Origin of the sequence: Chlorobaculum thiosulfatiphilum, assembly GCF_006265165.1 — a bacterium.
In the GTDB taxonomy this organism is placed as follows: Bacteria; Bacteroidota; Chlorobiia; order Chlorobiales; family Chlorobiaceae; genus Chlorobaculum; species Chlorobaculum thiosulfatiphilum.
In genome coordinates this window covers 1-55,550 of sequence record NZ_VDCH01000016.1, presented here as the reverse complement: position 1 = coordinate 55,550, position 55,550 = coordinate 1, and the positions used below count along the sequence as shown (strand labels likewise).

Sequence of the window (55,550 nt, the reverse complement as noted above, 5' to 3'; positions counted from 1 at the left end):
TTGACAACGTGGCAAACAGGCCACCAGAATGGTCTCGAACTGCATGGTATCCAGATGACGCCATCGTTGCTCAGTGGCATGGTCATAAAGGCTGCATGATGCACCGCATACCGGACACGCGACCTGCTTGCCGGTACAGACCAGTCTGATCTCGACCCGCTTGCCGCTCATCGACACATGAACGTTCTCGACCTTCCAGTTTGAGGAAAGACCTAAAAGTTGGTGGTAATGGCTCGTCAGGCTCTGCATGGGAGTATCAAGGTGTGGTTGGGTAAAGCTCAAAATTACTCTATGTTACCTCATACACACCCTTCTTCCCACGATATTCTGCGAAGAGCCTAAAAATTGATCGCCCCCTTTTTGATGAGCGGTACGCCGTTGCCCGTGCTTTTGCGATGCAACGGCGGAGGCGTACAGACGGCAAGGAGGTTGCCGTCCCTGTCCATTTTATCGACTGGTTTCATCATGTCCCGATAGTTTATTGGCGACCTCACGCCGATCCACACCCGGCAAGGCGAGCGGATGCATCACCTCGCGCAGCTCGGCGGCGGTCAGGTCGCGATGAAAGAAAACGCTGAAATACTCCCGCGCGGCATCTTCGAGATCGATGTGGTACAGATCGGGATAGAGAAGCTGGGCCAGCCAGAGCGCGCCGAGAATCCGGTTCGTGCCCGGCGGTCGGTCGAACCAGCCGAAGGGCAGGTAGGGAATCTGGTGGATGCGCCCCTCGCGGATGGCGGGAACCCGCTGCCAGAGCGGATCGCCGGTGATATTCCGGAACGTCGTCATCGACGCGCCCATGCCCGTCCAGACGATCACGACGTCCGGATTCCATTGCAGCACCTGCTCCATCGAGACGGCGCTCATCCCCTTGCCGGAAAGGAGGCTCACCTGGGCGACGTTGGTCGCGCCGACGAGGTCGATGATCTGGCTGTGGAACGATCCCGATGGATCGGTATTCAGGCCGCGATTGCCCTCGGCGTAATAGACCCGCTTGCGCTGGCTCGCGGGAATCCGGGCGGCTTTGGCGAAGACCGGCAGCAGCCACTTTTCGAGGTATGCGCTCATCCTGGCCGTCTGCTCCTGCCTGCCCAGCAGCTCGCCCATCGCCGCGAACGCTTCGGGGTAGCGCTTCATCTCCATATCGACCATGAAGACCGGAACGCCAGTTCGCTGACTGAGCCGGTCGGCCTGGTCGATGCTTTGCCGGTTGATCGAAAAGTATGAGATGATAACGTCGGGATGCAGGCGCACGATCTCCTCGGCGGAACCATCCGAGAAAGGCAACTTGAGGTAAGCGGGACTCATGAAGCGCTCCGCGCCGTCGGTCATCCAGAGCGAGCGGTTCACCATCAGGTCGGGCGCGACGGCGTAAAGCGTCACGCTTCCGGGGCGCGTCGAATAGGCGCGCTCGATCGTGACCGGAACCCTCATGCGCCGCCCCGCCATATCGACCACCTCTCGCGTGTCGGCTGCGGGCTTTTCGCCGGAGGGCTGGCAGGCGGCGAGAAGGAGCAGAAGCAACGGCAGTATCTGCCGGAAGATGCGCATCGATGCGGCCCTCATGCTTCCGCCGCCTCCGGTTTGCGGAAAATGATCCAGGTTCCGGCCTCCTGATGCTCGACGACGCCCTCGATGCCGAGCCGCTGGAGCATCGCCCGGAAGTGCTCCGGCGGATTCTGCGTCATGCGCTCCTTGCGCTTGCGGTTCCACTCCGGGTCGTCCGCCTTCGCCGCCTCGATCTCCCGGAGCAACTCGGCGGTGCCGAAGCCGCCGCCGATCCACGCCCAGCCGCCAGGCCGCAGTACGCGCCAGACCTCGGCCAGCCCCTGCTGCTGATCCTGCCAGAAAAAGATCGAGCCACGGCTCACCACCAGATCCACCGAACCGTCATCGAACGGCAACGCCTCGGCCACCCCCACCACGGCATCGACGCGATCCCCGACGCCAGCTTCGGCGCTGTTCTCGCGGGCCAGCTCGACGCACTCCGGCATGAGATCGACCACCGTCACCTTCATCGAGGTGATTTTGGCGATACAGACGGCGAGCATCCCCGGCCCGCCGCCAAGATCGATGCAGCGCCCGGCGCTCACCCCAGTCCGCTCGACAAGCTGGGCGGCGATGACGGGATAGATTTTGCGGAAATGGCCCTTCATGATCTTCTCATTGAACTCCGCCGCATTCATCGTGTAACTCATTGTTTTACTGCGTTTTGTTTATGATTCAGGCAACAACAACTCACAAAGGTTGTTGAGCAAGATTTTGGGCTGAAGCCCATGATTTTTTTGCGCCTTGAACCCCGGCCTGAAGGCCGGGGCAATTTTGGAGAACTAACTTTTCCAAAGTCATCCGCCTTCTCCTGTTTTATCGCTCCGACCATTGGACTTCTTGAACAATTGCCCCGGACTTCAGTCCGGGGTATGCAGATAAGGCATAATAAATAAGGGCTTTAGCCCAATCTCTTGCGACACGGCAATTACGATTCGCTGTTGACACGTTATCAAACGTCTAACTCCCCCTCCAAATCGAAATCCTACGCCCTACTCCACCACCGGAGCGCAGACCCTTCGGCTGGCGTGGCCGTTTTGCGGCGTGTCGAACACCTGCACCTCCACGCCGTAGAGGCTCCGCAGCGTCTCCGGGGTTAGCATCGCTTCGGGCGAGCCGTCGTGGCTCAGCTTGCCGCCGGAGAGCACCGCCACCCGCGAGGCCGCCATGAAGGCGTGGTCGGGGTGGTGCGTCGCCATGAGAATGCCGATGTTGCGCCCGGCCAGCTCCCGGACTTTGCGGATGACCCTCACCTGGTTGCCGTAATCGAGGTTCGAGGCGGGTTCGTCGAGAATCATGAACCGCGCCTCCTGCGCGAGCGCCCGTGCGATGATGACCATCTGGCGCTCGCCGCCGCTCAGTTCGTTGAAAGGGCGAGCGGCGAGATGGCTGATTTCGAGCAGGTCGAGGCACTCCGCCGCGACGTGCCGATCACGCGCTCCCGGCGAGGAGAAGAGGCCGAGGTGGACGCTTCTGCCGAAAAGCACCACGTCGCTTACCGAATAGGCAAACGGCATGGCGTAGGACTGCGGCACGTAGGAGACGATGCAGGCGATCTCGCGTGGCGAAAGGCGCGAAACCTCGCGCCCCGAGAGCGTCACCGAGCCATGAACCGGCGCGATAAAGCCAAGCATCGTCCGGAAAAGCGTGGTCTTGCCCGCGCCGTTCTGGCCGAGCAGGCAGACCACATCCCCCGGCGCGATCTCCAGATCGACATCGTCGAGAATCGCCTTGCCGTTGTAGCCGAGTCCGGCTTTGCGGATGGCAATCGACTGTTCCTTCGCCTTCACCATGCGCGTACCGATGAGCGTTTCATGATCCAGATGAAAAAGGGCGCGCCGAGCACCGCCGTGATGATGCCGACCGGAATCTCCACCGACGCCGCCGAGCGGGCGACCGTATCGACCGCCACCATGAATGCCGCGCCGACGAGGAACGAGACCGGCATGAGCCGCCGGTGGTTCGCTCCGGCGAGAAACCGCGAGATGTGCGGCACCACCAGGCCGACCCAGCCGATGATGCCACAGACAGAAATCATGCTCGCCGTCACGAGCGTCGCGCAAAGAATCACGGCGACGCGCATTCGCCCGGTGTGCAGGCCGAGCGAGCGGGCCTCCTCCTCGCCGAAAGAGAGCACGTTCAGCCGCCAGCTCACGAGCAGCAGCGGAATCGCGCCCGCGAGCACCATCGCCACCGCCGTGCCGAGTTCGCCGGTACGGATGTCGGCGAAGCTGCCCATGAGCCAGTAGGTGATGGCTGGTAGCTTGTCGAGCGGATCGGCGATGTACTTGAGCAGCGAGAGCAGCGCCCCGAAGAGCGAGCTGATGACGATGCCCGACAGCACGAGCACCAGCACCGAATCGCTGCTGCGCCCGATGGCCCGGCTGACCAGCACGGCAGCGAGCACGGCAGTGATGCCGCCCGCGAAGGAGATCGCCTGCACGGCGGCCACCGGCAGCGAGAAGAGTATCCCCAGCGCCGCGCCGAAGCCGGAGCCGGACGAAACGCCGAGAATGTCGGGGCTGACCATCGGGTTACGGAACAATCCTTGATACGCCGCGCCCGCCAGAGACAGCGCCCCGCCCGCCGCGATGGCCGCGATGAGCCGCGGCAGGCGGATGTTGAGCAGCACCACCGGCAGATTGGCGTCGGCGCTCGCACCGGTAAAAAGCCATGACAGAATCGCCGGCGGCGAGACCGGATAGCGCCCGATGCCGAGCGACAACACGCTTACTCCGCAGAGCGCGGCGAAGCAGACGAGAATCAGCGATACACCTTTCATCGAGCTGCTCAGTTCAGAATGCGTAGTTCATCGACATGACATACTCGCGTCCGGCTTCCGGATAGCCCTCCGCGACCTCGTAGTTCCGGTCGAAAAGATTGTTGACCGCCGCGTGAAGCGACAGCCCATCGGTAAGCCCGGCATTCATGTGCAGATTCACGAGGCCATAGGGCGCAGCCTTGTACTTCCCGTCACTGGTGCTGTAGCGTTTCGTGTTGTATTCGCTCTCGACAAGCAGCCAGGTTTTGTCGTCGAGCAGGAACTGCACGTAGCCGGTCAGTTTGTGCTTCGGCACGTCGGTGAAGACCAGATCGGGATTGCTGTCGTTCTGCCGGTCGATGTAGCTGTATGCGACATGGGTTTTCAGCCAGCCGAGCGGCTGCCAGTCCGCCGATGACTCGAAACCGGTGAAGGTTGACTTGCCGGTGTTCTGCATCTGCCAGAGCCAGGTGCTGCTCGCCGTGTCGTAAACGACATTGTTCACCTGCTGGATGGTGTCGTCGAGCTTGCTCTGATAGACCGACGCATGGAGCGAGAAGTTACCGGATGGCGTGAAAGCGTAATCGACGCCGTAGTTCAGGCTGCTTTCGGGATCGAGGCCGGGGTTGGCGATAGCCTGACCCATCCGGTAGGAGTAGCGATCCTTCAGCGTTGGGAAGCGCGTCGTCTTCGCCACATAGCCGGTCAACACATTGCAATCGTCAAGGTGTCCGACCACGGCAAGCTGCGCGTTGGTGGCCTGATTGTCTTCAAGCTGAAAGTTCCGAATCACTGTATGGGTATCGTCGGTGAACTCCTGCGCCTCGATGGTGGAGCGAAAATCCTGCCGGACACCGGCGATGATCGACAGATTTTTCGAGGCGTTCCAGGTGTTCTCGACGGCAATCGAGAAGGTGTTGTCCGCGAACCGCAGCGGCTCCTGGCCGGTGTCGCCGATTTCGTTGTGCATGTCGTACTTGTCGTGCAGCGCAACTTTCAGAATGTCGCTCTGCGCGATGCTGGCGCCGAACTCCACCGATCCGCCAACTGTGTGGTCGTCGTAGCGGCTCGAAAAAGTTTTTGGGGGCTTCGTCTGGGTGGTGTAGGTCGCGTCGTCGTAGCTTTCGAGTGAGTTGTAGTAGTTGTCGAAATATGCCCTCGTTTTCAGGTAGCTTTTCTCGCCGAGGCTGGTGCGGCCGATGTAGTAGAGGCTTGTCTTGTCCCAGTTGGTGAAGCGCCAGTAGCGCGTTTTGTTGCTCGGATTCGATCCGGTATAGACCGGCACGCCCTTGACCGAGTGCTGACTGTTGAAGGTGATGGCGTATTCGTCCGTGCTGTTTGGCGTATAACCGACCTTGACCGTGGCGTTCCGGTCGCGGGTATCGGAGTTGTCGCGCTCGCCCCCATCTTCGTTCGCAACGGCCTCAAACGAGGAGGAGAGCGGCATGAAGTCGCGACTCAGCAAGGAAAGGCCCGCCTGCACGTACCACTTGCCCTGATTCGAGCCGATGTTGACGGCCCCGAATCCGGCATCGATCTGGTCGTTGCCCATCGATCCGCCAGCTCTGACATTGCCTTCGAGCTTTTTTTCCGGCTTGCGGCTGACCATGTTGATCGCGCCGCCAAGCGTGTTCGGGCCGTACAGCACGGCGGTAAATCCTTTTGATACATTGACTTCCGACAGGTTCATCGTCAGAAACCGGTTGGGATCAACATAACCGTCGTAAGGAACGTAGAGCGGAACACCGTCGAGATAGAGCGGTACCTGGCGCATGTCGAAGCCGCGCACGTAAACCATCCCCTCGTTGCGCCCGCCGACATTGCTGATAGTGACGCCAGGCAGAAGATTGGCGGCTTCGGAGAGATTCTGCTTGTCGAGCTTCTCCATTTCGGCGGTCGGAACCGTTTCGGCGGAGTCGGCGCTCTTGCCCGTGACGACGATCTCGCCTGCCGTGAAGACCGGCGCGGCGCTGTCGTCGCCCGATAACGAGGTTTCGGCGGCCATCGCTGGCCTGACCGAGGCCAACAGCAACACCATCAGAACTGCTTTTTTCATGGATATGGTTGATTTCGTTATAACTTTTAATACATAATGCTACGCAAAAAAAGAGCTATCCGGCGCTTTCGGCGATCTTGCTAGAAAGCTCTTTCGATCCCACCGGAACGTTCCGCACTCTGACGTACCGCCCGATGTGGTACACCACCGGCTCCGGCAAAACGGCGGAAAATTCCTCGCGACCAAGCTTGTCGAGCGTTGTGCGGACAAACGCCTCGCCGGGCCACCCGGCCTTGCTGACCGCCACGACCGGCGTCCCGTCCGCCACGCCCTCCTCGCGGAACACCCGCAGGATGCCCGGCAGGTTCGCCGTGGCCATGTAGAAGACGACGGTCGCGCCGTGGCCGAGCAGCCGCGCGGCATCGCGGATGAGCGCGAAGTCGTCGGTAATCGTGGCGGCGATGATGTTGAGCACGGCGTCGCTCTCGAACTTGCGGCTGATCGGCAAGGCGTAGGCGCTCGCCGCCGCCGCTCCGGCGGAGATGCCGGGGATAACGGCCCACGGAATGCCGAGCCGCGTGAGTACGTCGCCCTCATCGACTTCGCCGCCGAACAGCGCCGGATCGCCGGTTTTCAGCCGCACGACGCGCAATCCCTTCTCGCGATGCTCGCGAATCGCCACGATCATCGGCGTCTGTTCGCGACGCCCCTTGCCGGTTTCATACGGCGAACGATCCACGCGAACAATCGCGGCGCGTTCGGATGCCAGCGCGAGCACCGGCTCGACCGTCCCGCAGTCGTAGAGGATGACGTCGGCCTCGCGGATGGCCGCCGCGCCGCGCACCGTCAGCAGCTCCGGATCGCCCGGCCCCGCGCCGACGATGATAACCCTGTTTTCTCCATGCTCCGCCATCTGCTGAATCACTTTACGACTTTCGTTATTTCCTGCAAAACATAACGCCTGACAAAAAAAGAGGCGAAGTACTTTTCTTGTCAGAATTTGCGACATCTTCACCATTATTCAAACAATTCCTACCTATTGGTATATAAATTTACAGAAAACAGCTTTTCTTATTCAAGAATTAAGGTTTCTTCACTCCATCCATTGCCGTAAAAGAAAAATTTCAAATATTTGAAGCAGTGCGTTATAACAGAGCCAACAGATCGATTTGACCCCATGTATTCGCGCATCCAGACGCTTGACAAGAACCGGCCTGGAAACGAGGAAATCCGGCTCACCGCCGCAGGATACGCCATGCCGCTTTCAATGCATCATCTCAACAACGCTTATCTCCATCAATTTCCATCAGGAGTAACACCATGAACATCAGTGCACGCAACATCTTCAAGGGTTCCATCTCGTCGATCGTCAAGGGCGCGGTCAACGCCGAAGTGACCATAACGCTCGCCAGCGGCGCTCCGATTGTATCGATCATCACCATCGGCGCCGTCGAAAGGCTCGGCCTGCAAGAGGGCATGGCGGCCAGCGCCATCATCAAGGCGAGCACGGTCATCCTCGGCACCAATCTGCACGACGCGAAAATGAGCGCCCGGAACATCCTCTGCGGCACCGTCACCCGCGTGATCGACGGGCCGGTCAGTTGCGAGGTCGATCTGGAGATCGGCGGCGGCGAGGTGCTGTCGGCGGTCATCACCCACGGCAGCGCCGAGAAGCTCGGCTTCGCCGAAGGCGGCCACGCCTGCGCCATCTTCAAGGCGTCGAGTGTGATCGTCGGCGTGGAGTAAATTCTTAAAAAATCACTCCTGCACTGGAAACCATTGTTCATGTCATAAAAGAGCTGATCGCCGAGGGAAAAATCAGGCATTTCGGATTGTCCGAAGCTGGCGCGGCAAGCATCCGCAAAGCCCACGCCGTGCCGCGCTTAACGCCGGAAAATATCGAGGCCAATCTCGCGCTGGTGGAGCTTGTCAAAGAGATCGCCACCGAAAAAAAGCGACCCGCGCGCAGCTCGCCCTGGCATGGCTCCTTGCGCAAAAGCCGTGGATCACGCCCATTCCGGGAACCACGAAAACCAGCAGGCTTGAGGAAAACCTCGGAGTGGCATCGCTGGAACTCTCCCAAGCCGACCTTCAGAAAATCGAAACGCCCCTGTCAGGCATCAAAATTCATGGCGAGCGTTACCCGGCGCAACAGCAGAAGCTCGTCGGAACATCGCTCACATCACAAACCGTTTGAGCACCTCGACATGCAAGGAACGATCGTAAAACCAACCTTTTGAATGAGAGACTATCATGGAAAAAGTCATGGTCATCATCGGCCCCGGCTCGATCGGCCAGGCGATTGCTCGCCGCGTGAGCGCCGGAAACCATGACGCCGCTTGCCAAAGATGAGCTGAACGGACCGCAAGGCGAAGGGTACAGGCGCATGATCGAGGCCGGTCCGGCTGGCCGGGCTGGATGGCGGCGTGACGGCCTCCTGGTGGTTTGGCGAACTCGCGCCGCAATAAACAAATCCGGAGCCGCCACGCCCATGACCGGCATCAGCAAATCCGGTTTGTTTCAGGCGCACAAGAACGCCTTGGGGATTGCGTATGAAACGGATACAACAGTTTAACCGATAACTCTTATAATTTTATAAACTTATAGCTTTATCAGCAACACTCGCAGAACAATGGTGTAACAAATTTTTCATCCAAATCGATAAACAACGCGCGCCAACGATCAATCCCGGAGTCCAACCAAATCAACTTTCGCAACTGGCAATTCAGGTCGAAATCACCGCCCGTCCCTCCATGTCGAACAGCACGAAGGTCAGCGGCGTGTCGGGGAGCCATTGGCGGCAGGCGCGATGGCATGCTTTGGCGATGGCCGGATAGAGCGGTTCGTCGCTTCCGAACGGCACAATCTCCATCATGTTTCGTACGAGGCGGAGGTCGGCGAGCTGGCTCGTGATTGCCGGGCTGTAGCCGAGGTCGGCGGCGAGGGTGGCGAGCCATCGGGGATCGAGGGAGACGACGCGGCTGGAGAGGTCGGCCTCGCCCTGGGCGAGCTTGGTAGCTTTGGCGAGCATGACGCCAACGATGACATGGCTGAAACCACCGTTTTCACGCACCAGTTCGAGGGTGCGCCCGATGAAGTTGCCGTAGTGGATGCTGGTCAGTTCCGGCAGGTCTGGGTAGAGCGTGCGGAGATGACGTTCGCTCCGTAGGCCGGAGGTGAGGGCGAGGGTCGTGCAACCGTTGGCGGCGGCGACAGCGACGGACTGGCGGATGCTGGCGAGCCACGCCTCCATCGAGTAGGGCACGACCTCGCCGCTGGTGCCGAGAATCGAAATGCCGCCGGTGATGCCGAGCCGGGCGTTCATCGTTTTGCGGGCGACCGCCTCCCCGCCCGGCGCTGAAATCGTGACCGCGACAGCGGAGCGCAAAGCGCGCTGGCGCAGCTCGGCGGCGATGCACTCCCGGATCATCCCGCGCGGCACCGGGTTGATCGCCGGTTCGCCGGGCGAAATCTCAAGGCCCGGCAGCGTCACTTTGCCTACTCCTTCACCCCGCAGAAATCGCACCTCGCCAGGCTCGCCGTCAAGCAGCAGCGAGACCTCGCTGACAATCAACAGGCCGTGCGTCACGTCTGGGTCGTCGCCCGCGAACTTCCGCACACCGCACCGCGCCCGCCCTTGCTCCGCGCTGTACGAGACGATGCCGAAGCTGGCGACCTTGCCGGACGGCAGCGTGATCGTGATCGAGTCGGGCGCGGTGCCGTCGAGCAGCGTGATCACGGCGGCCTTCGTGGCGGCGGCAGCGCAGGCTCCGGTGGTGTAGCCCGTCCGGAGCGGCTTCAGCGTGGCGGCGTCCGGCAGCAGCGCTTCAAGCTCCTCGACGGATGTTGCCACCGTATCGTACTCGGGCGCGGAGGGACGGCGGATGACAATCAGCGGAATGGCGCACCGCTCGGCAACCCGGAGCTTCACCGGAAAAAAGCCGGACTCGCCACTCTCCTTCGCGAGCAGGCAATCGACGCCGTGCTCCCGCACGATCGCTTCGAGCGCCTCGTCCGGGCCGTCGGGATTCATCGGCAGCAGCTTCGCTTCGGGAAATCCTTCGCGCCGCGCCAGCTCCATCGAAGCCGATAACGGCAGGATGCGCAGAAGCATCTCGCGCCGACGCCACCACGGGCGCAACGGCGAGACGGATTGCACGCCGGTCAGGGCGAGCAGCTTCGTCGGAGCGAGACGTTCCAGCAGCGCGATGGCTTCCGGGAAATCGGCGACGGAATGAAGTCCGTCAAAATCAGGAAAAGTCACCGGCGCTCTGTCGAAGCGGATCAGGCGGATGGCAAAACGCTTGCAAAGCTCGAACACCGAGCGGTGCAAACGCGAAGCAAAGGGGTGGGCGGCGTCGATGACAAGGCGGACTCCGTGCGAAGCGATGAGTTCCGTGATCGCCGCCTCGTCGAGCGCGCCGTGGCGGAATTCGCCGTGCGAAGAGGCGAACGGCTCGACGCGGGTTTTGGTCGAGTAGATGAAAGGGAGACCGAGCCGGTCGAGCAAGGCCGCCGCCTGCCGCCCCTCGGTGGTGCCGCCGAAAAGCAGGATCACGCCGCCCGCCTCATGCGCCATGACCTTCGCGGAAACCGTGCGTGAACGATGGATCGTAGAGCTTCGAGCGCCCGCCGCGCGCACCGATCGCCTCGCCGACCACCAGCAGCACCGTGCGGGTTTTGCCGCTCTGCCGGACGAGCGCCGACAGCTCGTCGAGCCGCCCGCGCCACACCTGCTGGTCGTCCCAGGTGAGCCGGTAGCAGACCGCCACGGGGGTTTCGGGCGGGTAGTGTGCGAGCAATTCGGCCTGCACCTCGTCGCTCCATTCCGCACTCAGGTAGATGCACATGGTCGCCCGGGCGCGGGCCAGCTCCGAGAGCCGCTCCTTGTCCGGCACCGGCGTCCGCCCGCTGCCGCGTGTGAGGATGATGGTCTGCACCTTTTCCGGTACCGTGAACTGCGACTGCAACACCGCTGCCGCCGCCTGGAACGACGACACGCCCGGCACGATTTCGTACTCGAATCCCTCGGCATCGAAAAAAGCCATCTGCTCCTGGATCGCCCCGTAGATCGACGGATCGCCGGTGTGCAGCCGCACGACGAATTTGCCCTGCCGGTAGAACTGCTCCATCAGATCGAACTGCTCTTCGAGCGGCATCGATGCCGAGCTTCGCACCAGCGCCCCCGGCCCAGCGCAGTGGGTGAGCTTCTCCGGCACGAGGCTACCCGCGTAGAGGATCAGGTCGGCCTGTTCGAGGTAGCGCCTGCCCCTGACCGTCACCAGCTCCGGATCACCCGGCCCCGCCCCGACAATGGCGATGCGCCCCCGCCGTTCGGCCCCGCGCAAAAGGCTGACGGCGAAGGTGTAGTGGCGCGGCTGACCTTCGGGAACGCCCGCCAGCGCGACCTTCTGCTTCTCCACCAGCCACCGGTTCTCGCCGGAAAGCAGCGCCGCCGAAGCCTCGGAGACGCTGTGTACACCGGTCTTGCGAAAGACCACGTCGGACGGATTGGGCACCGGCCCGGCGCTTTCGAGCTGCTCCGGCGAGAAGCCCGTCAGCGCCACGCCGCACGCTTGGGCAAAGGCGACGAACGCCTCTTCGTCCAGCTTGAAATCGACCGAACCCACGCCGCGGATCGAACGCGGCGACAACCCCGCAGCGGCAAGCTCCGCCGTGATCGAGCGGACGAACCGTGCGGGATCGATGCCCCGCTCCGACCCGACCCCGACGCAGAGCACCTTCGGGCGATAGCAGATCGTCTGCACCGGCGCCTCGATCAGACGCGGCGTGACGGCGAGCAAGAGACGGCAGGCGCTGAAATCGACCTCCTCGTAGCGATACGCCATCGTGACGAACGGCGGCGCGGTGCGTTCGAGCTGGTCGGTGAGCGAGTCGCGAATGTCGAGCAGCAGCGTCGTCGGCTCGTGGTTCACGAACGCCGCCATCGCCGTGGTGATCGACTCCCCGGCGACCGGCGAGGCGAACTCGACGCCCCACCCCTCTTCGCGCCCCAGAATGTCGAGCGGCCACAACCCCTGCACATCGCTCGACGTGCTCAGCACAGCCTGCGCCCCGAGCAAACGCGCGAGCCGCCCCGCCAGCGCGTTCGCCCCGCCCGCATGACCCGACAAAACGCTCTGGACGAAGCGCCCCGACTCGTCGCAGTTGATGACCGCCGGATCGCTGTGCTTGCCCTGCAACACCGGCGCAATCGAGCGCACGCAGATGCCGAGCGAGCCGATAAAGACAACGGCGTCGAAGCTGCCGAACGACTGCCGGACAAAGGCCGCAACGCTCTCGATGGATTCGACACCATCGGCGGCGCGGGACGAGAACAGCCCGCACCCGGCAAAACCGTCGGCGGCAAGCAGGCTTTTCAATGAGTGGCCGAGAGCGATTCCGGTTTCGGTGATGGCGATAATGGCGATTCGTTCGTGCATGGGTTATGGGTTTAGTTTCACCGCCTTCATGACCGTCACCGGATTGTGCTCGCCAACGGCCAGCTTGAGCGGCTCGGCGAGTTCCATGCCGTGGCGGACGGCGCGGGCGGCGAAGGCTTCGGCGCTCGTTTCGCGGACGGCGTTCATGACCACCCGGCCTCCGGGAGCGAGATGGCTCGCGACAACATCGAACACCTCGTCGAGCCGGTCGCCGTGGCCGCCGATGAAGACCGCATCGACGCCGTCGCTACCACACAACGCGCAGTGATCCTGTTCGAGAAAGTCGCCCATCACCTTCGCGATGCCGGGCGCTCCGAAGCGACGGGCGTTCTTCTCCAGCAGGGCGTCGCACTCCGGACGCTTCTCGAAGGCGGTCACCGCGAGGCCCGGAAACCGGAGCCGCGCTTCGATGGCGACCGAACCGGTGCAGAAGCCCACGTCCCAGAAGGTTCGCGCCCGGCCCAGCTCCAGCGCGGCGAGGGCCGCCAGGCGGAACGGCATTTTGGTAATCATGTTGGGCCGTCCCGGCAGGCCGTCGAAAAGATTTTCGGGAATGCCGAACCAGCGCTTCGGCAGCTCGGTGGCTTCGAGAATGAGGCAGTTCAGTCTGCCAAATTCCATCCCGGCAGCCTCATCGAGCGTGCAGCGCGTTACCCGCTCGCTCTGGCCGCCAAGCGATTCGCCGACCACCATGCGGTAGCCAGAATAGCCAAAATCGAGCAGCCGACGCACTACCTCCGGCGGGGTTTTGCGGGTGTCGGTCAAGACGCCGATGAGCCGCTCGCCTGCGATCAGGGCGCAATCCAGCTCCTCCCAGCTTCGCCCGGTGAGCGAGGCGTGGCGCATCGACTGGTACGGCATCAGGCAACGCTGCGCGAGCATCTGGAGCGAGTGGAACGACGGAAAGCTTTGGATCGAGGCGCCGGGAAAGCGCTTCCGCAAGGTTGCGCCAAAGCCGTAGAAAAAGGGATCGCCCGAAGCGAACACCACCACCGGATCGTCCGCCCCGGCAAGTTGCGACAGCGCCTCGTCGATCGGCGGTGCGATGGTGATCCAGCGGGAACCGGACGGCAGCAACGCGCTGACGATTTCGCGATGGCGCTCCCCGCCCGCGAAGATTCGGGCCGCGCGAATCGCTTCGATGGCGGCGGGATCGAGATGCGGCTCCGCGCTGTCGCTGAGGCCGACGAGCGTGAACTGCTCAGACATGGCACCCCGGATTCATCGCCTCCGCCTCGTCGAGGCTGAAGGCTGCGTTGACGATGGTGGCCGCGATGGCGCTGCCCCCCTTGCGCCCCTCGATGAGGGCAATCGGCGTCGCGCCCGCCGCCGCCTTGAGCCGGTGCTTCGACTCGACCACGTTCACGAAGCCGACTGGCGCGCCGATCACCCCCATCGGCGCGAAGCCGCCGCGATGCAACAGCGACGCCAGCTCCAGGAGCGCCGTCGGGGCGTTGCCGACGACGAAAAGGGCGTCGGGATGCTCCCCGGCGGCGAGCCGCATCCCCGCCTGGCTGCGCGTGATGCCCGCGCTTCTGGCCAGCCCGGCCACGCGCTCGTCGTGCAGGTAGCAGCGCACCGTCACGCCGTAGCGCTCCAGCGCCGCCTTGCGCAGGCCCGACTGCACCATCGTCACGTCGGTGACAATCGTCGCGCCGCCGCCGGTCAGCGCCTCGTGCCACCGCCGGATCGCGCCGGACGAGGCGTGGAACAGCTCCTGCATCTCGAAATCGGCGGTGGTGTGGATCGTGTGCATGACCGCCCAGCGCTCATCGTTCGGGCGACCGTCCGGCTTCATCAGCCCGGCGATGGTGCGGAAGCTGCCGCTCATGATCGACTGGCCGACCGGTTTCGTGTCATCCTTTTCCCGGCTGAAGTAGCCCCTCGGCGTCATCATCCGTTCATCCGAAAAGAAGGTGGTCGAGTTGCCCACCAGCATCACGGTGAACATGTCGAGCGAGTCGGGATCGAACTCGCCGAGCGTCGTCAGCACCACCGACTCGTCGCTGCGCGTCACGTTGCGGACGATCCCGACCGGCGTCGAAGGCGAGCGGTGGCGCAGGAACAGCTCTTTGAAGCGATGAATCTGCCAGTAGCGGTCGCGACTGCGCGGATTGTAAACCGCCGTCACGAAGTCCGCCGAAGCCGCCGCCTCGATCCGCTTTTCGATCACCTCCCACGGCGTCATCAAATCGGAGAGCGAAATGGCGCAGAAGTCGTGGCTCACCGGAGCGCCGAGCCGCGCGGCGGCGGCCTGAAACGCGCTGATGCCCGCCAGCACCTCGACCGCGACATCCGGCCAGCGCCCGCTCGCGTGCAGTTCGAGAATCAGCGGTGCCATGCCGTAGATGCCTGCGTCGCCCGAACTGACCACCACGACCCGCCGCCCTTCGGAGGCCAGCGCGAACGCCTGTTCGGCCCGCCGCATCTCCCCGGTCATGCCGGTGGCGACGGTCTGGACGGAGTCCGGAATCAGGTGCCCGATGCTTTTGAGATAGCCGGTGTAGCCGACCACCGCATCGGCGCTACGGATCGCATCGAGCACCTGCGGGGTCATCATCGAGTCGCTTCCGGGGCCGAGGCCCGCGACGGTAATTTTGCCGTTCATGACGTAAATGGCGAAAGGGTTGAGTGCCGACAATGCGGTGAGCAAACCAGCAGCGAAAAATAGGGGATGGCGCGATCCCGCAAGGCGTCGATCTCCATCGTGATGAACTCGCCCGCCATGCCCACTTTTTCAGCGTAAAGGAAGGGCTTGCCGTAGCGTTCGAGGAAGCCGACCAGCTCATCTCTGACCGTCGAGAGCTTCATCGCCACCACGGTGCTATGGCTGGCGAGCGCGCGTTCGAGTTCGCCGATCTCGTCGATCTGCGCTAGCACGAGCACGCTGTCGCTTTGCAACGCGAGCGGCATTCCGGCAACCGACCCGGCGGCGATGAAGGCCGGAATGCCCGGCGTCATCGAGCAGTCGAGACCATCCTGCCGGGCGCGTTCGATAATCGCCGATGCGGTGCTGTAAAAGCCCCCGTCGCCGACGCTCACCACCGCCACGCGGCGGCCCGCCCGGACATCCTCCGCCATCGCGGCGTAGTTGACCGCATAACTCGCCTCGGCAGCCCCGCGCGAACGCGACATCGGCACCAGCATCCCCCGGAGCTTCGACGGATCGAGATCGTACGCATCGAGAATATCGAGCGCCACGCTCGTCACCGCGCCCGAAGCGCTGACCGTGCCGGGATAGTAGATCGCATCCGCCTCGCGAAGCTGTTCCAGCGCCCTGACGGTGATAAGCCCGGGATCACCCGGCCCAAGCGAAACGCTGATGAGAGAGCCTTGTTTGTTCATTGGTTGCATGTAAAAGTCAGTAACAGTGTCTTGTTTCCCTGGGAACGCCGAGCGCCTGCTCGGCATCTTCTCGGAGGTTCATTTTTTATTACTTCGATAATGAAAACTCTTCAACAATTGCTCCGGACTTTAGTCCGGGGTTTATGGATAGTGCCAAATAAACAAGGGCTTTAGCCCAATTTCTTCTTATTGTGGTATCAGGCTTCTCTTGTCGCCAAAGCAATAAAAGATGAATGCTGAGTGAATTCAGCTCAGGGCAGACACACAGGTCTGCCCCTACAAAAGAATCAAAACAACAGCCCCCTCCCCACCCATCACGATAACAGCTCAATACCGTGGTCTTCAGCGGTTTCGAGAATCCGCCTGGCAAAAATCGAGGCGAAGCGGTCGTCCGAACCGAGGCCCTCCATGCGGGTCTCGACCCGGCATCCGGCGGCCTCGAACGCGCCCTTCCACGAGCCGGGGTCGTCGTCGGCAATGTCGTTGTGCGCGTGGTCGCCCGCCGTAATCATGAACGGGCGCAGCAGCACCGCTTTCCGCCCATTGCCCGTCACCTCGGCGACGATCTGTTCGACGCCGGGCCGCCCCTCGACCATGCCGATGTGAATTTCCGCGCCCGGATAGCGGCTGCGCATCACGTCACCGGTTTCGTGAAACGCGCCCGACGAGAAAAAGTCGTTGCCGTGCGCCACATAGACCAGCGCCGCGTCGAGCTGGCGGGCGCGTTCGACGTCATCATCGAACAGCGCGGCCACCTCCTCGATGTCCTCGGCGTAGTCGTGCTCCACGCCACAGGTGCCGAGCGCCGGGCGCGACAGCACCACCTTCTCGAAGGGCGACCAGACCCGCTTGATGGTGCGGATCGACTGGAGCGCCGAGACGTAGGATTTCAAGTCCTCGAACTGCTCGCCATGATACATGTGGGTCGGCTGAACGATGATCGTCCGGTAGTTGCCGTCCTGCAGGTTGCCGATCGCGCCGAGGAAGCCCTGCACGTTCAGAAACTCCTCGGAGACCCCCTCGTCGAGCCACTTCCGGGGATCGCGACGCCGCGCCGACCAGATGTTGCGTACCATGTTCGAGGTGAAGCAGTGTCGCACCTCGATACCGGGCAACTGCGCCCGCACCTGCCGCCGGATGTTCTCCAGCGACGGCAGCGCCGACGGATACGTGGTGCCAAAATGGGCGAGCAAAATCGCCTTCTTGTTGATCTGCGAACGCTTTTTGTGTTTGCTCATGCTGGTTGAAGCTGTGATTTTCCCAGATCAGTCTGATCCGTCTGATCTTTTTTCTTGCTCGCCACCTCCTCCGGCACGGCGTGTTCGCCGATGATGAACACCACCGGCAACGGCAGTTCGCGCTCGCGGAGCTGTTCGACAATCGTGCCGAGCGTGGCCGCGACCAGCCAGACCCTGCCACTATTTTCCATTGATCTCTTGCTCCTCTTTCATCAACTTTAAAATTTTTCTGGCCCCGCTGATCGTCATTGCCGTGCCGGGCAGATCGAAGCCGTCCTTCGTGGAAAGAATCTCCAGCAGATGCGCAATGCGTGGCAGGCGAAGCCCGGCCTGACGGAGGAGATCGCGGTGCTCGAACATCGAGGTGACTTCACCCTCGAAGAGCACCTGCCCGCGATCCATCACGCAGGCCCGGTCGCAGAAGAGCGGCACCATCTCGATGTCGTGCGTGGCCACCACCACCGTCATGCCGGAGGAGCGTTGCAGTTCGCGGATGAAGCGCATGATGCCGTCCGCGCCTTGCGGATCGAGTCCGGCGGTCGGCTCGTCGAGCAGGAGCACCGACGGCTCCATCGCCAGCACTCCGGCCAGCGCCACCCGCTTCTTCTGCCCGAAGCTCAGGGGGTGCACCGGCTTGCGAGCCAGTTCCGCGACGCCGACCAGCTCCATCGCCGCGTCGATCCGCCGCCGCGTCTCCGGCTCCGGCAGGCCGAGATTGCAGAGGCCGAAGGAGATGTCCTCGTAAACGCTCGACGCGAAGAGCTGCGCGTCGGGGTTCTGGAACACGATGCCGACCTTCTGGCGCAGCGCTTTCAACCCCTTCGCGGAGTAGTCGAGCGGCTCCTCGCCGAAAAGCACCCGGCCCGAACGCGGCTTCAGGATGCCGTTGAAGCTGAGAAGCAGCGAGGACTTGCCCGCGCCGTTGCCGCCGAGCAGCGCCGTCACCTCCCCCGCGCGGATCGAAAGATCGACGCCGTCGAGCGCCACCGTGCCGTCCGGCCAGACGCACCGGAGCGCCTCGGTTCGGAGAATATCCGGTGACGCCATCAGAAAAATCTCCCGGAGTGCGCGGCGATGGCAACGCAAAGCAACGCCGCCTCGACCAGCGCGATGCCCGCAAGCGACGGCTGCCGTGCTCCGCTTGACGGAGCCAGCACGCGGATCGCGCCGTCGTAGCCCCGGCACTCCATCGCCACGTACAGCTCCTCCGAGCGCCGGGCCGAAAACACGAAAAGATTCGAGGCGAGCGAGGCAAGGGAACGGAACGAGGCCGCCGTGCCCGCGTAGCCGAGCCGCGAGCGCTGCGCGGTGGCGATCTCCGAAGCCGTCCCGAAGAGCAGAAACACGAAGCGATAGACGAGCAGCGTCATCTCGATGAAGAGCGCCGGAACCCCCACCGCCGCCATCGAGCGCCCGAGATCGGCGACCGGCGTCGTGAAGGCGACGAAGTAGAGGCACGAAACCGAGGCGAGCGCCCTGAAGCAGAGATGCGCCGCCATCGCGACTCCCGTAGCGGTGACGCCGATATTTGCTCCGCCAAGCGGCGCTGAGACGACGAACGTCTCCGGATGCGCCGACATATCGACGGCCACCGCCGCCGTGCCGATCACCAGAAATCCCGCCGGAAGCAGCAGCCAGCGAAGATAGTCGGCGGGACGAACGCCCCCTTTCAGCACGATCGACGCGCCCATCAAGCCGAACACCAGCAGCGAGAACGGCACGGAGTTCGCCCACAGCGCCATCGCGATGGGCGGCAGCGCGTAGAGCAGCTTGAAGCCCGGCGCGACATCACGCAACCGGGATCGCGCGGCGTGTTCGTCGAGCGTCATCACGCCTGCCCCGCGTCGGCGGATTCGCCCTTGCCCCGCAGAAATCCGAGGCCATAGCCCAGCACACCCGCGCCAATCGCCGCCTGCAACGCAAAGAGCAGGCTCGCGACCTCGCCGCCCGGCGGCTCCCAGAAGGGCGCGAACCACGGCTTGTACTCGGGGTGCAGTTGCGTGATCGCCTCCTCGGCCTGGCCATCAGCGCCGCCGAATTCGGCATGTTTGAGCGTCATCAGCGGCACGACCGCCAGCGCAACCACCAGCGCCGCGAGCAAGAGATTTTTCAGGATTGACCGTTTCATCACTTCACCTCCCCGGAAAGCGTTGCGCCGCCAAACATGGTTTCACCGGCATACGAGCGGATGGCGTTCCAGACCATCACCGTCAGGATGCCCTCGCTCACGGCGAGCGGAACCTGCGTCACGGCGAAGATGCCGAGAAACTTGAACAGGGCGGCGGCAAACCCGCCGGTCGCCGAAGGAAACGCAGCGGCAAGTTGCAGCGACGTAACCACATAGGTCACCAGATCGCCCAGCGCCGCGCCGAGAAAGACCGCCATCGAACGCGGAGCCTTCATGCCGTCGGCGAGTTTGTAGATGCCGTACGACACGAACGGCCCGGCGATGCCCATCGAAAAGAGGTTGGCGCCAAGCGTGGTCAGCCCGCCGTGCGCAAGCAGCAGCGCCTGGAAAAGCAGCACGATCGCCCCGAGCACGCTCATCACCGACGGCCCGAACATGATCGCCCCGAGGCCAACGCCGGTCGGGTGCGAGCAGCTCCCGGTCACGGAGGGAATCTTGAGCGACGAGAGCACGAACGCGAACGCCCCCGCCATCGCGAGCAGCAACTTCATGCGCGGATTGTCGGCAACGATCTTGCGCATCGACCGGAAGCCGAGCACGAAAAAGGGCAGCGAAACCGCCGTCCAGAACAGACTCCACGAAGGGGGCAGGAACCCCTCCATGATGTGCATCGCAAATGCATCGCCACTGCCGAAAAGCAGCATGAAGGCCGCCATCAAAGGCACGGCGATAAAGCGGAATTTCAGATTGGTCATGGTTATCCTCCTTTAGTTGAATCGCGCGGCCACGCCCAGCAGCAAAGCCGTATCGGGTTCGGCATCGTTCAGGCCGCCCTTGATGCCAAGATCGAAATCGAAGTTTTCGGCAACGCTGTAGATCAGCCCGCCCACCACGAAGGCGGGATGCGTTCGCGATCCTTTCTCTTCGGCGGTTTCAATGCCGATATCGGCCACCGCCCTGAGCTTTTCCGAAAACGCATATTCGCCCGCGATGGATGCGTTCCAGACGTGCTTGTTACACGCCGCCGCATCCTCGTCGAGTTCGTAAGCGTTGCGATGGTAGCCAGCGTTGGCGTGCAGCGTCAGCGGCCCAAGCTCTTTCGTGGCGATCAGCACCGCGCCTCCCGTCACCCGCCCGACGCCAAGCCCCTTGTCGGCGTCACCGGTCGGCAGGGAGATGCCGGGTTTCACGGCGAGGCTGAAGCCGCTCTTTTCGCTCTCGAAGAACCGCCACTTGAGTTCGACCGTCATATCGCCGATACCACTTTCATCGGCGGTAACAAGCTGACCTTCCTGATTCTGATACCACAGGTACGGCAACCCCGCAACCAGATCGATATTCTGCGCCACGCCGAAGGAAACCACCACTGCGGCTTCGTTTTCACGCTCTTTTATCGTGATGCCGCCGTCGGTCTCACTGTTGGAGGAAAATCCGGTCGTGCATTCGACCTGCCAGCCGCCAGTGCCCTGGGTGCCGGTATCATCGGTTACGAGCGGATGGGCCGCGTAAGCCGGAGCGGCGCAGCACAGCAATGCTGCCGCCATAACATATTGTTTCATAATCACTTGTTTTCTCGTTTCAGTTCAATTGCCAGAACGGAATGGCGGTCAGCGAATGACCGGAAACAGTAAAATCGTCACAGCCTGAACGGCACTGAAGACAGGTGACAGTGAGCGAGTCATGCCCTGGAGCAATGCGTTGTGCGGCTTGCAGCGAAAAAGATGGAAAATGGCCGATGAGATAAGCGCGGCAGGAGCGATGGGGATCGATTGAAAAGAGCACGGAACGCGCCGGAACGCCAAACGGCGAGCGGTACGGATCGTGATAGACAGGAGGAACGAATCGACTGAGAAGCGAGCGGAACAGCCGGCTGCGCATCGACCAGATCGATGCCCGAACCCAGCCTGTTCCGAAAAGCGGAACGGAGGTGTGTTTCATGGTAGTATGTTGCTTTATTCCCGAAGCCAAAAAATATGAGGCAGGTCTTCTGACTTTCCCGGATTCTGCCGGCCTTCCCATCCCTGAACGGGACAGTGGCATTGTCGGCGAATCTTGTCGCCAGCCTTGCGGCCAGCGCGGGATTACAGCAGCGGGTACTGTTCCGGACTCTCACCGGATTCCCTTTTAAGCCCGCATGTTTCCATGACGGGCACCACATAATCGGATGAAGTATAAGAAAAAAGAGGGTCTGGGCAAATGCTGGACGAATTTTTTTTTCAGCCCGAACAGAATGAATCCCTTGCACCACGTCCTCTCCGCTATCTGGCAAGGTCATCGAACTCCTGCACGATTATCAGAACGGCCACGGCATCGACCTCATGGTCATGGGAGCCTACGGCCACCCGAAAATCCGCCAGTTTTTTATGCGTGGCAAAACGACCAGGATGAGTGGCTCGAGTAAGTGAGATTGACTGTTTTTCGTGGAAACCGCTCCTCGCTCTGATTGAAAAAACGATCGGCGCCCGAACCTCCAGGCGCATTCAGAGGTTAAGATGCTCATCGACGGACAGTCAACATGATTCCGTCCTCTTCACCGGATAGGAGCAATCACCATGTCAGACAACGCAACCGATCGATTTTTCGGGTACCTGAACTGGCTTTTCAATCCATTCCACGGGTTGAAGACAACGGAAGTCTATGACTTGATCGGCACCTCTTCTCTTACCGAGAATGCGCTTTATCTGAATCTTGGCTATTGGCGGGATGCGAATACCATTGATGAAGCCAGTGAAGCGCTTGCGCTGCTTGTGGCGACAAGAGGCGGCATGGGGCCGGGGGATACCGTCCTGGATTGCGGGTACGGTTTTGGTGATCAGGACATCCTGTGGGCCGGGAAAATGAAACCCGAAAAAATCATCGGGCTGAATATTACGACTTCTCAGGTTGAGCGCGCCCGGATGAACGTTGCCGATGCTGGTCTCGAAAAATCAATCGATTTACGGGAAGGTTCGGCAACAGAGATGCCCATTGAAAATGAATCCGTCGATCTGGTTGTTTCAGTGGAAAGCGCTTTCCACTACAGAACTCGCGAGGATTTTTTCAAGGAAGCGTTCCGTGTTTTACGTCCAGGCGGAAGGCTGGTGACAGCGGACATTTTACCGACAAAAAACTCCGAAAACCCCTTCAGGAGAATAGAGCAATGGTTTTCGTGGAACCTTGTGGCAGGAAAATTCAATATCCCGCAAGACAACTACTACCTAATCCCCTCTTACAGAACCAAACTCTCCAAAGCCGGATTTGTCCATATTGATATCAAATCCATCCGTGACGATGTCTATGAACCTCTTCATGCGTATCTGGCAAAAAACCGGACATTTGTCGGCAAGATGCATCCGCTTGCTAAGATTATGGCGCAATTAACCCTGAATCGTTCTGCAGACAGTGTGTACGCCGGCTTGGACTACATCCTTTCTTATGCTGAAAAGCCATAGTTTGAAGCAAGCGGCCATTGGGGTGTGCAAAAATGAATGATACAGAACAGCGTCGATCAAGTGCCTGTTTTAACCCGCCGGTGCTTTATGACAAAACCAGTTTGCTTTGCAAATACAGCATCTGTCCGGAATTGAATGCATAAGCGAAGCGGCAAGGATCATTGGCGATATGTAAATCATTATCAGATTGATCGCAAGATACGAAGCGATGATCCAGTAGGTTGGAGGCAGGGTAATGGAAAAAGAAAGGATATAAAAAAAGCCTGCGAGTCATGCCGCAGGCTTTTGAAAATCGGAGGTGTGTGGGCGGTAGAAGATTCGAACTTCTGACCTCTACCGTGTCAAGGTAGCGCTCTAACCAACTGAGCTAACCGCCCCTTCGAGAAGGCCCTAATATAGGACTTTCCCGGTTGAATCCAAACTCTTTTTATGCGATCTTGCGCTCTTTTCCATCCTTCTTTTCATACACCGGTCCGCCGGTTTTGTCGATGGTTTCGGTCGTGATGACGCACTTCTGCACATCCTTGCGGGTGGGCAGTTCGAACATGATGTCGATCATGACGTTTTCGAGCACGGAGCGCAGGGCGCGCGCGCCGGTGCCGCGTTCGATGGCGATTTCAACCACCCGGTCGAGCGCTTCGGCGGTGAATTCGAGTTCGACGCCGTCCATTTCGAACAACCGCTTGTACTGCTTGACGAGCGCGTTTTTCGGCTCGACGAGGATGTTGCGCAGGGCGACGGCGTCGAGCGGCTCGAGGACGGACATGATCGGCAGGCGTCCGATAAACTCCGGAATGAGGCCGTAGTCGTGCAGGTCGTCCTGCGTGACCAGCTTGAGGATTTCGGGATCGTAGCCGGTCTGCTTGTCCTTGACTTTGGAGCCGAAGCCCATCGAGGATTTGGAGACGCGGCGGGCGATGATTTTGTCGAGGCCTTCAAACGCTCCTCCGCAGATGAAGAGGATATTCTTGGTGTTGATGTTGATGAGCTGCTGCTCCGGGTGCTTGCGACCGCCTTTCGGGGGAACGCCGACCACCGAGCCTTCGAGAATCTTGAGCAGTGCCTGCTGGACGCCTTCGCCGGAGACGTCGCGAGTGATCGAGACGTTGGCCGATTTGCGGGCGATCTTGTCGATCTCATCGACGTAGATGATGCCGCGCTCGGCGCGTTCGAGGTTAAAGTCGGAGGCCTGCAGTAGCCGCGCAAGAATGGTCTCGACGTCGTCACCCACGTAGCCCGCTTCGGTAAGCGAGGTGGCGTCGGCGATGGTGAAAGGCACTTCGAGCAGGTTGGCGAGCGTCTGCGCGAGCAGCGTCTTGCCGGTGCCGGTGGGGCCGATGAGCAGGATGTTGCTCTTTTCGATCACCACCTCGTCGCCAGACGACCAGTCGTGGGCGTCGAGTCGCTTGTAGTGGTTATAGACCGCTACGGCGAGCGACTTCTTGGCCTGCTCCTGACCGATGACGTACTGGTCAAGCGCCTCCTTGATGTTGACGGGGCTTTTCAGGCGCGGCTGGAAAGCGGGTTCAGGCGACTGATCCGGATGGCGGATGGCGCTGATCTCCTTGCGCAAAATCTCTACCGAGCTGAGAATGCAGCGGTCGCAGATGAAGGCTCTCGGCCCAGCGACCATGCTGTTGACCTCCTGGCTTGTTCTTCCGCAGAAGGAGCAAACGACCGGCGGTTCCGATCCGTAGCTTTTCCTTCCGCCGTTCTGGCCTTTACGCGGCTCTTTGTCTTTGATCATTTGGTGGCGGTTGTGATTGCGCGGCTATTGCCGACACGTTCACGCTATTGAAATTATTTGGCTGAAGCCCTGAAATTTTTCGACCATGGCTGAATGAAAGGGCAGACACACAGGTCTGCCCCTACAGTTCACAGCCATTCAGCATTCTCAATTCTCAATTTATACTTCGCCCGTACTTACAGTCCCATACGGGCAAGGCTGTCGAGTACGTGCTGGATCATCATGCTGAGGCGGGGATGCTCTTGTTCGAAGTGGCCCACGGCGTCGCTCATGCGCTCCGTCAGACTCTCCTCGGCGGCAGCTTCATCGCCGCCTTCGACGAGCTTCGAGATGTCCTTGTTCAGCGTGGCGAGCACTTCACCGGTCTTTTCATCGACCGTTCCAAGCTGCCCCAACTCCTGATGAAGGGTTTCGAGCAGCTCTCTCAGTTTTTGCTGTTCCATACAACGTATCCGAATTTATTCACCCATTTTCGTTCTCCTCAAACACTCTCGCTTGCCGATTCGTTCACGGCAGGCTGGTGCCGCCCATCAGGAAGCGGTCGCACTCCCTGGCGGCGGCGCGGCCTTCGTTGATCGCCCACACCACGAGACTCTGACCGCGACGTGCGTCGCCCGCGGCGAAGACCTTGCCGACGCTGGTGAGGTAGCTTTTCTCGTCGGCCTTGATGTTGCTGCGGTTGTCCTGTTCGACGCCAAGCGACTGCAAGAGCTGCGCTTCCGGCCCGAGGAAGCCCATCGCGAGCAGCACGAGCTGCGCCGGGATGATCTGCTCGCTTCCGGAAACCGGCACGGGAATGGTGCGGCCATCCTGCTTCAGCCACTCGACCATCGAGACCTCGACGGCGGTAAGCTGCCCGTTCTCGCCGATGAACTTTTTGGTCATCATGAGGTAGCGGCGCGGGTCCTGGCCCTGCACGGCGGCAGCCTCTTCCTGGCCGTAATCGACCTTGAACACCTTCGGCCATTCGGGCCACGGGTTGTCATCCTGGCGGAAGTCGGCAGGTTTGGGCATGATTTCGAGCTGGATGACGCTCTTGCATCCCTGGCGCAGCGAGGTGGCCACGCAGTCGGTGCCGGTGTCGCCGCCGCCGATCACCACCACATCCTTGCCCTTCGCGGAAAGCGCGGGTTCGGTACCGTCGAGCACGGACTTCGTGCTGGCGCGGAGAAACTCCATGGCGAAGTGGATGCCGTCGAGATTGCGCCCTTCGGCATCGAGGTCGCGCGGGTTGGTCGCGCCGGTGCAGAGCACCACGGCGTCGTACTCGGAGAGCAGCTTTTCGGCCGGGTGGTTCACGCCGACCTCGGCTCCGGTCACGAAGCCAACGCCCTCAGCTTTCATGAGATCGACGCGGCGCTGGACAACATTCTCCTTGTCGAGCTTCATGTTCGGAATGCCGTACATGAGCAGGCCGCCAGCGCGATCGTCACGCTCGAAGACCGTGACCGTGTGGCCCGCCTTGTTGAGCTGATCGGCGGCTGCCAGACCCGCCGGGCCGGAACCGACGACGGCCACCTTTTTGCCGGTGCGAACGGCAATCTGCTTCGGCTCGACCCACCCTTCGGCGAAGGCGTGTTCGATGATCGAGCACTCGATATTCTTGATCGTGACCGGCGGCTGGATGATGCCGAGTACACAGGAGCCTTCGCACGGAGCGGGGCAGACGCGGCCCGTGAACTCCGGGAAGTTGTTGGTTTTCATGAGCCGCTCCCAGGCCTCGCGCCAGAAGCCGCGATAAACGTGGTCGTTCCACTCGGGAATGAGGTTGTGAATCGGGCATCCGGAGGTCATGCCGCCGAGCATCATGCCCGAGTGGCAGAACGGTGTGCCGCAATCCATGCAGCGCGCGCCCTGGTCGGCGAGCTGCTCCGGCGGCATCTCTTCGTGAAACTCCCGCCAGTCCTTTATTCTCTCCAGAGGCTCCCTGTCCGAGGGAAGCGCTCTGCGGTACTCCATAAATCCTTTCAGTTTACCCATAGGTCGTAATACGTTGTTCAGGCGACTCGCCCAATTTCAGTTCCCCGAAACACGGGAAGGATCGTGCACGTTCTTCTCGAAGGCGGCCATGACGGCATCGTCGCCTGTCAGGCCCATCGCTTCGACCTCTTTCATCGCTTCGACGGCGCGTTTGTAGTCGTTCGGCAACACCTTGACGAAACGCTGCGAGGCGTTCGGCCACTCGGCGAGCAACCCCGACGCGAGATCGCTCCCGGTTACCGCCGCGTGCTGCTCGATCTTCGAACGGAGCCACTCCAGCTCGTCCTCGGCTTCGACCGCCGAGAGCGAGACCATATCCTGATTGCAGCGTCCGGCAAAAGCGCCATCGACGTCATAGACGTAGGCCGCGCCGCCCGACATGCCCGCCGCGAAGTTGCGACCCGTCCTGCCGAGAATGATCACCTTGCCGCCGGTCATGTACTCGCAGCCGTGATCGCCCACCGACTCGACGACCGCCTCCATGCCGCTGTTGCGTACGCAGAAGCGCTCGCCCGCCATGCCGCGAATGAACGCCTCGCCGGAGGTCGCGCCGTAGAAGGCGACGTTGCCGACGATGATGTTCTCCTCCGGCGTGAAGGTCGAGGACTTGTGCGGATAGGCGATGATTCTGCCGCCCGAAAGCCCCTTGCCGATGTAGTCGTTGGCGTCACCCATCAGTTCGATGGTCATCCCTTTCGGGATGAAAGCGCCAAGACTCTGGCCCGCCGAGCCGATGAACTTGAGGTGAATGGTGTCATCCGGAAGCCCCTTGTTGCCCCATGCCTTCGTGACCGCATGACCGACAATGGTGCCCGCGACGCGGTTGATATTCTTGATCGGCAGCGTGGTCGAAACCTTTTCGCCGCGCTTGATGGCCGGTTCGCAGATCGCCATGAGGGTCGTCATGTCGAGGCTCTCCTCGATGCCATGATCCTGCGACGTGGTGCAGTACGGCGTATCGTTGTCGCCGGTATCGACCTGGTGCAGAATCTTGGAGAGATCGACGCCTTTGGCCTTCCAGTGGCCGATGGTGCGCGAGGTGGCGAGCAGGTCGGAACGGCCCACCAGCTCGTTGAGCGTGCGGATGCCGAGCTTCGCCATGTACTCGCGCACACCCTGGGCGAGGAAGCGCATGAAGTTCTCGACGTGCTCCGGCTTGCCCTTGAAGTTCTTGCGAAGCTCCGGGTTCTGCGTGGCGATGCCGACCGGGCAGGAGTCGTCCTGGCAGCAGCGCATCATGATGCAGCCCATCACGACAAGGCCGGTGGTGGCGAAGCCGAACTCCTCGGCGCCGAGCATGGCCGCGATGACGATGTCACGCGCGGTTTTGAGCTGGCCGTCCGCCTCGACGACGATCCGACTGCGCAGATTGTTGAGCATGAGCGTCTGGTGCGTTTCGGCCAGGCCGAGTTCCCACGGCATTCCGGCGTGCATGATGCTCGAAACCGGCGAAGCGCCCGTACCGCCGTCGTGGCCGCTGATGAGCACCACGTCGGCGTGAGCCTTCGCCACGCCCGCCGCGATGGTGCCGACGCCGACCGTCGAGACCAGCTTGACGTTGATGCGAGCCGTCGGGTTGGCGTTCTTGAGATCGAAAATGAGCTGCGCCAGATCCTCGATGGAGTAAATATCGTGGTGCGGCGGCGGCGAAATCAGCCCCACGCCGGGGGTCGAGTGGCGGGTTTTGGCCACCCACGGATAGACCTTGGTGCCGGGCAACTGACCGCCCTCGCCGGGCTTTGCGCCCTGCGCCATCTTGATCTGAATCTCCTCAGCATTGGCCAGATACTCGCTGGTGACGCCGAAGCGGCCAGAGGCGACCTGCTTGATGGCCGACATGCGGCTGTCGCCGTTGGCGTCGCGCACGAAGCGATCCGGATCCTCGCCACCCTCGCCGGTGTTGCTCTTGCCGCCAAGGCGATTCATGGCGATGGCCAGCGTTTCATGCGCCTCCTTGCTTATCGAGCCGTAGGACATGGCCCCGGTCTTGAAGCGCTTGACAATCGACTCGACCGGCTCGACCTCGTCGATCGGTACCGGACGCTCGGAGAAGCGAATATCCATCAGGCCGCGAATCGTGCAGTAGTGCTCGCTCTGGTCGTCGATGAGCCTCTCGTACTTCTTGAACAGCTCGTAATCGCCCGTCCGGCAGGAGTGCTGGAGGTAATGCAGGGTCTCGGGATTGAAGAGGTGAAACTCTCCATCGTGACGCCACTTGCGGTCACCGCCAGCCTCCAGGCCGCGATTGACCTTGTTGCCGCCGGGTGGGAACGCTTCTTCATGACGCTTGCGCACCTCTTCGGCCAGCGTATCGAGACCGATGCCCTCGATGCGCGACGGAGTTTTGGTGAAGTAGGTATCGACCACCTCGGTGTTGAGGCCGACCGCCTCGAAAATCTGCGCCCCGCGATAGCTCTGCACGGTCGAGATGCCCATCTTGGCCATCGTCTTGACCACGCCCTTCACGGTCGCCTTCACGTAGTTTTTGATCGCCTTTTTCTCGTCGTGCGTGATGCGCCCTTCGGCCACCTGCTGACGGATGGTCTCGAAGGTCAGGTAGGGGTTGATCGCCCCCGCGCCGTAGCCGATCAGCATCGAGAAGTGGTGAATCGTGCGCGGCTCGCCCGACTCGACGATGAGGCCAACCTTGGTTCTGAGACCCGCGCTGATAAGGAAGTGGTGGAACCCGGCAAGCGCCAGGAGCGCCGGAATCGGAGCGCGCGACTGTTCGAGTTCGCCCTTGTCGGAGAGAATGATGATGTTGACGCCGTCGTGGTTGATCGCCTTTTCGGCCTCGCGGTACAGGTCCTGCATCGTCTCCTGAATGCCCTGGCCGCCCTCCTCGACGTTGTAGAAAATCGGCAGGGTGATCGCCTTGAAGCCCGGCTTGTCGATGCCGCGAATCTTTTCGAGATCCTCGTTAGTCAGGATCGGGTGAGGAATCCTGATGCGGCGGCAGTTGATCTCGTCCGAATCGAGCAAGTTGCCTTCGGTGCCGAGCATGACGGTCGTGGAGGTGACGATCTCCTCGCGGATCGAGTCGATCGGCGGGTTGGTCACCTGGGCGAAGAGCTGCTTGAAGTAATCGTAAAGCAGCCTCGGACGATTGGAGAGCACGGCCAGCGGCGTATCGTTGCCCATCGAGCCGATGCGCTCGATGCCATTCTGGGCCATCGGCCTGATCTGGAGCGTCAGATCTTCATGCGTGTAGCCGAACGCCTTCTGACGGGCGGTGATGCTGTAGTTATCCTCGTCGGGATTCTGCATCAGCTTGCGCTCCGGCAGCGATTCGAGATCGATGACGTTGCGCTCGATCCACTCCGTGTAGGGCTTCTCCGAAGCGATGCTTTTCTTGATCTCCTCGTCGGAAATGATGCGGCCTTCATTGGTATCGACCAGGAACATGCGCCCCGGCTGGAGACGATCTTTTTTGATGATCTTTTCGGGATCGATGTCGAGCACGCCGACCTCGGAGGCCATCACCACCAGGTCGTCACTGGTTATATAATAACGCGACGGGCGCAGGCCGTTACGGTCGAGCACCGCGCCGATCTGGATGCCATCGGTGAAGACCACCGACGCCGGGCCGTCCCACGGCTCCATGAGGCAACTGTGATATTCGTAGAAGGCGCGTTTTTCCGGATCCATCGATTCGTTGCCCGACCATGGCTCCGGAATCACCATCATCGCGGCGTGGGCCATCGAGCGGCCGCACATGACGAGCAGCTCGAAAGCATTGTCGAGCGTGGCCGAGTCGCTGCCCTCTTCGAGCAGGATCGGCTTGATCTCTTCGAGCGCACCCTTGAAGATGGAGGACTGCATGTTCTTTTCGCGAGCCTTCATCCAGTTTACGTTGCCGCGAAGCGTGTTGATCTCGCCGTTGTGGCTCAGGAAGCGGTAGGGATGGGCGCGATCCCAGCTCGGGAAGGTGTTGGTGCTGAATCGGGAGTGCACCATGGCAATGGCGCTCTCCATATCCGGGTCACTCAGCTCGGGATAGAACTCCTCGACCTGCTCCGGATTGAGCATTCCTTTATAGACAATGGTACGGGCCGAAAAGCTCGACACGTAGAAAAAACTGCTGCCGAGAAGGCCGGAGGTGAAGCGTACGCGCTTGAAAATACGGCGGCGGATGATGAAGAGCTTGCGCTCGAACTCGATATCCGACATGCTGTCGCTGCCGCGACCGACGAAAATCTGCTTGACCACCGGCTCCTGCGAACGGGCGGTCTGGCCGAGCGTGGCATTGTTGGTCGGCACCTTGCGCAGACCGAGGTACTTCTGACCTTCAGCCTGCACCATCTGACGGCAAATATCCTCGATAGCGCGGCGCTGCGAGAGGTCGGGCGGAAGAAAGACCATGCCGACGCCGTACTGGCCCGCCGGAGGCAGCTCGATATTCCTTTCGGCACAGACTTTGCGCATGAACTTGTCGGGGATCTGCATCAGTATGCCAGCGCCGTCACCGGTGTTCTTCTCGAAACCGGTCGCGCCACGATGCTTCATGTTCACCAGGACCTGCAGGCCCTGCTTGATGATCTGATGGGACTTGGCGCCCTTAATGTTGGCGACGAAACCAACGCCGCAGGCGTCATGCTCGAACTGCGGATCGTACAGCCCCCCCTCATGCTTTGCTTTCATATTTTCAGGCACATCAATTCAGAAAAATTCAAAAATACAGGACTTTCCTTGTGCAAAGGCCAGAATATAAGGTATTGAACAGAAAATTCATGACCTTTTAACCTTCAGGCCCGAACCTCCGGAGCAGACGAAATGTCACGCAACCGGAAGTCCGGAAAAGCTCAGGCTTTGCCCTGTTTGGCGACTGCCTCCACCTTTTTCTTCAGCTCCTCCTGGTCACCCAGATAGTAGCTCTTCAGCGGCTTGAGATCGTCGTCGAGTTCGTACACCAGCGGAATGCCGGTAGGAATGTTCAGGCCAACGATGTCCTCGTCGGATATGTTGTCGAGATATTTGACCAGCGCCCGGAGCGAGTTGCCATGCGCCGTGATGATGACGTTCTTGCCGTCGCGAATCTGCGGCGCGATGGTTTCGTGCCAGTAGGGCAGGAAGCGGGCGACCGTATCCTTCAGGCACTCCGTGGCGGGTAGCTCTTCCGGGGACAGCGAGGCGTAGCGAGGATCCTTGCCCGGCCAGAACTCATCGCTCTCGGTGAGCGCCGGCGGAGGCGTGTCGTAGCTGCGTCGCCAGACAAGCACCTGCTCGTCGCCGTGGCGCTGCGCGGTCTCGGCCTTGTTGAGGCCCTGCAAGGCGCCGTAGTGGCGCTCGTTGAGACGCCAGCTCTTGGTGACGGGAATCCACATGAGGTTCATCTCGTCGAGCGCCGTCCAGAGCGTTCTGATGGCGCGCTTGAGCACCGAGGTGTAGGCCATGTCAAATACAAAGCCTCCGTCCCTGAGCAACTGGCCGGCGGCTCTCGCCTCTTCTCTTCCTTTCTCGGAAAGATCGACATCCACCCATCCGGTGAAACGATTCTCCCGGTTCCACTGGCTTTCACCGTGCCTCAGCAGGACAAGTCTCTTCATGTAACGCTCCTTGTGCTCGTAAATTTTTTCTTGGAAAAGGAAAGAGTGCGCCATTTACAGGCTTGGCAATTTACTATTCTGAAAAACCATTCTCAAACATTATCCCGCATGACGGCAAGGCCCTTTTCTTTCCCTGGACAAGAGATTTTTTGTCCGGAGAAGGCCCGCTTTTATGGCATTATCATTCAAAATGTTCTATCTTATATGCTTTTTGACGCTTGATGACCGAACCTGACTTTCTGGCACCGGCTACCGTTGCCCGTTGGACGGCGGAACAAGCCAGCGCGCCCTCCGGGCAGCACCTCAGTAACCAGCACGTATCCGATCTGAACACCATGAACGTCAACAATTTCAGATTAAAGCTCGGCGGAAAAGAGTTCGTCCCTATCGTCATCGGCGGCATGGGAGTCAACATCTCGACTTCGGAGCTTGCCTTGTCGGCGGAACGGCTGGGTGGTATCGGCCACATCTCCGATGCCGAGGTGATGTTCGTCTGCGACCAGATATTCGGCACCTCATACGTCAGCGAAAAACGTCAGCGTTACGCCTCTTTCGTCAACAATCGTGACAAGTCGGCGGTACAGTTCGACCTGGAGCAGCTCGCCGAAGCTCAGAAGCGCTACGTTTCCTGGACGATAAGTCAGAAATCAGGCAACGGCGCGATCTTCATGAACTGCATGGAGAAGCTCACGATGAACAACTCCTCCGCCACGCTCAAGGTACGCATGGAGGCCGCGATGGACGCAGGTATCGACGGCATCACGCTGGCTGCGGGACTGAATCTCAGAAGCCTCGACCTCATCTGCGAGCACGAACGCTTCCGCGACGTCAAACTCGGCATCATTATCTCTTCGGTGCGAGCACTCTCCATCTTCCTGAAACGCGCTGTTCGCTTGCAGCGGCTGCCCGATTACATCGTGGTCGAAGGCCCGCTCGCCGGCGGCCATCTCGGCTTCGGCCCGGACGACTGGCACGCTTACAGGCTGGAGACGATTGTCGCCGAGACGCTCGCCTTCCTGAAAAAGGAGAACCTCGACATTCCCGTCATTCCGGCGGGCGGCATCTTCACCGGCACCGACGCGGTCGAGTACCTTCAGATGGGCGCTGCCGCCGTGCAGGTGGCCACGCGCTTCACCATCGCCAGGGAAGCGGGCCTGCCGGACGAGGTCAAGCAGCATTACATCAACGCCAGCCCAGAGGATGTGGAGGTCAACCTTGCATCGCCCACCGGCTACCCGATGCGGATGCTGAAACAGTCGCCCACGCTGCAATATGGCATGAAGCCGAACTGCGAGGGACTCGGCTACCTGCTCGACAACAGCGGCAAGTGCTCCTATATCGACGACTACTACCAGTCGCTCGAATCGAGAGACCCTGCCGAAAACCGCTTCGTCGTCAAAGGCCACACCTGCCTTTGCACCGGCATGGCGCGCTATGACTGCTGGACTTGCGGCCATACGGTTTCGCGCCTGAAGGAGACGGCCAACCACCTGCCGGACGGCTCGTGGCAACTGCCCTCCGCCGAGGATATTTTCATGGACTACCTCCTGAGCGAAAACCACTCGATCAGGAAACCGGAGATCGAAAAGCAGGCGTGAGCGGCGGCCTTTTTGCCTCTGACGCTCAGATAGCTTACCTTGACTGGAAAGGAACGGCGCGGGCAAGCGTCCGTTCCGGAACGTGATTTTGGCCAGAAACCAGCTTCCTGCCAGCATGAAGAAACAACTGCTTTCCTGGTTGAGGCTTTTGGCCTCGTTCACCATCCTCCTCGTGGCGGCCATCGCCGTCAACCAGCTCTACAGCCTTTCCGTGCTGCTGAACGGCCTTCTCCCATACTCCGGTTACGCGTTCCTCGCCTTGTGGGGACTCTTTTTCGCTGTCACGCTTTTCACCGGCTTGCGGCTCTGGCGTGCGCCGAAGCTGCCGCCGCTGGCCGACCGGGTCGGAGGCAGCAACTTCGAGCCGTACATCGCGTATCTGGGCAAATCGCTCGCCGTGCATCGCGCCCATCCCGACGGCGGCAAAAAAGAGCACGACCTGCGGTGGATCAAGGCCAACCTCAAGCTCCACGAAGTCGATGCGCTCAACGCCACCAAAACCGTGGCCACGAAGAACTTTTTCATCGGAGCCTTCGCCCAGAACACCTCCTACGGCACGACCACTTCGCTCATGAACAACATCAAGCTGGTCTGGAACATCTACGCGAGATACAACCGCGAGCACTCGATCAGGGAGTTCCTGCGGCTGCTCAGATCAGTTTACGAGTGCCTGCCGCTGTCGGACTTCAATAAGGAAGAGCTTCCGGCGCACATCAAGCCGATCATCCAGTGCTCCTTCAGCAACACGCTCTCGTCGCTCTTGCCTGGCGGCAACCTGCTGACGCCGTTCTTCCTCAACCTGTTCCTGGCGGGCGCGACAAACACCTACCTCACCTGTCTGGCGGGAATCATCGCCTCGAAACACAGCCAGGTGCTCTCGCTCGAAGACAAGCAGGAGATCGTGCAGCAAAGCATGTTCGAGGCGGCGTTCATGTTGCGGGAGATCGTCAAGGAGTGCAACCCGATTCTCTCCGTGACGATAAGCAACGCCGTCAAAAAGGCGGGCATCGAAAGCCTCGACACCGTCACCGCGCCAACATCAGGCAGCGGCCTGGCCCAGGACATCGTCTCCCACCTCGCCAGCTCGATCAAACATATTATTATGGAGAGCGGGAAGGAGTAGCGTTGAATTATGAATTGTGAAGAGGGAAAAATGTTGCGACGGGAGGAGAGGAAGCCGGGCTAAAGGTTCAATAATCGTTCAACCGTAGGGGCTAACGCGCTCAAGGATTTCATTGAACTTCTGCAAAACCTTCACCTATCTCACGCACCTCCTGCTCAAAAAGGATGGGTTCATGAAAGACAATTATTGTTTCAATCGATACATTCTCACACAATCATCGAAACGTTTCCGAAAGATAAAGTTTAACATGAGAAGCTCTACACGGATTATCAAGGCGGGTACTCTCGATGGAATGGTTAGGCAATATTCTTGTTCCACTCAATGCTGTGCACTTGAGTTGCTTGCACCAGTGGAGATATTGCTTCAAGCATGGATTCTTTGAACTTACTTAGAGCACCGATCTCTTTGCAAAGAAGTAATCCAATGACCAAGTCTGAGAACTGAAGAATTCGAGAGCGCTTCGAATCCATGAAAACTGGTGGCGGTAGGCGAGTGAAGTTTGGAATCGTGACCCCCGAAGCGCTCCAGCCACATGCAAGTAATTTCGGAATGTTTTCGATAGCGCTTGAGTAGAATCTGTATACCGGACGAAATGCTTCTGATAAACCGAGATCAACGACAATCTGGACTATTCCCTGCTTCATGAGATCAGCCAAATAGGAACTTACGATGTTGAAGTGCGCTAATTCTTGTATCGCCAGTTCGGGCTTGAGGTCTTTGAATATGCTTAATTGAGACTCTCGGCATTTGGCATGACTAATGAGAAACTTCGCTCCTAGTTCGACAAGCAAGACAGAGATGGATCGACAAACTTCAAATTTGAACTCGTCTGATGTGTCCCGAAGGAAGTTCGAATACTTGCATTCGCTGACTGGTGCGGAAACATCCCCCTTTTGAGCCAGCTGGAATAGCTGCTTCTCTAGGGCAATCTCGACATCGACTACTTGCTCACTCTTCAGCAGCATGCCGCCGATGTTACAATGCCAGTACGAATCCTTCTTCCGGAAAGACTCGTCGAGATAGAAATAGGTTGTCTCCATGACGCTTAACGGCTATATTAGCGGCGGACGGCGAAACTGTCAGAATAACCGCACAGACTCAATCCCGTCCGCTGTATGTTTTGTTAGTTGCGATACTCGATATTGATGGCCCAATGACAAAGGAAAACCCCAAGAGCAACGCGCCAATCAGCGAAAAGCAAGACACCGTAACCAACCAACTGCAAAAATATTGCAAACCACTTCATATTCTTTTGTACAACTTTTTGCTCCTTTAGCAACTAACAACATTTAGACTGATCCGCCTAATCCAGAAAAGGCAGAAAGCTTCTTTCCGTATGACAACCCTAAAATCATAATCACAGCTTTTCCGTCACACGTGTAGCATCTGCTCTGATCTGCTCATTCGGAAGGCCGTCCCGGAAGGGGCACTGTATAAGCTCGACGGCGGAGCTTACGAGAATATCTACGATGATTATCGGAGTTTTACAAAACTCAATAACAATTTGTCAGCCACCTCCCTGACCTAAAACCCCTCAAACGACGCGCCTTCTTCTCTCTCTTTCACCGACCTCGCAGCCCCCGAAAGAAATCCTGCAAGAGACTCTCGGCTTTGCGCTCCATGATGCCGCCGTAAACTTCGGGCTGGTGGTTGAGGGCGTTGCAGCCGGTGATGTTGAGCACGGTGCCTGCCGCGCCCATTTTTGGATCCCACGCGCCGAAGACCACGCGGCCAATTTTCGAGAGCACGATTGCCCCGGCGCACATCGGGCAGGGTTCGAGCGTGACGGCAAGTGTGCACCCTTCGAGATATTTGCTGCCGAGCGTGCCCATCGCCGAGGTCAGGGCGATCATTTCGGCGTGGGCGGTGGCGTCCGAGAGCATCTCGACCTGGTTGTGGCCACGCCCGATCACCGAGCCGTTCGGGTCGAGCACCACCGCGCCAACCGGCACCTCCTTGCTCTCGTAAGCCTTGATGGCCTCCCGAAAAGCCAGTTCCATACAGTAGTTCAGGTCATGCATGAGCGACAAAAGAAATCTGCGCTTCGGGCCACAGGGGTTTCAGCAATAGGGATTTTTTTATTATCATGAGGTTTAAACCTCTTTTTCATTCCGCGTTGAGGCCGGTCTTGTCCGGCAGTCTTTCTATCATAACCATAGAACTTGTGCTATGAATATTCATGAGTATCAGGGCAAAGGCATCCTGAAGCAGTTCGGTGTGGCCGTTCCCAAGGGCATAGTAGCATTTTCGGCTGAAGAAGCAAAACAGGCGGCGGAGCAGCTTTTCGAGGAGCAGTCGAGCCCCGTGGTGGTCGTCAAGGCGCAGATTCATGCCGGTGGCCGCGGCAAGGCGGGCGGCGTCAAACTTGCGAAATCGCCCGAAGAGGTGTTCGAGGTCGCCCAGAAAATGCTCGGCGCGACGCTGGTGACGCACCAGACCGGCCCCGAAGGCAAGGAGGTTCGCCGCCTGCTCGTCGAAGAGGGGATGAATATCGACAAGGAGTTCTACCTCGGCATCACCCTCGACCGCGCCACCTCGAGCAACGTGCTCATGGTCTCGACCGAGGGCGGCATGGAGATCGAGAAGGTGGCCGAAGAGACCCCGGAGAAGCTGCTCAAGATTCACGTCGATCCGGTCTATGGCCTGCAAGGCTTCCAGGCTCGCGAGGCGGCATTCTTCCTCGGCCTCAAGGGCGAGCAGTTCCGCAACGGCGTCAAGTTTATCGAAGCGCTTTACAAAGCCTACACCACCATCGACGCCTCGCTGGCCGAGATCAATCCGCTGGTCATCACCAAGGAGGGCCGGGTGCTCGCGCTCGACGCCAAGATCAACTTCGATGACAATGCCCTGTACCGTCATCAGGATTTCCACGAACTGCGCGACATCACCGAAGAGGATCCGCTCGAATACGAAGCCTCGAAGTCGAACCTCAACTACGTGCGCCTCGACGGCAACGTCGGCTGCATGGTCAACGGCGCGGGGCTGGCGATGGGCACCATGGATCTCATCCAGCTCTCCGGCGGCAGACCGGCCAACTTCCTCGACGTAGGCGGCGGAGCCAGCCCCAAGACCGTCGAAGAGGGCTTCAAGATCATCCTCGGCGACAAGAACGTCAAGGCGATTCTGGTCAACATCTTCGGCGGCATCGTCCGCTGCGACCGCGTGGCCGGAGGCGTCATCGAAGCCGCCAAGAACATCGGCCTGACAGTGCCGGTGATCGTGAGGCTCGAAGGCACCAACGCCACTGAGGCGCAGAAAATGCTCGACGAGTCGGGCCTCAACCTCATCTCGGCCAAGGGTCTGCGCGATGCCGCCGAAAAGGTGCAGAAGGCGCTCGCCATGGCATAACAAGCCCGCTCACTCATAAAACGGAAAAGCCCGCCCCCCAAAGAACTTCAGGGAGGCGGGCTTTTCCTTGTCAGCAATCGCTCACTCGGCCATGCGCCGCACTCACTCTTTGTCAAGCTTTGAATCCGGCAGCGAATCATGATCGGAAACACCGGGCACATGCCTGTTGACAGGGCGCGCCCTTGCAATCTCGTTCCTGCCGACTCCGTCCATCGATTCGTTGCTGTCGCCAGCAAGCAGGCGCTGCGGAGCCAGATTGTGTTCATTGAAGGCGACCTCGGCTTTTCTCGTCGAACCCAGACTTGCATTGACAGAGTACGTGCTTCTCGCCCAATAGCCCGTCACCAGCATGACAACGGTCCCTGCTGTAAACAGAAGATAACTCAGACGTTGCCGTTCCGGACGGTTCAGCGATGATCGTACCGGTTTTTCAACCCAGTTATACGATGCGACCGACAAGGTGACGGTCAGCACGATTTTCAGAATGAGTAGCGATGCGTATGGCATTGTGATCAGCGCATAATCGACGATGGCATAGACCGGCCAGTGCCAGAGATAGAGTGAATAAGAGGCCTTGCCAATCACAACCGCCACAGGGTGAGACAACAGACGCTCCGTCACGCCGGTTCTGGATTCCTGCGGACGGCCAATCACCAGGACGGTGCCGAACACGGGAAACGCAACGATCCAACCGGGAAAGCCCGTGTCATCATGAATCATGAATTGGGAGGCGATGATCACAACGAGACCAGCACTGGCGAGCAAGGCATCTATTCTCTTATTCGAAATCGATGAACCGTTATCGCCCTTCGAGGAAAAGGGCAAAACAGCCAGAATACACCCGGCAAGAAGTTCCCAGGCGCGCGTTGGCAGCAGGAAAAAGGCCCATTCCGAATCAACCTCTGTCAGCACGATGCAGGCTATAAAACTGAGAAGAGCCGCGATTGAAAGAAAAATCGAAAGCGATTTGCGGGAACCCCTGTACCGGTCGGCCAGAAACAGGATCAGCGGAAAAATCAGGTAATACTGCTCCTCGATGGAAAGCGACCAGTAATGGACAAACGGAAGCTCTTCGAACTCACCCGGCAAAAAAACAAACTGCATATTGGCCAGGGAAACCGCAGCGGCAGCTAACGAAGAACCGACCAATGCGAAATCGTAGTCCTGATACAGCATGGCAGTCACCGCAAAAATGGTGATCGATACCAGGAAAAAAAGGGGGGAAATCCGGGAAATCCTGCGTTGATAGAATCGGGCGAAGCTGAACCGCTCTTTGTCGAAATCCCTGATCACGATTGAAGTGATCAGATATCCGGAGATTACGAAAAAAATATCGACGCCAGTTATCCCGCCGGGCAAAAGCTCTCTGTCAAGATGGAACAGCATAACGGAAACAACCGCAATCGCCCTTAATCCATCTAATGCAGGCCTGTATGTCATTCTCAAAAAAATAAAATTATACCGTCATGTCCGGGAAACGCTGTCAACTGCTCATATCCACAAGGAGTGGCGGGGAAAAAATTGCTGATCGTGATGCCGTGAAATTCATCACGGCAAGCGACAACGCCCATTCCATGCCCGACGCCTCGCCGGTTGAAATCAACCCGCTGGTCGCCACCCGGGAAGGCCACGTACTGCTGACAACAAGATCAATTTTGACGACAACGCTCTGGAGCGTCACAACGCGTGGCTCAAACTCCGCGACTCGAGGGGAGAGTATCCGCTCGAACATGAGGCCGCGAAATCGAACCTCAACTACCGGCACTGCCTCTGATTCCAGTTCTTGAGAAAAAAAACGGTTGAACCCTGCCGGTACTGGCTTATAAGTCCAATAGCTCACTTGCTTCAGAAACGGAATAAGGCGCCTGCGCCGAAATCGCCCGAAAAGAGCAGCAGACGTACGCCACGGCATATACAAGCCCGCGCACTCATACAATCAAGCCCGTCTTTACAGAACTTCGCAGAGTCGGGACTTTCCGGTTTGCCTCTAAACAGAAGAAAAAAGGGGGGGGAACTCTTTCAATACAAAAAAGGAGATGGCCTGCACCCCTTAAAAAAAAGCCGGGCGAAAGGATCAACCAACCTTTCGCCCGGCCATTTCAGCAACAACCCGTCCTTCTCCGTGATTCATCGTTTCAACTACTGCATTCATCTTGAATCATCACAATCAACCATACCAACATTATGGAGAAGACCAGGAAAGTTGCTGTCACTCAACACACAAAGAACAACACATCACAACCATACTCAAGAACATTCAACACAATAACTCACCTTAACTTTCAACTCATCACTTACACTTGATATGACGATGACCTCTGGAGTTCCTTGCGCGCTTTTTTATTTTTTTTAAAAAAAAAGTTTTTTGCCTGCCAAATCGAGATTAATCCGACTCTCCAGAGAGCGCTCACTCGTAGCGCAACGCCTCGACCGGCTTGAGCGCGGCGGCTTTCCGGGCGGGCCAGAGGCCGAAAAAGAGGCCGATCAGCACCGAAAAGCCCGTGGCGAGCACCACCGAGAACATCGAGGTTTTCACCGCCCATCCGGCGAAGGTCGAGAGCATCACCGACACGCCCACGCCAACCGCGATGCCGATGAGGCCGCCCGTGAGCGTCATGCCCACCGATTCGATCAGGAACTGAAGCATGATGTCCCCCTTCCGCGCGCCGATGGCTTTGCGCAGGCCTATCTCGCGGGTGCGCTCCGTCACCGAGACCAGCATGATGTTCATGATGCCGATGCCGCCCACCACCAGCGAGATGGCCGCAATCGAACCAAGCAACATGCTCATGGTCTGGGTGGTGGCGCTGAGCATCTGCTGGAACTCCGTCATGTCGCGGATATTGAACGAGTCGTCGTCATCGGGCTGAATCTTGTGCCGTTTGCGGACGAGCGCGTCGATAGCCTGCTTGGCCGGTTCGATGTTTTCGGCGCTCGACACCTCGACGTAGATGCTGTCGAAATACTCCTTGCCGAGCACCCGGTACATGGCGGTCGTCACCGGAATGAGCACCACGTCGTCCTGATCGCGCCGTCCGGCAAAGCCTTTCGGAGGCGCGACGCCGATAATGGTGAAGTTGATGCGGTTGACTTTGAGCGTCTTGCCGACAGGATCCGCGTTGCCGAACAGCTCGGAAACCACGGTCGTGCCGACAATGGCCACCTTGCGGCGCGCCTGGATCTCGCCACGGGTGAACCAGCGTCCGGCAACAGGAACGACCGAGCGCATCCGTCCGTAATCATAGTCAACCCCATCGACCGAGCTGTTCCAGTTTTTGTCCTGATAAACCAGTTGCGCCGATCCACTCACTTCGCCGGAAACGCGGCTGACCAGCGGCTTGAGCCCGGCGATGGCCTCGGCATCCTGCGCGGTGAAGCGGGTGAAGGTGCCGGAGCCCTGCGCGGCCCCGCGAATCCTGGCCGAACCGCCCCGAAGGGAGAGCAGGTTCGATCCCATCGATTTGAGCCGCTCCTCCATCGAGGCCTGCGCTCCCGTGCCGAGCGCCATCATGGCGATCACCGAGGCGACGCCGACCAGAATGCCGAGCACCGAGAGCAGCGTCCTGATCTTGTTAGAGGTGATCGAGCGGAACGCCTGCGAAACGAAGCCGAGCATCCGCGAAGGCTTGAAAAGCGGCTGGTGCTCGATCTTCATGACCGCCGGAGCAGCTTCGGGCCGGAACTCCATCCCCTCCCGCTTCCGGTCTTCGATAATCTTGCCATCCTTCATGGTGATCACCCGCCCGGCATATTCAGCGATGTCCGGCTCGTGCGTCACCATGATGACGGTCTTGCCCTGCCGGTGCAGCTCGGTGAGAATCCGCATGATTTCGTGCGAATTCTTCGTATCGAGATTGCCGGTCGGCTCGTCGGCGAAGATGAGCATCGGGTCGCGGATCAGCGCGCGGGCGATGGCCACCCGCTGCTGCTCGCCGCCCGACATCTGGTTCGGGCGATGAGCGGAGCGGTGGCCGAGGCCGACCATTTCGAGGCGCTTCAAGGCATCGGCGCGGAAGTCGCCGCGCTCGTCGCTGTAGATGCAGGGCAGCATCACGTTGTCGATCGTACTCATACGTCCGAGCAGGTGGAACTGCTGGAAAACGAAACCGGCGACGTTGTTGCGAAGCGTGGCCAGCTCATCGCCGTTCAGCTTGCCGACCTCTTTGCCCATCAGGCGGTACTGGCCGCTGTCGGGCACGTCGAGCAGGCCGAGAATGTGCATGAGCGTGGATTTGCCCGACCCTGACGCCCCCATGATGGCCACGAACTCGCCCTGACCGATGGTCAGACTCACGCCGTCGAGGGCGCGAACCGGACTCTCGCCAATGGTGTAAGTCCTTTTGATGTCAACGATTTCGATCATTCGCCCCTCTTCTGCCTTTCTCGCCGGGGTTGCGGCAAAAAAGGATTGCTGCCGCCGTTATCCTTCGGCAGAACGAACGCCTTTTCCGTGACCACCACAACGTCCGAAGCCGACAGGCCGCTCAGGATCTCGACGTTGTTGTCGTCCTGCAAGCCGAGACGCACCGGAACCCGACGGACAGAGTCGGGCGCCGCCGCCCGCGTCAACACGAACGACCGGCCATTCCGGCTCTTGACGGCGGCGAGCGGCAGGGTGAGCACGTTCTCTTTTTCTTTGACGATGATGTCGATATTGGCGCTCATGCCCGACCGGAACACCTCCGGCACCGTCAGGGGAAGGATGTCCACATGGTAGATATTGACGTTGTTGACCAGCGTCGATTCGTAATAGATATGATCCACCCCCCCCTCGACCCGGATGTCGGCATAGGCGTCGAGACTGATCCGCGCCTTCTGGCCGACTTTGACGTTGCCGATGTCGGTCTCGTCCACGTCGGCCTGCACGATGAGCCGGTCGGAGAGCACGAGAACGGCGTCGCTCGTGGTGATGGTCTGGCCGGGATTGAGGCTGCTGACGATCACCTGCCCGTCGATAGGCGAAATCAGGGCAGTCTGGTTGTACACCTTGTTCCAGTAATCGATTTCGCTCTGCCCCTTCTGCGTGGCCGCGTCGAGCAGCGCCGCCCGTTCGGTGGAGCTGACCAGCGCGAGCACTTGGCCTTTTTTGACGAACTCCCCCTCTTTGACGAGAATCCTGTCGATCCTGCCACCCACGGGGGACTTGATTTCGAGCCGGTTCTGCGGCTTGATGGTCGCCGTGGTCGAAACCATCTGGCGGATAGCGCCAATTTCGGGACGGTACTCGCGGTACGAAACCTTCGGTTTGCTGTCGAAAACGGCCCGGAAAATGAAAAATCCGGCGGCGGCGACGACGACGGCGGCGACCGCTCCCCAGATCAGTTGCGATTTACCTGCTTTCAAGAGTGCCTCCTTTTGCCTGAACCCAAGCCGCCTCGGCGAAGAGGAGATTGGACTGGGCGTTGAGATATGATTTTTTCGCGCTCACGAGATTGTCTTCGATGATCGTCCACTCGTTGAAAGAGACCAGCCCCGCTGAGTACTGCGCATCGGCGATCCGCGCCCGCTCGGAGGCGGCAGCGAGAAATTTTTTCTGCACATCGACATTGCCGGAGGCATCGATGAAACTCTTCCACGCCTGCGCGAGGCTGCGCTTGAGCGAAAGATAGAGGCTCTCCTCGTCGGCGCTGAGCTGGTTCACCACCGCCCGCGCCCTGGCCACGCCCGCCTTGACGGAGCCGCCCGCGTAGATCGGCACCGACACGTCGATGCCCGCCTGCCAGTCGGTGCGGTCGGGCGGAAGCTGCCGGAACGCGCTGTTGCCAAAACCGGTGCTCAGGTAAACCGACGGCATGAACGCACTCCGCGCCGCCTGCAAGCTGTACCCGGCAGCATCTTTCTGCGCAGTGAGATTGAGGTATGTGGGACTCTCCTTCGCAATCCGGTCGAAATCTGGCGACTGCCGGGTCTGCTGGCTCGCCGTGAACCGGCCGGTCACGCGGAGCGCGCCGGTCGCCGCGCGGCCAAGCTGCGTGCCGAGCACCACCTGCGCCAGTTCGAGGCCGCGCCGGGCCTGCGCCACCTCGAACTCCGCCTCGGCAAGATCGGCCTGCGCCTTGCTGAGCGAGCCGATATGCTCCGTGCCCGATTTGTAGAGCAGCGCGATCAGCCGCAAGTTCTGCTTTCGCTTGGTCATGATCTCCTGGGCGAGCGACACCTGCTTCTGCGCCGTCAGCAACTCAACGAACGCCGTGCGCAAGGCGTAGCGCGTGGCTACCGAAACTTCGCTTTCGTTGTACTTCGACGCCTTCACCGATTCGGTGGCGGAGTTCACTTCGCTGGAGGTTTTCGCGCCGTCGAAGAGCAACTGACTGGCGTTGACCCCGTACGACCACGCCCCGGCGGGAGCCGCAGCGCTCGATCCCGAACGCTCGCCGCCAGCCGACGCGCTGACGGAGGGCAACATGCCACCCTTGACGATCCTGCGTTGCGCCTCGGACTGGCGGACACTTTCCGCCGCCGAGCGCAGATCGGGATGATGCGCGGCAGCTTCGGCGAGGCACTGCGCCCAATCGAGCGTCTCCGTCGCCAGCGCGGAGGCCTGCGGCAGACAGGCGAAGAGCTGCACGACGGCAATAATAAGAGCTGACCCGAGTGGTCTCATGATCCTGATATAATGTTAAAATACTTTGCGATATACACGGTTTTGACGCCGCAAACATCTGTTTCCAGCGTTTCCACCGGAAAGCCCCGGACGCCCGGCTCTTCGAGCGAAACCGGAGATGGCATGGCGCTTTAACGAAATATCGTATCTTCACACCAAACCTGAAACCGCGACTCCATGCTCGAAGCACGAAATCTCTCTCTTTCGGCAGGCACCAAGGTGCTCCTGCGCGACACCTCCTTCAGAATCGGCGACAAGGATCGCGCCTCGCTGGTCGGCCTGAACGGCACCGGCAAATCCACGCTCCTGCGCCTGCTCGCCGGCCAGCTCAAGGAGGACGGGCCGATGAGCGACGGGCAGATCATGAAGTCCGCGACCACCTCCATTGGCTACTTGCCGCAGGAGATTTCGTTCGAGGGCGACCTCGACAAAACCGCCCTGCAGTACGCGCTCGAAGCGAACAAAACGCTGCACGAGCTTTCCGAAAAAATCACGTGCATGGAGCACGAGCTCGCCCTTCCCGATCAGGATCACGCAGGCGAGGAGTACCACAAGCTGATCGAGCGCTTCAGCGACGCCTCGCACGACTTCGAGCGGCTCGGCGGCTACCGGATGCAGTCCGACGCGGAGAAGATTCTCTCCGGCCTCGGCTTCAGCGGCGCGGACTTTTACAAAAAGGTCAAGGAGTTCTCCGGCGGCTGGCAGATGCGCCTGCTCATCGCCCGGCTGCTCTTGCAGAACCCGACGCTGCTGCTGCTCGACGAGCCGACCAACCACCTCGACATCGACTCCCTGCGCTGGCTCGAACAGTACCTCTTGAACTACGAGCACAGCTACCTCATCGTGTCGCACGACCGCTTTTTTCTCGACAAGCTCACCACCAAAACGCTCGAAATCGCCTTTAACGAGATCACCGAGTACAAGGGCAACTTCAGCTATTACGAAAAAGAGAAGGCCGAGCGCTACACGCTCCTGATGTCGCGCTACGAGAACGACATGAAAAAGATGGCCGACCTGAAATCCTTCGTTGACCGCTTCCGCTACAAGGCCACCAAGGCGCGGCAGGCGCAGAGCCGCCTGCGCCAGATGCAGAAGCTCGAAGAGGGGTTGCAGGCCCCGGAGGAGGATCTGTCGCAGATCTCCTTCTCCTTCCCGAAAGCGAGGCCGTCGGGGCGCGAAGTGCTCCGGCTGGAAGGGGTCTCCAAGTCCTTCACGCTGCCGGACGGATCGACGAAAACCGTGCTTCGCGACATCGACCTCGAAATCATGCGCGGCGACCGCATCGCCATCGTCGGCTCCAACGGCGCGGGCAAGACGACGTTTTGCCGCATTCTGGCCGACGAAATCGACTTCGAAGGCAAGCGCCAGACCGGCCACCACGTCAGCATGAACTACTTCGCCCAGCACCAGACCGACAACCTCGCGCCCGAAAAAAGCGTCCTTGAAGAGATGATGGACGCCGCCCCCTCCTCCGAGGCGCAACGCCGTGTGCGCGATATTTTGGGCTGCTTCCTCTTCAGCGGCGATGCGGTCGAAAAGAAGACCGCCGTGCTTTCGGGCGGCGAGAAGTCGAGGGTGGCGCTCGCCAAGATTTTGCTCCAGGCCTCGAACCTGCTCATCATGGACGAGCCGACCAACCACCTCGACATGCGCTCCAAGGAGATGCTCATCGACTCGCTCGAAAACTACGACGGTACACTGCTTCTCGTCTCGCACGACCGCTATTTCCTGGATAGCCTGGTCAACAAGGTGTTCGAGATCAAAAACGGTGGAGTGCAGGTCTATCTCGGCACCTACGCCGAATACCTCGAAAAGGCCGAAAAAGCGTGGGAAGAAGAAAAAAAGCAACTGGCCCAGGCCGCCGCGAAACAGGAGGCCGAGCGCAAAGCCGCCGCCTCGAAGCCGGTCGCGAAAAAACCCGCCCCGCCCAAAGCCAACCGCAAAAAGATCGAGGCGCTCGAAAAAGAGATTCAGCGCCTCGAAGAGTCAAAAGCCCAGCACGAAGCGATGATGGCCCAGCCCACCTTCTACGACCAACCCGCCGAAGAGAGCCGCAAAGCCACCGCCGAATACGAAGAAGTTTGCCGCGAGCTGGACGCGCTGTACGTTTGCTGGGAAGAAGAGGCGGGGTAGGGAGAATTATGAATGCTGAATGCTGAATTATGAATTGTTTGTAGCCGCGGCCCGGTGGCCGTCCTGTCCACACCGTCCATTCAGTCCACTTCGTCCACTCAATTCACCTCCCCGCCAGCACCCGCAAACCAGCGACTCCGGCGATAATCAGGAAAATGCAGAAGATTCGCGCCAGGTCGCGCGATTCGTCGAAAAGCAGTATTCCGGCCACGGCGACGCCCGCCGCGCCGATGCCGGTCCAGACGGCGTAGGCCGTGCCGACCGGTACGGTTTTCATCGCGATGGAGAGCAGCCAGAAACTCACCAGCATCGCCGCGATGGTCAGCGCCGACGGCACAGGCCGCGTGAAGCCTTCGGAATATTTCAACCCCACCGCCCAAGCGCATTCAAACAGCCCGGCAACAAACAGCATCACCCACGCCACGGTTCAGTTCCTCTCGACAGTTTTTTTCTCAAAATCGGATTTTTCTCCGGTAACAATAATCAGAAATGGGACTCATAGGACAAATGAGACTTATGGGACTTATGGGACTTATGGGACTTATGGGACAAAAGAGTTCAAAACAATTCTCCCCAAATTCCCATCTTTCAATTCATAATTCATAACTCATAATTCATAATTCTCTTCACACTTTCACCCACCGCTTTTCGCGGTCGGAGTCGAGACCGGCTTGCATCACCCTCTGGATAATCAGGCCGTCGCGGAAGCTGGCGGCGTCTTGCAGGATGACCGGGTCGCCGCTCTTCAGCGCCTTGACGATGCGGTGCGCCAGAAAGGCGAAGCCGACGGCAAAGATGCCGTGCACGGCCAGCGACGAGAGCTTGATCTTGGCCTGAAGCACCAGCTCGTCCCACGGCAGCATCGGCTCGACCTGCTTCCAGCGCGGCGCGTCGATGAGGCTGCGCCCGCCCTTGAGTTCGCTGTTGACGATCTCCCAGAGCTTGCCTGCCCCGTCGAGCCTGATGGTTTTCAGGCTGCCGACCACTTCGAGCGAGAACCAGGTGTAGGAGCCGACCGTGGTGACGTGCATGAGCGACGACGCGCCGAGCGCCACCGACGACGGGCCGAACTTCATGAACATGGCGAAGCTGTCGTCCGAACTGACCGGCAGGCTTTTGCCCGGCGTCGAGGCGTCGGGGCGCTGCGAAATCGAGGTCGAGAGGTTGCAGCACACCTCGGAAATCTCGCCGACAAGGAAGCGGTTCAGGTCGATCAGGTGCGAACCGAGCGCCCGGAGCGCGCCGCCGCCTTTCGAGGCGTCGCTCCACCACGACCACGGCAGGTCGGTCCGGTTGCGCGAGGCGAGGTTCACCACGGCGCGGACTTCATAGACCTTGCCAATCTCGCCGCTGTCGATCATCTGCTTCATGCTCCTGACCGAGGGGTGATACCGAAGCTGGTGATCGATCAGGGAGAGCGCTGGCGATCTGGACGCGAGCGCGTTCATGCGTTCGGCCTCATCGACGGTCAAGGCGAAGGGCTTTTCGCAGAGCACGCTGCAACCGCTTTCGAGCACGCCCGAAACCATCGGCTCGTGCAGCCAGGTCGGCGTGGTGACGCACACCAGATCCAGCGGGCACTCGTCGAGCATCTCGCGCCAGTCGGCGTATCCAGCCGGAATGCCGAAGCGATCCATGAACTTCTGCCGTCGCCGTTCCGTCGGGCTGGCGACCGCCGCCAGCACCACATCTTCCATCAGCGAAAAGGCCGGGGCCTGCGCCACCTGCGCCCATCCACTACCGATAAATCCTATTCGTATATGTTTTTTCATCGTTCTGGTCATAAAAAAAGGGCGATCCTGAGATCACCCTTTGAAGAAATTGTTACCCGGCCACCTCAGGTTGTCTGCTGAAGCTTGGCCTGACGGGCCTTTTCAATGTACTCCTTCTGGATGTCTCGCGACACGTTGTACGCCTTCGAAAGGCTGTCGGAGCGCCAGAGATGCGCGTCGAACGCCATGCAGACGTTGCGGAGGAAGGGTACGCCGATTTCGGTGACCTTGACACTCTTCTCGCCGAGTTCGACAATGCCGTCGTTCTCCATGTCTTCGAGGCGATAGCGGGCGACGTCGAGCTCCTCGGTGTAGAATTTCGGATCTTCCCAGGAGGTCTCCTGGCGGCACATCAGGTTCAGGATGTGGCGGCGAAGCACCAGGTCTTCGTCGGAGAGCAGGTGGCCGCGCATGATCGGGAAGCGGCCTTTGTTGACCTCCTCCATGTAGCGGTCGTCAGTGCGCTCGTTCTGCGCGAAGGCGTACCAGGTGTCGCTGATCGACGAAGCGCCGAGGGCGAGCATCATCTGGGTGGTGTTCTCGGTGTAGCCCATGAAGTTCCGATGCAGGGTGCCGTTCTTCATCGCCTCGTAGAGCGCGTCGCCCTCGATGGCGAAGTGATCCATGCCGATTTCGTGGTAGCCGATCGATTCGAGCATCGCGCGTCCCTTGTCGTACAGCTCCTGCTTGACGTCGCCCATCGGCAGGTCTTCGACCTTGAAGCGGCGCTGCCCTTCGTAAAGGTGCGGATTATGACCGTAGCCGTAGAAGGCGAGGCGGTCGGGACGCAGTTCCATCACCTTCTGGATAGTGTCGGTGACGGTGGCGAGGGTCTGCTTGGGCAGGCCATAGACGAGGTCGAAGTTGATCGAGTTGAAGCCGATTTCGCGGGCCATGTCGATCTTCTCCTTGACCAGCTCGAAGGACTGCGGGCGGTTGATCTCCTGCTGCACGACGGGATCGAAGTCCTGGATGCCGAAGCTCATGCGGCGGAAGCCGACGCTGTAGAGCGCTTCGAGATGCTCTTTCGAGGTCGAGCGGGGATTGGTCTCGAAGCTGAAAATGTAGTCGTCCATCTTGTTGACATCCTTGAACATGGTATCAACCAGCCTGACGAGGTTTTCGGGACTGAAAAAGGTGGGGGTGCCACCGCCGATGTGCAGCTCCTTGACGTTGAGTGTGCCCGGGAACACGTCGAGGTACATCTGCCACTCCTTGATGAGGGCGTCGATGTATGGCTTCTCGAAGGAGTGATCGTTGGTGCGGTGGGCGTTGCAGCCGCAGAAGTAGCAATGGTTTTCGCAGAACGGGATGTGGATGTACATGCTGATGCCCGTGGTCTCGTTGCTCTCGTTGAAGCCCTTGACCATAGCCTCTTTCCACTGCTCCTGAGTCACGCCATCCTCGCTCCAGGAGGGAATGGTGGGATAACTGGTGTAACGCGGGCCGGGATTGCTGTACTTCAAGGCCAGCTTTGCGACGACATCTGTTGTCATTGTATTCTTCCTTGGCAAGTGTTATTTTTTGTTTGACTTGGGGAAAATACAAAAACTCCGCAAATTCATAGCCTTCAAACTGCAACGGCCTTAACATTCGCAAGACCGCACAATTTCTTTTTTCCATGACACCACCATCCACAGACCCGCAGACGCCGCTGGTCGGCATCCTGATGGGTTCCGATTCCGATTTCGACATCATGAAAGAGGCGGCCATCGTCCTCGACGAGTTCGGAATTCCGTTTGAAATTTCGGTCATCTCGGCGCACCGTACGCCGGGCGACCTCGAGGCCTACGCCTCGTCCGCCGAAGAGCGCGGCCTGAAGGCGATTGTCGCCGGAGCGGGCGGGGCGGCGCACCTGCCGGGCGTCACGGCGGCCATGACGGTGCTGCCGGTCATCGGCGTGCCGATCTACAGCAAAAAGCTCAGCGGCCAGGACTCGCTCTACGCCATCGTGCAGATGCCCGCAGGAATTCCCGTGGCCACCGTCGGCATCGACAACGCCCGCAACGCCGCGCTGCTCGCCGTGCAGATGCTCGCCCTCGGCGACGCCGAACTGATGCAAAAGCTCAAGGAGTTCCGCCAGAAGCTCGCCGAAGCCTCGCGCCAGAAGACCGCCAAAATCCGGGAAAAACTCCGTGCGAACGGCTGAGTTCTGGATCGAGCGGCTCCGGCTCGAACGCCACCCCGAAGGGGGCTGGTACCGCGAAACCTACCGCAGCGAAGGCTCGTACGGTTTCGACGCCAGCACCCCCTTCGGCTCCGCGCGAAGCTACGCGACCTCGATTTACTACCTGCTCCAGCGCGGCGACCGCTCGCGCCTGCACCGCATCAACTCCGACGAGCAATGGTACTTCCACGCCGGATCGCCGCTCGACGTGCACTGCTTCCCCGAAACCGGCGAGCCGTCGTCGTTCACGCTTGGCCTCGATCCGGACGACGGCGAAACGCTGCACTCGTGGGTTCCGGCGGGCTGCTGGTTCGGCGCTTGCCTCGATGATCGCGCCGCCGCCCCGGACGCCTATGCGCTGGTGAGCTGCGTTGTCGCGCCGGGCTTCGACTTCCGCGACTTCGCCTTCGCCGACCAGGCAGAGCTGATCGCGCGATTTCCCGCCCACGCCCGGATCATCGAAAAGCTGAGCTGAAAAGCCCAGGCCGGCGTAACGCTTCGGTAACGGCGATAGCAAGATTCGCCTCATTTTTATTACTTTCCAGAGTTTGTGCATGATGAGGGCATCTTTGCCGTAACTTGACTGCTATACGGATGTCCAGGCATGGATTTGAGAAATGAACGAGAGAATCTGAACGAGATGAAAAAAAAGGTCGTGATTGTCGGCGGTGGTTTTACCGGTCTGAACGCCGCAAGGATCCTCAGTAACAGAAAAGATGTCGAAATCACGCTTATCGACAGGAAGAACTACCATCTCTTCCAGCCGCTCCTCTACCAGGTCGCCATGGCCGCGCTCGGCGAGGGCGACATCGCCACGCCGCTGCGCAACATGCTGGCCGGGCAGGACAACGTCACGGTCTTCAAGGGCGCCGTCTGCAACGTCGATCTCGACGCCCGGAAGGTGAAAACCGATTTCGGCGATGTCGAGTACGACTACCTCATCCTCGCCTGCGGAGCGCAGCACCACTACTTCGGCAACAACCAGTGGGAGGAATTCGCCCCCGGCCTGAAAAACCTCGCCCAGGCATCGGAGATCCGCCGCCGCGTGATGGAGGCGTACGAAGCCGCCGAACGCACCAACGACCCGAAAGAGCGCAAAAAGCAGCTCACCTTCGTCATCGTCGGCGGCGGGCCGACCGGCGTGGAGCTTGCCGGATCGATCGGCGAGATGAGCCGCTTCACCTTGTCGAAATTTTACCGCCACATCGACCCGAAGCTGACCCGCATCTTCATCGTCGAGGCCGCCGAGCGCATCCTCGGCACCTTCTCGCCCGAGCTGTCGAGCAAGGCGACCCGCGAGCTGGAAAAACTCGGTGTGCAGGTCTGGACGTCGAGCATGGTGAGCGACGTGGACGGCGACGGCGTACAGATCGGGCGCGAGCGCATCGAGGCCGCCACGGTGCTCTGGGCGGCGGGCGTCAAAGCGGCGGAGATCGGCCAGAACATGGGGGTCGAGACCGACCGCAGCGGGCGCGTCATGGTCGAAAGCGACCTCAGCCTGCCCGGCCACCCGGAGGTGTTCGTCGGCGGCGACCAGGCCTGCTTCACGCTCGACAACGGCTCGACGCTGCCTGGCATGGCTCCGGTGGCGATGCAGGAGGGCAACGCCATTGGCCGCGCGATTGTCGATGACCTGAAGGGCAAGCCGCGCAAACCGTTCAAATATCGTGACAAAGGGCAGATGGCCACCATCGGGCGCAACCGGGCGATTGTCGAAATCGGCAACCTGAAGTTCAGCGGCACGCTGGCCTGGTTCACCTGGCTGCTCGTGCATATCTATTATCTCTCGACCTTCAAGCACCGAGTCTTTGTCCTGATGCAGTGGGGCTGGTCCTACTTCACCTTCGGCCACGGCGCGCGGCTGATCGTCAACAAGGACTGGCGCTTCTACCGGGAGCAGAAATCGTCGCCTTGCGATGACAAAAACGCCTGACGCCGACCCGTCGGGCGCGGTGAGTTCGCGAAAAAAAGGGCGCTTGCCGATCACCATGGCGCTCGACGCGCTGCTTTCCGTCACATTTCTGGTGCTCGCCGCGTATATTGGCTTCTATGCTTCGCGAATGAATGGAGCCGATGGCCGCGACCTCTTCTGGTTCTCGCTGCTGCTCGGCGCCTACGGCATCTGGCGGGCGATCCGCAGCCTGATCCGCTACCGCCAGCGAGACGAGGAGAGTTGACGGGTCAGCGCTGATTTCGATAAGAAAAAAAATCACAACCCTGATTTTTAAAGAACAAACCATGACGATGAACACACCTGCAATAAATCTCGAAACCGAGAAGCAGCTTTTCTTCCACAACTACGCCAGACTTCCGCTCGACATCGCCAGCGGCAAAGGCTCGTTCCTCTACACGAGTGGCGGCGAGCGTTATCTCGACATGATCGCCGGAATCGGCGTCAACGCCATCGGTTACGGCGACGAGCGCCTCCAGCACGCCATCACCGAGCAGGTGTCGAAATACATCCACGTCTCGAACCTCTTCATGCAGAAGCCGCAGTTCGACCTGGCCGCGAAGCTGCTCGAAATTTCGGGGCTGTCGAAGGTCTTCTTCTGCAACAGCGGCACCGAGGCGATCGAGGCGGCCATCAAGCTCGCCAGAAGATTCGCCTCGCGTGACGGCGACGCCAGCAAAACCCAGGTGCTCTCGCTGACCAACTGCTTCCACGGAAGAACCTACGGCGCGCTCTCGCTGACCGCCAAGCCGAAGTATGTCGGCGGCTTCGAGCCGCTCGTGCCCGAAACCGGTATGATCGATTTCAACGACGTGGAGGATCTGGAACGCAAGGTTTCCAGCCGCACGGCGGCGGTTTTCGTGGAGTTCGTGCAGGGCGAGGGAGGCATCCACAAGGTGAGCGAAGCGTTCATCGCGCGGCTGAAGGCGCTGGCAGCGGAGCACGATTTCCTCATCGTGGCCGATGACATTCAGGCCGGATGCGGACGCACGGGCACATTTTTCAGCTATATGCCGTATGATGTGCAGCCCGACCTCGTCTGCGCGGCCAAGCCGCTCGGCGGCGGACTGCCGCTCGGCGCGATCATCGGCTCGGAGAAGGTCGCGGAGGTCTTTGCCCCCGGCAGCCACGGCACGACCTTCGGCGGCAACCCGGTCGCCTGCGCGGCGGGTCTCGCCATGATCGAGGCGATCTACGCCGACGGGTTGATGCAAAACGCCCTCGAAACCGGCGCGATGATGCGGGCGGCTTTCGAAAAGATGGCTGAAAAATACGCGCAGATTCTCGAAATACGCCAGTATGGCCTCATGGTCGGCGTCACAGTGCATCGCGAAGCGAAATATTACGTCGAGGAAGCGCTGAAAAGAAACGTACTGGTCAACGCCACCAGCAACAACGTCATCCGTCTGCTTCCGCCGCTCTCGATCAGCAAGGAGGAGGCGCAACTCTGTCTCGATACGCTCGATGAAATCTTCAGCGAAGAAAAGCTCCCGGAAGCCTGAGCCAGCGGCCAAGCAGCCGCCAGCCGCCGCAAAACCGGCCCCAGCCACGATGCCGCTCGGCGCGATGAACTACCTCTTCATCGCGCTCGGCGCGGCAGTGCTCGCCCTGAGCTACGCCGCGATGTACCTCGAAAAAGCCGTTGACGGCTTTTTCGCGCTCGACATAGCGCCCTTCACGCTGGTAGGTGCGTATGCGTGGATTCTCTTCGCTATTTTCTGGCGGGGGAAGAAGAAATAGTGCCGATCAGTCTGATCCATCCGATCTAAGCGCCAACAAACGACCATCTTCGTAGGGGCGCATGGCACGCGCCCGGATACGACACCGCCACCCAAACCAGATTTGACACAACTAACAAAGGCAGCTCACCTTTGTTTGCGATGGGTTACAAATTTTCTACCTTCATACAATGTGTTGGTTGAAGTACAAGGTCTTTTCACCTTTCCCCCACAGCAAATGCCTCACGCAAGTCACGCCATACGAAGAAGTCCTCTCGACCATAGGGGTGAAATAGCTTACAGCAAATTAAAAGCCCATTCGATGATTTGGAATCACTGGGAGAAGAATACGCCTGGCAATAACACGCTGCTTTGTTGCGCTTATTCGTCCAATACAGGATGTAATGCGCAGTAGAGTAGCACACCAAAGCAAGCCTGACGTAAAAACAAGAGAAACAAAATGATTGCCGAAAGATTTTCAAAATTTATAAAGAGCAAAAATAAGCATATCACATTAACCTTAGGCGAAGTGCAACTAAAAGATGTTTTGGGCCAAGGGGGCAACGGAATCGTTTACAGCGGAAAAATCCTTAACGAAACAATTGCATTAAAATTTCTAATCTCTGAGGCGAGCGGAAATACACTAAAAAACAAAACAAACAGATTTCTTGCCGAATACTTCAATGTTGTAACTCTAAAAGAATCTACAGGAATTGTAAAATATATCGATTATGACATTTTAAATTTTGATGATAGTGAAGGTTTTGTTTCACTACCAGTCATTTTGATGAAAAAATATGATACCTCACTAAGTGCTATTCAAAAAAATAAGACTGAAGAAGAATTTAAAAAATTATTTAATTTCCTGCTTTCTACCTTAGAAAAAATTCACTTAAGGGCATCTCTAAAAAGTCAGTACTGACATAAGGTATTGAAATCTATCGATTTAACTGAAATATCCATATCTTGACGC

49 protein-coding genes, 1 tRNA gene, 3 pseudogenes and 1 riboswitch are annotated in these 55,550 nt (G+C 59.6%); of the genes and pseudogenes, 17 read left to right on the top strand and 36 right to left on the bottom strand.

Translation table 11 applies throughout. The features are described 5' to 3' along the window. The 8 genes from FGF66_RS08265 to FGF66_RS08235 form a co-directional block, all read right to left on the bottom strand. A partial coding sequence (locus tag FGF66_RS08265) for a transposase family protein (protein ID WP_139457182.1) occupies positions 1 to 249 on the bottom strand: 249 nt, incomplete at its 3' end. Between the two features lie 89 nt (positions 250 to 338). Next, positions 339 to 464, bottom strand: coding sequence for a hypothetical protein (locus tag FGF66_RS13040; protein WP_281279064.1), 126 nt, complete (start codon positions 462 to 464; stop codon positions 339 to 341). Then, positions 448 to 1,566 (bottom strand): ABC transporter substrate-binding protein, encoded by a 1,119-nt coding sequence (locus tag FGF66_RS08260; RefSeq protein ID WP_139457181.1) that lies wholly within the window; start codon positions 1,564 to 1,566, stop codon positions 448 to 450. Before FGF66_RS08260 ends, FGF66_RS13040 begins: the two co-directional genes overlap by 17 nt. Further along, positions 1,563 to 2,198 (bottom strand): class I SAM-dependent methyltransferase, encoded by a 636-nt coding sequence (locus FGF66_RS08255; RefSeq protein ID WP_170181289.1) that lies wholly within the window; start codon positions 2,196 to 2,198, stop codon positions 1,563 to 1,565. The genes FGF66_RS08260 and FGF66_RS08255 overlap by 4 nt, the downstream gene beginning before the upstream one ends. Before the next feature lie 342 nt (positions 2,199 to 2,540). Then, a complete protein-coding gene (locus FGF66_RS08250) occupies positions 2,541 to 3,341 on the bottom strand; it encodes an ABC transporter ATP-binding protein (RefSeq protein WP_139457180.1) in 801 nt (266 codons plus the stop codon). After that, positions 3,335 to 4,330 carry a FecCD family ABC transporter permease gene (locus tag FGF66_RS08245; protein ID WP_139457179.1) on the bottom strand — a complete coding sequence of 332 codons (996 nt, stop codon included), beginning with the start codon at positions 4,328 to 4,330 and terminating at the stop codon, positions 3,335 to 3,337. Before FGF66_RS08245 ends, FGF66_RS08250 begins: the two co-directional genes overlap by 7 nt. A 13-nt stretch (positions 4,331 to 4,343) precedes the next feature. Beyond that, positions 4,344 to 6,365, bottom strand: a complete 2,022-nt coding sequence (locus FGF66_RS08240; RefSeq protein ID WP_139457178.1) for a TonB-dependent receptor plug domain-containing protein — start codon at positions 6,363 to 6,365, stop codon at positions 4,344 to 4,346. A gap of 55 nt (positions 6,366 to 6,420) precedes the next feature. Then, complete coding sequence (locus FGF66_RS08235; RefSeq protein WP_170181288.1) at positions 6,421 to 7,218, bottom strand: uroporphyrinogen-III C-methyltransferase; 798 nt, start codon at positions 7,216 to 7,218, stop codon at positions 6,421 to 6,423. 407 nt (positions 7,219 to 7,625) lie between these two features. Between FGF66_RS08235 and FGF66_RS08225 the strand changes: the two genes are divergently transcribed. The 3 genes and pseudogenes from FGF66_RS08225 to FGF66_RS13150 form a co-directional block, all read left to right on the top strand. Beyond that, on the top strand, positions 7,626 to 8,051 hold the full coding sequence (locus tag FGF66_RS08225; RefSeq protein WP_139457175.1) for a TOBE domain-containing protein: 426 nt from the start codon (positions 7,626 to 7,628) through the stop codon (positions 8,049 to 8,051). Between the two features lie 23 nt (positions 8,052 to 8,074). Next, positions 8,075 to 8,502, top strand: a pseudogene (locus FGF66_RS08220) (aldo/keto reductase); the annotation flags it as partial. Positions 8,503 to 8,637: 135 nt separating this feature from the next. Beyond that, a pseudogene (locus FGF66_RS13150) lies at positions 8,638 to 8,724 on the top strand (SDR family oxidoreductase); the annotation flags it as partial. Between the two features lie 306 nt (positions 8,725 to 9,030). On the opposite strand, the gene cbiD reads toward FGF66_RS13150, so the two are convergent. From cbiD to FGF66_RS08150, 13 genes are all read right to left on the bottom strand, one after another. Then, positions 9,031 to 10,884 carry a cobalt-precorrin-5B (C(1))-methyltransferase CbiD gene (cbiD, locus tag FGF66_RS08210; protein WP_170181287.1) on the bottom strand — a complete coding sequence of 618 codons (1,854 nt, stop codon included), beginning with the start codon at positions 10,882 to 10,884 and terminating at the stop codon, positions 9,031 to 9,033. Next, positions 10,874 to 12,748, bottom strand: a complete 1,875-nt coding sequence (gene cobM / locus FGF66_RS08205) for a precorrin-4 C(11)-methyltransferase (protein WP_139457174.1) — start codon at positions 12,746 to 12,748, stop codon at positions 10,874 to 10,876. The genes cbiD and cobM overlap by 11 nt, the downstream gene beginning before the upstream one ends. 3 nt (positions 12,749 to 12,751) lie before the next feature. Beyond that, entirely contained in the window at positions 12,752 to 13,957 is a 1,206-nt protein-coding gene (gene cbiE / locus FGF66_RS08200; RefSeq protein ID WP_139457173.1) for a precorrin-6y C5,15-methyltransferase (decarboxylating) subunit CbiE, read from the bottom strand. Continuing rightward, positions 13,950 to 15,356: a precorrin-3B C(17)-methyltransferase gene (gene cobJ, locus FGF66_RS08195; RefSeq protein WP_170181286.1), complete on the bottom strand. Its 1,407-nt coding sequence runs from the start codon at positions 15,354 to 15,356 to the stop codon at positions 13,950 to 13,952. Before cobJ ends, cbiE begins: the two co-directional genes overlap by 8 nt. Further along, positions 15,353 to 16,093 (bottom strand): precorrin-2 C(20)-methyltransferase, encoded by a 741-nt coding sequence (locus tag FGF66_RS08190; protein ID WP_139457171.1) that lies wholly within the window; start codon positions 16,091 to 16,093, stop codon positions 15,353 to 15,355. The genes cobJ and FGF66_RS08190 overlap by 4 nt, the downstream gene beginning before the upstream one ends. A 314-nt stretch (positions 16,094 to 16,407) precedes the next feature. After that, positions 16,408 to 17,331 (bottom strand): sirohydrochlorin cobaltochelatase, encoded by a 924-nt coding sequence (locus FGF66_RS08185; RefSeq protein ID WP_139457170.1) that lies wholly within the window; start codon positions 17,329 to 17,331, stop codon positions 16,408 to 16,410. Then, positions 17,328 to 17,522, bottom strand: a complete 195-nt coding sequence (locus FGF66_RS12815; protein WP_211341994.1) for a hypothetical protein — start codon at positions 17,520 to 17,522, stop codon at positions 17,328 to 17,330. Before FGF66_RS12815 ends, FGF66_RS08185 begins: the two co-directional genes overlap by 4 nt. Then, the gene (locus tag FGF66_RS08175) at positions 17,512 to 18,378 is read right to left on the bottom strand and encodes an ATP-binding cassette domain-containing protein (RefSeq protein WP_139457169.1); all 867 of its coding nucleotides are present in this window, start codon (positions 18,376 to 18,378) and stop codon (positions 17,512 to 17,514) included. Before FGF66_RS08175 ends, FGF66_RS12815 begins: the two co-directional genes overlap by 11 nt. Next, complete coding sequence (cbiQ, locus tag FGF66_RS08170) at positions 18,378 to 19,160, bottom strand: cobalt ECF transporter T component CbiQ (protein WP_246046634.1); 783 nt, start codon at positions 19,158 to 19,160, stop codon at positions 18,378 to 18,380. Before cbiQ ends, FGF66_RS08175 begins: the two co-directional genes overlap by 1 nt. Continuing rightward, positions 19,160 to 19,459, bottom strand: coding sequence for an energy-coupling factor ABC transporter substrate-binding protein (locus FGF66_RS08165; protein WP_139457167.1), 300 nt, complete (start codon positions 19,457 to 19,459; stop codon positions 19,160 to 19,162). The genes cbiQ and FGF66_RS08165 overlap by 1 nt, the downstream gene beginning before the upstream one ends. Further along, positions 19,459 to 20,214 carry an energy-coupling factor ABC transporter permease gene (locus tag FGF66_RS08160; RefSeq protein ID WP_170181285.1) on the bottom strand — a complete coding sequence of 252 codons (756 nt, stop codon included), beginning with the start codon at positions 20,212 to 20,214 and terminating at the stop codon, positions 19,459 to 19,461. The genes FGF66_RS08165 and FGF66_RS08160 overlap by 1 nt, the downstream gene beginning before the upstream one ends. A 12-nt stretch (positions 20,215 to 20,226) precedes the next feature. Beyond that, entirely contained in the window at positions 20,227 to 21,018 is a 792-nt protein-coding gene (locus tag FGF66_RS08155; RefSeq protein WP_170181284.1) for a transporter, read from the bottom strand. Between the two features lie 19 nt (positions 21,019 to 21,037). Next, positions 21,038 to 21,397 carry a hypothetical protein gene (locus FGF66_RS08150; protein ID WP_139457165.1) on the bottom strand — a complete coding sequence of 120 codons (360 nt, stop codon included), beginning with the start codon at positions 21,395 to 21,397 and terminating at the stop codon, positions 21,038 to 21,040. 22 nt (positions 21,398 to 21,419) lie between these two features. Continuing rightward, positions 21,420 to 21,631, bottom strand: a riboswitch (cobalamin riboswitch). Positions 21,632 to 22,011: 380 nt separating this feature from the next. Here FGF66_RS08150 and FGF66_RS08140 point away from each other — a divergent pair. Further along, the gene (locus tag FGF66_RS08140; RefSeq protein ID WP_139457164.1) at positions 22,012 to 22,890 is read left to right on the top strand and encodes a methyltransferase domain-containing protein; all 879 of its coding nucleotides are present in this window, start codon (positions 22,012 to 22,014) and stop codon (positions 22,888 to 22,890) included. 303 nt (positions 22,891 to 23,193) lie between these two features. On the opposite strand, the gene FGF66_RS08135 is transcribed toward FGF66_RS08140, so the two are convergent. The 6 genes from FGF66_RS08135 to gpmA all read right to left on the bottom strand — a co-directional run bounded on the left by FGF66_RS08135 (position 23,194) and on the right by gpmA (position 32,163). After that, positions 23,194 to 23,267, bottom strand: a tRNA-Val gene (locus FGF66_RS08135). Positions 23,268 to 23,317: 50 nt separating this feature from the next. Next, positions 23,318 to 24,637 (bottom strand): ATP-dependent Clp protease ATP-binding subunit ClpX, encoded by a 1,320-nt coding sequence (gene clpX, locus FGF66_RS08130; RefSeq protein ID WP_139457163.1) that lies wholly within the window; start codon positions 24,635 to 24,637, stop codon positions 23,318 to 23,320. 176 nt (positions 24,638 to 24,813) lie between these two features. After that, positions 24,814 to 25,080 (bottom strand): DUF4404 family protein, encoded by a 267-nt coding sequence (locus FGF66_RS08125; RefSeq protein WP_139457162.1) that lies wholly within the window; start codon positions 25,078 to 25,080, stop codon positions 24,814 to 24,816. A 64-nt stretch (positions 25,081 to 25,144) separates the two neighbouring features. Continuing rightward, complete coding sequence (locus FGF66_RS08120; RefSeq protein ID WP_139457161.1) at positions 25,145 to 26,617, bottom strand: glutamate synthase subunit beta; 1,473 nt, start codon at positions 26,615 to 26,617, stop codon at positions 25,145 to 25,147. A gap of 36 nt (positions 26,618 to 26,653) precedes the next feature. After that, complete coding sequence (gltB, locus tag FGF66_RS08115) at positions 26,654 to 31,258, bottom strand: glutamate synthase large subunit (protein WP_139457160.1); 4,605 nt, start codon at positions 31,256 to 31,258, stop codon at positions 26,654 to 26,656. Positions 31,259 to 31,419: 161 nt separating this feature from the next. Further along, positions 31,420 to 32,163, bottom strand: a complete 744-nt coding sequence (gene gpmA, locus FGF66_RS08110; protein WP_139457159.1) for a 2,3-diphosphoglycerate-dependent phosphoglycerate mutase — start codon at positions 32,161 to 32,163, stop codon at positions 31,420 to 31,422. A 30-nt stretch (positions 32,164 to 32,193) separates the two neighbouring features. Here gpmA and FGF66_RS12655 point away from each other — a divergent pair, with 30 nt between their 5' ends. From FGF66_RS12655 to FGF66_RS08100, 3 genes are all read left to right on the top strand, one after another. Continuing rightward, positions 32,194 to 32,385, top strand: a complete 192-nt coding sequence (locus tag FGF66_RS12655; protein WP_170181283.1) for a hypothetical protein — start codon at positions 32,194 to 32,196, stop codon at positions 32,383 to 32,385. A 113-nt stretch (positions 32,386 to 32,498) separates the two neighbouring features. Beyond that, a complete protein-coding gene (locus tag FGF66_RS08105) occupies positions 32,499 to 33,761 on the top strand; it encodes a nitronate monooxygenase (protein ID WP_139457158.1) in 1,263 nt (420 codons plus the stop codon). A gap of 115 nt (positions 33,762 to 33,876) precedes the next feature. Continuing rightward, positions 33,877 to 34,884, top strand: a complete 1,008-nt coding sequence (locus tag FGF66_RS08100) for a hypothetical protein (RefSeq protein ID WP_139457157.1) — start codon at positions 33,877 to 33,879, stop codon at positions 34,882 to 34,884. Between the two features lie 296 nt (positions 34,885 to 35,180). Here FGF66_RS08100 and FGF66_RS08095 read toward each other — a convergent pair whose 3' ends face one another. Together FGF66_RS08095 and FGF66_RS08090 are read right to left on the bottom strand one after the other, a co-directional pair. Continuing rightward, positions 35,181 to 35,924 (bottom strand): DUF3800 domain-containing protein, encoded by a 744-nt coding sequence (locus FGF66_RS08095; RefSeq protein ID WP_139457156.1) that lies wholly within the window; start codon positions 35,922 to 35,924, stop codon positions 35,181 to 35,183. A gap of 522 nt (positions 35,925 to 36,446) precedes the next feature. Then, the gene (locus tag FGF66_RS08090) at positions 36,447 to 36,905 is read right to left on the bottom strand and encodes a nucleoside deaminase (protein WP_139457184.1); all 459 of its coding nucleotides are present in this window, start codon (positions 36,903 to 36,905) and stop codon (positions 36,447 to 36,449) included. A 148-nt stretch (positions 36,906 to 37,053) separates the two neighbouring features. Between FGF66_RS08090 and sucC (FGF66_RS08085) the strand changes: the two genes are divergently transcribed. Then, positions 37,054 to 38,232 (top strand): ADP-forming succinate--CoA ligase subunit beta, encoded by a 1,179-nt coding sequence (gene sucC, locus FGF66_RS08085; protein ID WP_139457155.1) that lies wholly within the window; start codon positions 37,054 to 37,056, stop codon positions 38,230 to 38,232. A gap of 102 nt (positions 38,233 to 38,334) precedes the next feature. Here the strand turns inward: sucC (FGF66_RS08085) and FGF66_RS08080 are convergent, their stop codons facing one another. Continuing rightward, entirely contained in the window at positions 38,335 to 39,672 is a 1,338-nt protein-coding gene (locus FGF66_RS08080) for an acyltransferase family protein (protein ID WP_170181282.1), read from the bottom strand. 89 nt (positions 39,673 to 39,761) lie between these two features. On the opposite strand from FGF66_RS08080, the pseudogene sucC (FGF66_RS12945) reads away from it, so the two are divergent. Continuing rightward, a pseudogene (gene sucC / locus FGF66_RS12945) lies at positions 39,762 to 39,991 on the top strand (succinate--CoA ligase subunit beta); the annotation flags it as partial. 648 nt (positions 39,992 to 40,639) lie between these two features. Here the strand turns inward: sucC (FGF66_RS12945) and FGF66_RS08070 are convergent. The 3 genes from FGF66_RS08070 to FGF66_RS08060 are packed head-to-tail and all read right to left on the bottom strand — an operon-like array spanning position 40,640 to position 44,836. Continuing rightward, positions 40,640 to 42,595, bottom strand: coding sequence for an ABC transporter permease (locus FGF66_RS08070; protein WP_139457152.1), 1,956 nt, complete (start codon positions 42,593 to 42,595; stop codon positions 40,640 to 40,642). Then, on the bottom strand, positions 42,592 to 43,575 hold the full coding sequence (locus FGF66_RS08065; RefSeq protein ID WP_139457151.1) for an efflux RND transporter periplasmic adaptor subunit: 984 nt from the start codon (positions 43,573 to 43,575) through the stop codon (positions 42,592 to 42,594). The genes FGF66_RS08070 and FGF66_RS08065 overlap by 4 nt, the downstream gene beginning before the upstream one ends. Next, positions 43,562 to 44,836, bottom strand: a complete 1,275-nt coding sequence (locus tag FGF66_RS08060; RefSeq protein WP_139457150.1) for a TolC family protein — start codon at positions 44,834 to 44,836, stop codon at positions 43,562 to 43,564. The genes FGF66_RS08065 and FGF66_RS08060 overlap by 14 nt, the downstream gene beginning before the upstream one ends. A 177-nt stretch (positions 44,837 to 45,013) precedes the next feature. On the opposite strand from FGF66_RS08060, the gene FGF66_RS08055 reads away from it, so the two are divergent. Then, entirely contained in the window at positions 45,014 to 46,969 is a 1,956-nt protein-coding gene (locus FGF66_RS08055; protein WP_139457149.1) for an ABC-F family ATP-binding cassette domain-containing protein, read from the top strand. A 103-nt stretch (positions 46,970 to 47,072) separates the two neighbouring features. On the opposite strand, the gene sugE is transcribed toward FGF66_RS08055, so the two are convergent. From sugE to hemN, 3 genes are all read right to left on the bottom strand, one after another. Next, positions 47,073 to 47,393 (bottom strand): quaternary ammonium compound efflux SMR transporter SugE, encoded by a 321-nt coding sequence (sugE, locus tag FGF66_RS08050; protein WP_139457148.1) that lies wholly within the window; start codon positions 47,391 to 47,393, stop codon positions 47,073 to 47,075. Positions 47,394 to 47,595: 202 nt separating this feature from the next. Continuing rightward, complete coding sequence (locus tag FGF66_RS08045; RefSeq protein ID WP_139457147.1) at positions 47,596 to 48,741, bottom strand: Gfo/Idh/MocA family protein; 1,146 nt, start codon at positions 48,739 to 48,741, stop codon at positions 47,596 to 47,598. 65 nt (positions 48,742 to 48,806) lie between these two features. Beyond that, positions 48,807 to 50,237, bottom strand: coding sequence for an oxygen-independent coproporphyrinogen III oxidase (hemN, locus tag FGF66_RS08040; RefSeq protein WP_139457146.1), 1,431 nt, complete (start codon positions 50,235 to 50,237; stop codon positions 48,807 to 48,809). Between the two features lie 125 nt (positions 50,238 to 50,362). Here hemN and purE point away from each other — a divergent pair, with 125 nt between their 5' ends. The 7 genes from purE to FGF66_RS08000 all read left to right on the top strand — a co-directional run bounded on the left by purE (position 50,363) and on the right by FGF66_RS08000 (position 55,499). Further along, positions 50,363 to 50,890: a 5-(carboxyamino)imidazole ribonucleotide mutase gene (gene purE, locus FGF66_RS08035; protein WP_139457145.1), complete on the top strand. Its 528-nt coding sequence runs from the start codon at positions 50,363 to 50,365 to the stop codon at positions 50,888 to 50,890. Beyond that, on the top strand, positions 50,877 to 51,383 hold the full coding sequence (locus FGF66_RS08030; RefSeq protein WP_139457144.1) for a cupin domain-containing protein: 507 nt from the start codon (positions 50,877 to 50,879) through the stop codon (positions 51,381 to 51,383). Before purE ends, FGF66_RS08030 begins: the two co-directional genes overlap by 14 nt. A gap of 165 nt (positions 51,384 to 51,548) precedes the next feature. Next, positions 51,549 to 52,841 carry an NAD(P)/FAD-dependent oxidoreductase gene (locus FGF66_RS08025; protein WP_139457143.1) on the top strand — a complete coding sequence of 431 codons (1,293 nt, stop codon included), beginning with the start codon at positions 51,549 to 51,551 and terminating at the stop codon, positions 52,839 to 52,841. Beyond that, positions 52,825 to 53,085, top strand: a complete 261-nt coding sequence (locus FGF66_RS08020) for a hypothetical protein (protein WP_139457142.1) — start codon at positions 52,825 to 52,827, stop codon at positions 53,083 to 53,085. The genes FGF66_RS08025 and FGF66_RS08020 overlap by 17 nt, the downstream gene beginning before the upstream one ends. Positions 53,086 to 53,152: 67 nt before the next feature. Further along, entirely contained in the window at positions 53,153 to 54,361 is a 1,209-nt protein-coding gene (locus tag FGF66_RS08015; protein ID WP_139457141.1) for an aspartate aminotransferase family protein, read from the top strand. Then, the gene (locus FGF66_RS08010; RefSeq protein ID WP_139457140.1) at positions 54,324 to 54,599 is read left to right on the top strand and encodes a hypothetical protein; all 276 of its coding nucleotides are present in this window, start codon (positions 54,324 to 54,326) and stop codon (positions 54,597 to 54,599) included. Before FGF66_RS08015 ends, FGF66_RS08010 begins: the two co-directional genes overlap by 38 nt. Positions 54,600 to 55,037: 438 nt before the next feature. Continuing rightward, positions 55,038 to 55,499, top strand: coding sequence for a protein kinase family protein (locus tag FGF66_RS08000; RefSeq protein ID WP_139457139.1), 462 nt, complete (start codon positions 55,038 to 55,040; stop codon positions 55,497 to 55,499). The last annotated feature ends 51 nt before the right edge of the window (positions 55,500 to 55,550 follow it).

What these genes read in the sequence shown, in the direction of transcription:
- FGF66_RS13040 (WP_281279064.1), bottom strand. Translation starts at nt 464, where the DNA reads ATGAAACCAGTCGATAAAATGGACAGGGACGGCAACCTCCTTGCCGTC.
- FGF66_RS08260 (WP_139457181.1), bottom strand. Translation starts at nt 1,566, where the DNA reads ATGAGGGCCGCATCGATGCGCATCTTCCGGCAGATACTGCCGTTGCTT.
- FGF66_RS08255 (WP_170181289.1), bottom strand. Translation starts at nt 2,198, where the DNA reads ATGAGTTACACGATGAATGCGGCGGAGTTCAATGAGAAGATCATGAAG.
- FGF66_RS08250 (WP_139457180.1), bottom strand. Translation starts at nt 3,341, where the DNA reads ATGGTGAAGGCGAAGGAACAGTCGATTGCCATCCGCAAAGCCGGACTC.
- FGF66_RS08245 (WP_139457179.1), bottom strand. Translation starts at nt 4,330, where the DNA reads ATGAAAGGTGTATCGCTGATTCTCGTCTGCTTCGCCGCGCTCTGCGGA.
- FGF66_RS08240 (WP_139457178.1), bottom strand. Translation starts at nt 6,365, where the DNA reads ATGAAAAAAGCAGTTCTGATGGTGTTGCTGTTGGCCTCGGTCAGGCCA.
- FGF66_RS08235 (WP_170181288.1), bottom strand. Translation starts at nt 7,218, where the DNA reads ATGGCGGAGCATGGAGAAAACAGGGTTATCATCGTCGGCGCGGGGCCG.
- FGF66_RS08225 (WP_139457175.1), top strand. Translation starts at nt 7,626, where the DNA reads ATGAACATCAGTGCACGCAACATCTTCAAGGGTTCCATCTCGTCGATC.
- cbiD (WP_170181287.1), bottom strand. Translation starts at nt 10,884, where the DNA reads ATGGCGCATGAGGCGGGCGGCGTGATCCTGCTTTTCGGCGGCACCACC.
- cobM (WP_139457174.1), bottom strand. Translation starts at nt 12,748, where the DNA reads ATGCACGAACGAATCGCCATTATCGCCATCACCGAAACCGGAATCGCT.
- cbiE (WP_139457173.1), bottom strand. Translation starts at nt 13,957, where the DNA reads ATGTCTGAGCAGTTCACGCTCGTCGGCCTCAGCGACAGCGCGGAGCCG.
- cobJ (WP_170181286.1), bottom strand. Translation starts at nt 15,356, where the DNA reads ATGAACGGCAAAATTACCGTCGCGGGCCTCGGCCCCGGAAGCGACTCG.
- FGF66_RS08190 (WP_139457171.1), bottom strand. Translation starts at nt 16,093, where the DNA reads ATGAACAAACAAGGCTCTCTCATCAGCGTTTCGCTTGGGCCGGGTGAT.
- FGF66_RS08185 (WP_139457170.1), bottom strand. Translation starts at nt 17,331, where the DNA reads ATGAGCAAACACAAAAAGCGTTCGCAGATCAACAAGAAGGCGATTTTG.
- FGF66_RS12815 (WP_211341994.1), bottom strand. Translation starts at nt 17,522, where the DNA reads ATGGAAAATAGTGGCAGGGTCTGGCTGGTCGCGGCCACGCTCGGCACG.
- FGF66_RS08175 (WP_139457169.1), bottom strand. Translation starts at nt 18,378, where the DNA reads ATGGCGTCACCGGATATTCTCCGAACCGAGGCGCTCCGGTGCGTCTGG.
- cbiQ (WP_246046634.1), bottom strand. Translation starts at nt 19,160, where the DNA reads ATGACGCTCGACGAACACGCCGCGCGATCCCGGTTGCGTGATGTCGCG.
- FGF66_RS08165 (WP_139457167.1), bottom strand. Translation starts at nt 19,459, where the DNA reads ATGAAACGGTCAATCCTGAAAAATCTCTTGCTCGCGGCGCTGGTGGTT.
- FGF66_RS08160 (WP_170181285.1), bottom strand. Translation starts at nt 20,214, where the DNA reads ATGACCAATCTGAAATTCCGCTTTATCGCCGTGCCTTTGATGGCGGCC.
- FGF66_RS08155 (WP_170181284.1), bottom strand. Translation starts at nt 21,018, where the DNA reads ATGAAACAATATGTTATGGCGGCAGCATTGCTGTGCTGCGCCGCTCCG.
- FGF66_RS08150 (WP_139457165.1), bottom strand. Translation starts at nt 21,397, where the DNA reads ATGAAACACACCTCCGTTCCGCTTTTCGGAACAGGCTGGGTTCGGGCA.
- FGF66_RS08140 (WP_139457164.1), top strand. Translation starts at nt 22,012, where the DNA reads ATGTCAGACAACGCAACCGATCGATTTTTCGGGTACCTGAACTGGCTT.
- clpX (WP_139457163.1), bottom strand. Translation starts at nt 24,637, where the DNA reads ATGATCAAAGACAAAGAGCCGCGTAAAGGCCAGAACGGCGGAAGGAAA.
- FGF66_RS08125 (WP_139457162.1), bottom strand. Translation starts at nt 25,080, where the DNA reads ATGGAACAGCAAAAACTGAGAGAGCTGCTCGAAACCCTTCATCAGGAG.
- FGF66_RS08120 (WP_139457161.1), bottom strand. Translation starts at nt 26,617, where the DNA reads ATGGGTAAACTGAAAGGATTTATGGAGTACCGCAGAGCGCTTCCCTCG.
- gltB (WP_139457160.1), bottom strand. Translation starts at nt 31,258, where the DNA reads ATGAAAGCAAAGCATGAGGGGGGGCTGTACGATCCGCAGTTCGAGCAT.
- gpmA (WP_139457159.1), bottom strand. Translation starts at nt 32,163, where the DNA reads ATGAAGAGACTTGTCCTGCTGAGGCACGGTGAAAGCCAGTGGAACCGG.
- FGF66_RS08105 (WP_139457158.1), top strand. Translation starts at nt 32,499, where the DNA reads ATGAACGTCAACAATTTCAGATTAAAGCTCGGCGGAAAAGAGTTCGTC.
- FGF66_RS08100 (WP_139457157.1), top strand. Translation starts at nt 33,877, where the DNA reads ATGAAGAAACAACTGCTTTCCTGGTTGAGGCTTTTGGCCTCGTTCACC.
- FGF66_RS08095 (WP_139457156.1), bottom strand. Translation starts at nt 35,924, where the DNA reads ATGGAGACAACCTATTTCTATCTCGACGAGTCTTTCCGGAAGAAGGAT.
- FGF66_RS08090 (WP_139457184.1), bottom strand. Translation starts at nt 36,905, where the DNA reads ATGCATGACCTGAACTACTGTATGGAACTGGCTTTTCGGGAGGCCATC.
- sucC (WP_139457155.1), top strand. Translation starts at nt 37,054, where the DNA reads ATGAATATTCATGAGTATCAGGGCAAAGGCATCCTGAAGCAGTTCGGT.
- FGF66_RS08080 (WP_170181282.1), bottom strand. Translation starts at nt 39,672, where the DNA reads ATGACATACAGGCCTGCATTAGATGGATTAAGGGCGATTGCGGTTGTT.
- FGF66_RS08070 (WP_139457152.1), bottom strand. Translation starts at nt 42,595, where the DNA reads ATGATCGAAATCGTTGACATCAAAAGGACTTACACCATTGGCGAGAGT.
- FGF66_RS08060 (WP_139457150.1), bottom strand. Translation starts at nt 44,836, where the DNA reads ATGAGACCACTCGGGTCAGCTCTTATTATTGCCGTCGTGCAGCTCTTC.
- FGF66_RS08055 (WP_139457149.1), top strand. Translation starts at nt 45,014, where the DNA reads ATGCTCGAAGCACGAAATCTCTCTCTTTCGGCAGGCACCAAGGTGCTC.
- FGF66_RS08045 (WP_139457147.1), bottom strand. Translation starts at nt 48,741, where the DNA reads ATGAAAAAACATATACGAATAGGATTTATCGGTAGTGGATGGGCGCAG.
- hemN (WP_139457146.1), bottom strand. Translation starts at nt 50,237, where the DNA reads ATGACAACAGATGTCGTCGCAAAGCTGGCCTTGAAGTACAGCAATCCC.
- purE (WP_139457145.1), top strand. Translation starts at nt 50,363, where the DNA reads ATGACACCACCATCCACAGACCCGCAGACGCCGCTGGTCGGCATCCTG.
- FGF66_RS08025 (WP_139457143.1), top strand. Translation starts at nt 51,549, where the DNA reads ATGAAAAAAAAGGTCGTGATTGTCGGCGGTGGTTTTACCGGTCTGAAC.
- FGF66_RS08020 (WP_139457142.1), top strand. Translation starts at nt 52,825, where the DNA reads ATGACAAAAACGCCTGACGCCGACCCGTCGGGCGCGGTGAGTTCGCGA.
- FGF66_RS08015 (WP_139457141.1), top strand. Translation starts at nt 53,153, where the DNA reads ATGAACACACCTGCAATAAATCTCGAAACCGAGAAGCAGCTTTTCTTC.
- FGF66_RS08010 (WP_139457140.1), top strand. Translation starts at nt 54,324, where the DNA reads ATGAAATCTTCAGCGAAGAAAAGCTCCCGGAAGCCTGAGCCAGCGGCC.
- FGF66_RS08000 (WP_139457139.1), top strand. Translation starts at nt 55,038, where the DNA reads ATGATTGCCGAAAGATTTTCAAAATTTATAAAGAGCAAAAATAAGCAT.